This is a genomic window from Aliivibrio fischeri (assembly GCF_009727955.1).
GTDB lineage: Bacteria > Pseudomonadota > Gammaproteobacteria > Enterobacterales > Vibrionaceae > Aliivibrio > Aliivibrio fischeri_A.
This window is the reverse complement of the sequence record NZ_WOBR01000005.1, coordinates 57,672-102,374: the sequence shown is the minus strand read 5'-3', so window position 1 is coordinate 102,374 and position 44,703 is coordinate 57,672. Positions and strand designations below refer to the sequence as shown.

The 44,703-nt window shown below is 39.2% G+C and carries 53 protein-coding genes (1 of these 53 cut by a window edge); 11 read left to right on the top strand and 42 right to left on the bottom strand.

Going from position 1 to position 44,703, the window contains the following annotated elements:
* The first annotated feature begins 219 nt into the window (after positions 1-219).
* Positions 220-408, top strand: a complete 189-nt coding sequence (locus tag GNP81_RS10375; RefSeq protein WP_005419840.1) for a hypothetical protein — start codon at positions 220-222, stop codon at positions 406-408.
* 618 nt (positions 409-1,026) lie between these two features.
* On the opposite strand, the gene GNP81_RS10370 is transcribed toward GNP81_RS10375, so the two are convergent.
* From GNP81_RS10370 to GNP81_RS10305, 14 genes are all read right to left on the bottom strand, one after another.
* Entirely contained in the window at positions 1,027-1,746 is a 720-nt protein-coding gene (locus GNP81_RS10370; RefSeq protein ID WP_155674575.1) for a hypothetical protein, read from the bottom strand.
* Between the two features lie 2 nt (positions 1,747-1,748).
* Positions 1,749-2,732, bottom strand: coding sequence for an ImmA/IrrE family metallo-endopeptidase (locus GNP81_RS10365; protein WP_155674576.1), 984 nt, complete (start codon positions 2,730-2,732; stop codon positions 1,749-1,751).
* A 534-nt stretch (positions 2,733-3,266) separates the two neighbouring features.
* Positions 3,267-5,153: a coiled-coil domain-containing protein gene (locus GNP81_RS10360; protein WP_155674577.1), complete on the bottom strand. Its 1,887-nt coding sequence runs from the start codon at positions 5,151-5,153 to the stop codon at positions 3,267-3,269.
* A gap of 35 nt (positions 5,154-5,188) precedes the next feature.
* Positions 5,189-5,293, bottom strand: coding sequence for a GpE family phage tail protein (locus GNP81_RS10355; protein ID WP_072055484.1), 105 nt, complete (start codon positions 5,291-5,293; stop codon positions 5,189-5,191).
* A 35-nt stretch (positions 5,294-5,328) separates the two neighbouring features.
* Positions 5,329-5,598 carry a phage tail assembly protein gene (locus tag GNP81_RS10350; protein ID WP_063658716.1) on the bottom strand — a complete coding sequence of 90 codons (270 nt, stop codon included), beginning with the start codon at positions 5,596-5,598 and terminating at the stop codon, positions 5,329-5,331.
* Complete coding sequence (gene gpM / locus GNP81_RS10345) at positions 5,591-6,295, bottom strand: phage terminase small subunit (protein WP_155674578.1); 705 nt, start codon at positions 6,293-6,295, stop codon at positions 5,591-5,593. The genes GNP81_RS10350 and gpM overlap by 8 nt, the downstream gene beginning before the upstream one ends.
* A gap of 16 nt (positions 6,296-6,311) precedes the next feature.
* Positions 6,312-6,677, bottom strand: coding sequence for a phage tail tube protein (locus GNP81_RS10340; protein WP_063658719.1), 366 nt, complete (start codon positions 6,675-6,677; stop codon positions 6,312-6,314).
* A 21-nt stretch (positions 6,678-6,698) separates the two neighbouring features.
* Positions 6,699-7,832 carry a phage tail sheath subtilisin-like domain-containing protein gene (locus GNP81_RS10335; RefSeq protein WP_155674579.1) on the bottom strand — a complete coding sequence of 378 codons (1,134 nt, stop codon included), beginning with the start codon at positions 7,830-7,832 and terminating at the stop codon, positions 6,699-6,701.
* Entirely contained in the window at positions 7,829-7,999 is a 171-nt protein-coding gene (locus tag GNP81_RS10330; protein ID WP_063647469.1) for a DUF2635 domain-containing protein, read from the bottom strand. Before GNP81_RS10330 ends, GNP81_RS10335 begins: the two co-directional genes overlap by 4 nt.
* Positions 8,000-8,521, bottom strand: a complete 522-nt coding sequence (locus tag GNP81_RS10325; protein WP_065604850.1) for a phage virion morphogenesis family protein — start codon at positions 8,519-8,521, stop codon at positions 8,000-8,002.
* On the bottom strand, positions 8,512-8,985 hold the full coding sequence (locus GNP81_RS10320; RefSeq protein WP_155674580.1) for a phage tail protein: 474 nt from the start codon (positions 8,983-8,985) through the stop codon (positions 8,512-8,514). The genes GNP81_RS10325 and GNP81_RS10320 overlap by 10 nt, the downstream gene beginning before the upstream one ends.
* Complete coding sequence (locus tag GNP81_RS10315; protein ID WP_155674581.1) at positions 8,985-9,434, bottom strand: head completion/stabilization protein; 450 nt, start codon at positions 9,432-9,434, stop codon at positions 8,985-8,987. The genes GNP81_RS10320 and GNP81_RS10315 overlap by 1 nt, the downstream gene beginning before the upstream one ends.
* Before the next feature lie 102 nt (positions 9,435-9,536).
* Complete coding sequence (locus GNP81_RS10310; RefSeq protein ID WP_155674582.1) at positions 9,537-10,589, bottom strand: phage major capsid protein, P2 family; 1,053 nt, start codon at positions 10,587-10,589, stop codon at positions 9,537-9,539.
* Positions 10,590-10,647: 58 nt separating this feature from the next.
* Positions 10,648-11,466, bottom strand: coding sequence for a GPO family capsid scaffolding protein (locus GNP81_RS10305; protein WP_155674583.1), 819 nt, complete (start codon positions 11,464-11,466; stop codon positions 10,648-10,650).
* A gap of 133 nt (positions 11,467-11,599) precedes the next feature.
* Between GNP81_RS10305 and GNP81_RS10300 the strand changes: the two genes are divergently transcribed.
* Positions 11,600-13,363 carry a terminase large subunit domain-containing protein gene (locus GNP81_RS10300; protein ID WP_155674661.1) on the top strand — a complete coding sequence of 588 codons (1,764 nt, stop codon included), beginning with the start codon at positions 11,600-11,602 and terminating at the stop codon, positions 13,361-13,363.
* 41 nt (positions 13,364-13,404) lie between these two features.
* Positions 13,405-14,346 (top strand): phage portal protein, encoded by a 942-nt coding sequence (locus tag GNP81_RS10295; protein WP_155674663.1) that lies wholly within the window; start codon positions 13,405-13,407, stop codon positions 14,344-14,346.
* Between the two features lie 68 nt (positions 14,347-14,414).
* Here the strand turns inward: GNP81_RS10295 and GNP81_RS10290 are convergent, their stop codons facing one another.
* The 22 genes from GNP81_RS10290 to GNP81_RS19390 all read right to left on the bottom strand — a co-directional run bounded on the left by GNP81_RS10290 (position 14,415) and on the right by GNP81_RS19390 (position 28,707).
* Positions 14,415-14,627: a DUF7683 domain-containing protein gene (locus GNP81_RS10290; protein ID WP_155674584.1), complete on the bottom strand. Its 213-nt coding sequence runs from the start codon at positions 14,625-14,627 to the stop codon at positions 14,415-14,417.
* Entirely contained in the window at positions 14,624-16,558 is a 1,935-nt protein-coding gene (locus GNP81_RS19395; protein WP_236798285.1) for a colicin E3/pyocin S6 family cytotoxin, read from the bottom strand. Before GNP81_RS19395 ends, GNP81_RS10290 begins: the two co-directional genes overlap by 4 nt.
* A 109-nt stretch (positions 16,559-16,667) precedes the next feature.
* Complete coding sequence (locus tag GNP81_RS10280; RefSeq protein ID WP_155664530.1) at positions 16,668-17,012, bottom strand: hypothetical protein; 345 nt, start codon at positions 17,010-17,012, stop codon at positions 16,668-16,670.
* A gap of 3 nt (positions 17,013-17,015) precedes the next feature.
* On the bottom strand, positions 17,016-17,405 hold the full coding sequence (locus GNP81_RS10275; protein WP_155674585.1) for a M15 family metallopeptidase domain-containing protein: 390 nt from the start codon (positions 17,403-17,405) through the stop codon (positions 17,016-17,018).
* Position 17,406: 1 nt separating this feature from the next.
* Entirely contained in the window at positions 17,407-17,640 is a 234-nt protein-coding gene (locus GNP81_RS10270) for a hypothetical protein (protein WP_063655806.1), read from the bottom strand.
* Between the two features lie 130 nt (positions 17,641-17,770).
* Entirely contained in the window at positions 17,771-18,466 is a 696-nt protein-coding gene (locus GNP81_RS10265) for a hypothetical protein (protein ID WP_155674586.1), read from the bottom strand.
* Complete coding sequence (locus tag GNP81_RS10260; RefSeq protein ID WP_155674587.1) at positions 18,466-19,542, bottom strand: phage tail-collar fiber domain-containing protein; 1,077 nt, start codon at positions 19,540-19,542, stop codon at positions 18,466-18,468. The genes GNP81_RS10265 and GNP81_RS10260 overlap by 1 nt, the downstream gene beginning before the upstream one ends.
* On the bottom strand, positions 19,539-20,006 hold the full coding sequence (locus GNP81_RS10255) for a hypothetical protein (RefSeq protein WP_155674588.1): 468 nt from the start codon (positions 20,004-20,006) through the stop codon (positions 19,539-19,541). The genes GNP81_RS10260 and GNP81_RS10255 overlap by 4 nt, the downstream gene beginning before the upstream one ends.
* Complete coding sequence (locus GNP81_RS10250; protein ID WP_155674589.1) at positions 19,988-21,040, bottom strand: baseplate J/gp47 family protein; 1,053 nt, start codon at positions 21,038-21,040, stop codon at positions 19,988-19,990. The genes GNP81_RS10255 and GNP81_RS10250 overlap by 19 nt, the downstream gene beginning before the upstream one ends.
* Positions 21,037-21,423, bottom strand: coding sequence for a phage GP46 family protein (locus GNP81_RS10245; protein WP_155674590.1), 387 nt, complete (start codon positions 21,421-21,423; stop codon positions 21,037-21,039). Before GNP81_RS10245 ends, GNP81_RS10250 begins: the two co-directional genes overlap by 4 nt.
* Positions 21,420-21,617: a hypothetical protein gene (locus GNP81_RS10240; RefSeq protein WP_063655818.1), complete on the bottom strand. Its 198-nt coding sequence runs from the start codon at positions 21,615-21,617 to the stop codon at positions 21,420-21,422. Before GNP81_RS10240 ends, GNP81_RS10245 begins: the two co-directional genes overlap by 4 nt.
* Before the next feature lie 3 nt (positions 21,618-21,620).
* The gene (locus GNP81_RS10235; RefSeq protein WP_155674591.1) at positions 21,621-22,130 is read right to left on the bottom strand and encodes a phage baseplate assembly protein domain-containing protein; all 510 of its coding nucleotides are present in this window, start codon (positions 22,128-22,130) and stop codon (positions 21,621-21,623) included.
* Entirely contained in the window at positions 22,123-23,064 is a 942-nt protein-coding gene (locus tag GNP81_RS10230; RefSeq protein ID WP_155674592.1) for a phage tail protein, read from the bottom strand. The genes GNP81_RS10235 and GNP81_RS10230 overlap by 8 nt, the downstream gene beginning before the upstream one ends.
* The gene (locus tag GNP81_RS10225) at positions 23,061-24,257 is read right to left on the bottom strand and encodes a DNA circularization N-terminal domain-containing protein (protein ID WP_155674593.1); all 1,197 of its coding nucleotides are present in this window, start codon (positions 24,255-24,257) and stop codon (positions 23,061-23,063) included. Before GNP81_RS10225 ends, GNP81_RS10230 begins: the two co-directional genes overlap by 4 nt.
* Positions 24,258-24,516: 259 nt before the next feature.
* Positions 24,517-24,753, bottom strand: coding sequence for an Ogr/Delta-like zinc finger protein (locus GNP81_RS10220; RefSeq protein WP_063648221.1), 237 nt, complete (start codon positions 24,751-24,753; stop codon positions 24,517-24,519).
* 17 nt (positions 24,754-24,770) lie between these two features.
* On the bottom strand, positions 24,771-26,873 hold the full coding sequence (locus GNP81_RS10215) for a rolling circle replication-associated protein (protein WP_155674594.1): 2,103 nt from the start codon (positions 26,871-26,873) through the stop codon (positions 24,771-24,773).
* The gene (locus tag GNP81_RS10210) at positions 26,870-27,067 is read right to left on the bottom strand and encodes a hypothetical protein (RefSeq protein WP_063648219.1); all 198 of its coding nucleotides are present in this window, start codon (positions 27,065-27,067) and stop codon (positions 26,870-26,872) included. Before GNP81_RS10210 ends, GNP81_RS10215 begins: the two co-directional genes overlap by 4 nt.
* Positions 27,064-27,294, bottom strand: coding sequence for a hypothetical protein (locus tag GNP81_RS10205; RefSeq protein WP_155674595.1), 231 nt, complete (start codon positions 27,292-27,294; stop codon positions 27,064-27,066). The genes GNP81_RS10210 and GNP81_RS10205 overlap by 4 nt, the downstream gene beginning before the upstream one ends.
* A complete protein-coding gene (locus tag GNP81_RS19325; protein WP_196587425.1) occupies positions 27,263-27,433 on the bottom strand; it encodes a hypothetical protein in 171 nt (56 codons plus the stop codon). Before GNP81_RS19325 ends, GNP81_RS10205 begins: the two co-directional genes overlap by 32 nt.
* On the bottom strand, positions 27,430-27,720 hold the full coding sequence (locus GNP81_RS10200; RefSeq protein WP_155674596.1) for a hypothetical protein: 291 nt from the start codon (positions 27,718-27,720) through the stop codon (positions 27,430-27,432). The genes GNP81_RS19325 and GNP81_RS10200 overlap by 4 nt, the downstream gene beginning before the upstream one ends.
* 10 nt (positions 27,721-27,730) lie before the next feature.
* Positions 27,731-28,270 (bottom strand): phage regulatory CII family protein, encoded by a 540-nt coding sequence (locus tag GNP81_RS10195; RefSeq protein ID WP_155674597.1) that lies wholly within the window; start codon positions 28,268-28,270, stop codon positions 27,731-27,733.
* A gap of 35 nt (positions 28,271-28,305) precedes the next feature.
* Positions 28,306-28,707: a hypothetical protein gene (locus tag GNP81_RS19390; RefSeq protein WP_235630593.1), complete on the bottom strand. Its 402-nt coding sequence runs from the start codon at positions 28,705-28,707 to the stop codon at positions 28,306-28,308.
* A 298-nt stretch (positions 28,708-29,005) separates the two neighbouring features.
* Here GNP81_RS19390 and GNP81_RS10180 point away from each other — a divergent pair, with 298 nt between their 5' ends.
* Positions 29,006-29,611 (top strand): LexA family transcriptional regulator, encoded by a 606-nt coding sequence (locus GNP81_RS10180; RefSeq protein ID WP_146865649.1) that lies wholly within the window; start codon positions 29,006-29,008, stop codon positions 29,609-29,611.
* 73 nt (positions 29,612-29,684) lie between these two features.
* Positions 29,685-31,550 carry an AAA family ATPase gene (locus GNP81_RS10175; protein ID WP_155674598.1) on the top strand — a complete coding sequence of 622 codons (1,866 nt, stop codon included), beginning with the start codon at positions 29,685-29,687 and terminating at the stop codon, positions 31,548-31,550.
* A 37-nt stretch (positions 31,551-31,587) separates the two neighbouring features.
* On the opposite strand, the gene GNP81_RS10170 is transcribed toward GNP81_RS10175, so the two are convergent.
* On the bottom strand, positions 31,588-32,898 hold the full coding sequence (locus tag GNP81_RS10170) for a DUF6575 domain-containing protein (protein WP_155674599.1): 1,311 nt from the start codon (positions 32,896-32,898) through the stop codon (positions 31,588-31,590).
* Positions 32,898-33,308 (bottom strand): hypothetical protein, encoded by a 411-nt coding sequence (locus tag GNP81_RS10165; protein WP_155674600.1) that lies wholly within the window; start codon positions 33,306-33,308, stop codon positions 32,898-32,900. The genes GNP81_RS10170 and GNP81_RS10165 overlap by 1 nt, the downstream gene beginning before the upstream one ends.
* A gap of 184 nt (positions 33,309-33,492) precedes the next feature.
* Between GNP81_RS10165 and GNP81_RS10160 the strand changes: the two genes are divergently transcribed.
* The 4 genes from GNP81_RS10160 (at position 33,493) to grxB (ending at position 37,013) form a co-directional block, all read left to right on the top strand.
* On the top strand, positions 33,493-34,080 hold the full coding sequence (locus tag GNP81_RS10160) for a hypothetical protein (protein ID WP_155674601.1): 588 nt from the start codon (positions 33,493-33,495) through the stop codon (positions 34,078-34,080).
* 244 nt (positions 34,081-34,324) lie between these two features.
* The gene (locus GNP81_RS10155) at positions 34,325-35,365 is read left to right on the top strand and encodes a phage integrase (RefSeq protein WP_155674602.1); all 1,041 of its coding nucleotides are present in this window, start codon (positions 34,325-34,327) and stop codon (positions 35,363-35,365) included.
* 110 nt (positions 35,366-35,475) lie between these two features.
* Positions 35,476-36,282: an exodeoxyribonuclease III gene (gene xthA, locus GNP81_RS10150; protein ID WP_155674603.1), complete on the top strand. Its 807-nt coding sequence runs from the start codon at positions 35,476-35,478 to the stop codon at positions 36,280-36,282.
* Positions 36,283-36,362: 80 nt separating this feature from the next.
* Complete coding sequence (gene grxB / locus GNP81_RS10145; RefSeq protein ID WP_155674604.1) at positions 36,363-37,013, top strand: glutaredoxin 2; 651 nt, start codon at positions 36,363-36,365, stop codon at positions 37,011-37,013.
* A gap of 330 nt (positions 37,014-37,343) precedes the next feature.
* Here grxB and GNP81_RS10140 read toward each other — a convergent pair whose 3' ends face one another.
* The 4 genes from GNP81_RS10140 to GNP81_RS10125 form a co-directional block, all read right to left on the bottom strand.
* Positions 37,344-38,021, bottom strand: a complete 678-nt coding sequence (locus GNP81_RS10140) for an ABC transporter permease (protein WP_155674605.1) — start codon at positions 38,019-38,021, stop codon at positions 37,344-37,346.
* Between the two features lie 2 nt (positions 38,022-38,023).
* Positions 38,024-38,764, bottom strand: a complete 741-nt coding sequence (locus tag GNP81_RS10135) for an ABC transporter permease (protein ID WP_012533343.1) — start codon at positions 38,762-38,764, stop codon at positions 38,024-38,026.
* Between the two features lie 126 nt (positions 38,765-38,890).
* On the bottom strand, positions 38,891-39,667 hold the full coding sequence (locus GNP81_RS10130; protein WP_017019762.1) for an ABC transporter substrate-binding protein: 777 nt from the start codon (positions 39,665-39,667) through the stop codon (positions 38,891-38,893).
* A 73-nt stretch (positions 39,668-39,740) separates the two neighbouring features.
* Entirely contained in the window at positions 39,741-40,511 is a 771-nt protein-coding gene (locus GNP81_RS10125; RefSeq protein ID WP_155651555.1) for an ABC transporter ATP-binding protein, read from the bottom strand.
* 614 nt (positions 40,512-41,125) lie between these two features.
* On the opposite strand from GNP81_RS10125, the gene GNP81_RS10120 reads away from it, so the two are divergent.
* Complete coding sequence (locus GNP81_RS10120; RefSeq protein ID WP_012533819.1) at positions 41,126-42,634, top strand: DUF3360 family protein; 1,509 nt, start codon at positions 41,126-41,128, stop codon at positions 42,632-42,634.
* Positions 42,635-42,920: 286 nt separating this feature from the next.
* Positions 42,921-44,703 carry the 5' portion of a formate C-acetyltransferase gene (gene pflB / locus GNP81_RS10115; protein WP_005419853.1) on the top strand. It continues 494 nt past the right edge of the window, so only the first 1,783 of its 2,277 coding nucleotides appear in the window; the start codon lies at positions 42,921-42,923; its stop codon lies off the right edge, out of view.

Below are 44,703 nucleotides of genomic sequence, written 5' to 3'. Positions count from 1 at the left end.
CCGTCCCCCTCCACCATTATTTATCTCATAAGAGATCGAAAAGCCAATTCAGAAATGAGTTGGCTTTTTTTGTGCCTGTAATACCTACCTATCAATTATCCTCCGCAATTATCTGAATAACTATTGGTATAAATTTTATCCTTAAATACCCCTTGCCAAAATAACTGTATAAATATACAGTTACTCTGTTTTATTAAATATAGAAATAGAGGCATTACAATGCACATTGCACAAGTTCAAAAGCAGCAAGAACCGTCACAATGGAAAACATGTAGCTTATGTAATAAAGAGGCTTTTTGTCATCCTTCTACTAGCGTCACAATGGCTTGGATAAAAGCAGGTTTAGGTCAACAAAAATGTACGTGGCGCTGTGAGACATGCCAGCCAAGTGCTAGATTATTAAACTAAACTTACATGATTTAATGCCAAATAATGTTAGTATCATGATATTAAAGATCCTCGCTCAACTAGGATTGACTATATTTATAAGGACTTGATAACCCAATGAAAGTAATCTCATTTAATATTAAATAACTATTTAATATATTTACTTTCAAATAGTTACATAGAATACACCATTAAATTGTCACAAGAATGACTACACCTTAAAACCCTTAAGCTTCTTCTACAAAAAAGCCCCTATCACTTAGGGGCTTTATGCAATTCAAGATCTTTTTTACACTCATTTCACCAATTAACCTAATGATGTACTGAACTAAGTCCTTTGTATCACATTCAAAAAATGACTACAAAATGACTCAAAAAAATACCTTTATATTGAATTATATGTTTATATATACAGTAAAGAGAAAAGATAAGTCATTGTAATATAAGAAATCGATTTAAAATCAAAAGGTTAATATTCTAATGAAAGTAATAAGCTTTAATATAATCCATACATAAAAAGCCAATATTTTCAATTGGTTAAAAAGGAAAGTGAATATTATTGTCACAAGAATGACTACACCTTAAACTTCTTACACAAAAAAGCCCCTCTAGTTAGGGGCTTTTTTATAGGTGCTTTTACTATTCGCGTATTACAGTTAACTCACTCAAAATACCCACTCGCTCTTCGGGTATTACCCAAGCAGTCAAAGTCGATAATAATGATAGAGTACCTCGACGCAAAGAAGCTACGTTTAGCTCTAAATTTTCAAAAACTCGCGACTCTTCAGCTAGTTCACGCCCTTGAAAACACATACTTAATGTCGAATCTACTTTTAGACCTGAGTCTAGCGCTGATACGAATTTGTCCTTAACATAATCAAAGCCAAATTCCTTAATTAGGAATATCATGATTTGCTCAAAACACACGAAAGACTCTGTCAATTTTTCAGAGTGCACTGACACATTCTCATCCTGAGCTAAAGCCTTTAAAAAACGTTTATCTCCCGTAAACATGCTCGATTCATCACGTTCAATCATTGTTTGTAAAAGCTGCATTTCTCCGACATCTAAGCCACCATCGGAAACAGCCATCGCTTCAAGCAAGGCACTATCCGTAATTTCACAATCAATTTCCGTTACAGCTGTATCGATAAAGTGCTCGATTCTATTTATAACCTCAGCGGTATGCTTTCTTTCTTGTCTTACTCGCTTACTTGCCTGAACCGGACAAAATTTGAATCGTAGCGTATTTAAAACTTCTAGATCTCCATACCTATCATTAAGCAATGAAGTCGCATTATTTAGCAAATCAAGTTGAGCCAACTTATAGACGATGTCGTTATCAATTAGTAATGTCAAAGTTAGTCCTCAATATTCATTAGGTTGAATAAAAAATCTAACTCATCTTCGTCCACTTCGAATTCATCAATATTTTGTAAAAATAGTTCTTTTAACTCGTCTTGCCATGTTAGCTGCGGGTAGAGCAAATTAAGTGCTTTGTTTGCCACACCCCAATTCTTGGTCGTATGTCCCCAATTCAAGGCAATATGACCAGGGTCAATATTTCGTTCTTCACCCTTTAACTTTGCTGCTTGCGCTAATGCTTCACCTGTTAAACGAGTTCTTGAATGAAACCGAGTTCCTCCGTCTCCAGTTAAGAGAGCTAATGCAAAGCTATTTGCCTCCATTTCTTGTTGGTCAATCTCATCGCTTTCGTTAATCGACTCATCAATAATCGCTTGCCCATTACCTAAGTGGCCAGAAAATATATGCCCCATCTCATGAGCTAGCAAAAACAATAACGCACTTTCGTGCTTATGTTTTTTTGTTATCGCAATGACTGGTCTACCGTTCACGTCTTGGACAACAGCATCCATTTTTTTAGACGTAGGTAGATCCGGCAAAAATAGAACTGGAACACCTTTACTCCAGCAATATTGAGCTAATGAGTATAAATTTACACAAGAATAGCCATTCCCTAGGATTTGTTCTCGAATTACAGACGGGTCCGAAAAGAGCTCATAATCACTAACAGCTATTTTTTCTGCTGTTCTTGATACCGAATGAACTAAACCTGTAGCCGCCAAAAGATCGTTAACAGCTTTATTGCCAGCCTTTCTATAGCAAGCTGAAACATCCTTAAATTTTAATTCTGCATTGGTGTCTAAAACTGATTTGATATCTAAATTAAGCGATTTAGATATTGACAGAATAGCTTGCTGCGTCGCACCGGCTGAAGATGTTAACGAATTATCCCACCAATAAGGAGTTACTTTCGCTAACTTGGTATCCAGTCTTTTAAGACGTGTAATAAAATCTTTCATAGGATTTTGCTTTTTAGTCATAAAAACCTCCTATACATATATAATTTGGAGCGGCTCACAACATAAATGAAAAAAACATTCATCAATGATGATTCCCTCCCACATAACGCCTGCATAACACGTTTACTATCATACAGATCAACCCTAAATTTACCACTTAATACGGAAAATCCAAAGATAACCTAGAATGCCGAATGTAGCAAATCGTGTTGATACATTTGTATGTTCATTTTACAAAGTATTTTTTGCAGTAGATTTCTCATTTGTGTACCAACAGTTGAAGTTAATACTCTTGTATCTGTCTTACTAGAATCTCTATCTACTACCGACTTAATTTAAATCACTCAAATCACAGTATTTGATTACATTCTAATTCTAACTCACTCGCAACTATCTCTCTTATTCCTAATTGAGCTTTTACACATTCGCTCATTAACGTTTATCGTTACTTCATGCAAGTGATTGCCTTAAGGCATCAAGCACATATCTTTGGAGCCTTCGCTTGCGTTCCTCGCCGAGGGGGTTACACTCCTCGGCATTTTCAGCTTTGTTCTTTTAATAACTCATACTCATATTCCCCACATTCAAACTTAAATCCGTGCCCTTCTCGCTCTTTGCTTTATCGATAGTGACTGGCTTATCTGATTTGATAGTAAGTGCCACTTCAGCTTGGCTTTTTAGTGTTTGGTTGGTTAATGGGGTCGATTTTGACATCGGAATAATGTTATTTGAAAAGCCTTGTTTTGGTTGGTTGTGGTATGACGTTGCAATGGTTTGGGTTTGACTTTCTGTGGTTGTGATACCTAGCTTCGTATTCTTATCTTTCATCTTACTCAGTTTGGTGCTGAGTTTATCCACTTCTTTCCCTGCATCTTCTACTGAGGTTTTCCAACCATCAGGAATGAGTGCATCCGGCAGCATGTTTATCATGGATTTAATCCCATCCCATACCCAACCAATGGCTTGATTCACCGCTTTTAATATCACATCAAAACCAATGAACTTATCAATCAAGTAAGTAATGGCGATAGCTGCGGCACCAATCGCCGCCACCATTAGTCCAATAGGGTTGGCCATGATGACAGCATTTAATGCAATCAGTGCCACTTTAAAAATGGCCACCGTCGCAATAATCCCTTTAAAGTGTTGAGAGGTGAACAAAATAATATTGCCTAAGAACTTAAAGCTCTCATAAAGACCATTAACCGTTTTAATGATTTTCTCAATTAAGTCCGTGCGCCATTTGACGTTCTTAAACTTAGTAGAGAACGCCGTAAATGCTTCGGTAATTCTCTGCATCACTGGTGCAAGAGCGGCGAATTTGATAGAACGAATACTCTCTTGCACTTTTTGCAAAGCATCGTTATACGCTTCAGCCTTGGCAGCATCATCAGCTTTCGCTCCACCGCCTAGTGCATTGAGCTCTTTTCGAGCCGCCCCTAGTCCTTCCGTTCCTTCACGAAGCATGATTAACATTTTACGGCCATCTTGACCAAAGGCCGCATCCGCAAACGCCATTTGCTCTTGAGTGGTTTTTAGTTTTGAAAATGACACCAGTAATTTGTCGTATGCATCTTGGGTATCTTCGGCACTTTGCAGCTCTCGATACAACGGGCTTTTCCCATTTTTCAAAAATGAGCCCATTGCACCTCGACCTGTTTCTTGCAGCACACCAAGGCGTTTTGTAAATCGCACCATGGAAGCACTCAAGGTATCAGAGCTCACCCCTGCATGCTCTGCTTGTGATTGCATGGCTTGCAACTCTGAAATCGGTAGATTCAAGGTGTTTGAGGTTTTGGCCAGCTTATCCATTTCAGAGGCGGTGCTGTTTATCTCATTAAATAGTCCGCCCATGCTCAAACCACCAAGTAACGCCGCCCCTTTGCCAACCGCTGCGGTGCGAAGGTTTGGCAACTTGATGGCTTTACTAAGTTTTTGAATAGGTGCCATGGCGGTTTTCAATCGCTTGTATTTTTTACTCACCTCATCCACACGCTTTGCATGACTCATTTGGCTTTTCGATAAACGCTCAAACTCTTTATCCAGTTTATTAACGTTCACCCCTGCTTTTTGCATCTGCTTGCTTGTACTTTTAAGCGTCGCTTCGTATTTATTTTGTTTCGCAGAGAGCGTGGCCACTTTCTCGGTTTGTTTTGCCAACCGATTCGTCAATGCGGCACTTGGCTCTTTTGTGCTCGCCATTTGGGCTTGAAGTTTATTTAATTTCTCAGTGGCTTCTTCACTTTCAAGCGCGTTCTTATCCAACTCTTTTTGAATTTTTTGATAAGAGGCGATCATCGCCATGGCGCTTGAATCGTCTTTTTGTGCCTCTTGAATGCTTTTTATTTTCTTAGCGTAATGATCTGAATCGCTGCTCATCTCTTTTAATGGCTTGGTGGTTTTGTTCACCATGTCCATGACGACTGACAAATTCATTTTCATAAACAATCCCTTTCTTTGGGTATAAAAAAAGAGAGCTAAGGGCTCTCTTTCTCGGTTCGAACTCGCGCCTCTTCTCGAAATAAAAGTAAATCATCAAGACTGAGTTCATCGATTTCACTGGGTTGCCAATGAAACACTATAGCGAGGTCTGCATAATAGGTTTCTACTCGCTCAATTAGTGTTTCGTATCCACGAAAAAAGAGGCAATTTCCGTCATGATGGGCGCAAAGTTTTCACTCTCCATATTCAAGATGTCACGCTCATTGAGTTTAGAAATACGAGGAAGTAACACGGTGGCTGCATCAAAGTGCATTTCACACACTTGAACCAAATTCAGACCACGTAAATCCCCTGCCGTTGGTTTGCGAAGCTCTAACTCTGCCACTTCTTTTCCATCCACCTCCATGGGTATGGCTAATTTCACTTTGAATAGCTGTTTATTCATAACCGAACTCTTCTCTTAATTCTTTCAATTTGGTTTTACGTCCGCCTTTTTTAGGGTCGATTTTCATGACCATTTCAAACAAGACCAACGCCTCTTTGTTATTGCCTGCTTCCAACAATAAATCACCGGCAAGACGAAACATTTTCACCTTCAATGGGGCATTGGTGGCTAATCGTCCTTCAATCAAATCGGTGACAGCATCACGTAAAAACTGAGCATTAAATGATTGTTTGGTTTTATGGGCTTCATGCGAGTATTTAAACACCACATCTAAAAACGCCGTTTGACCATTCGAGTTCCAACTTAACGGCGTGGTGAGTCCTTTAAATATCGCCTGTTTAAATGCATCATGAACCGATAGCAATAAACCGCAATCCACTTGCCATTGATAGAACCACCAAACCACATCCAATCCATCAAGACTTTCGTGCGACTTAAGCAGCTTATTCACCAACGGAGTGTATTTTTTAACAAGCTCTTTTTTATATGGAATTTTCTCTTGTGAGCCAGCTAAGGTTCGTGAGTATTTCAAATCGGTTTTTAAGATGTGTTGCACTTCATCCCATGATTTATGCTCAAGTACATCACGATCACCAGTTGCAACCATCGCAGGAATATTAGGCGCACTCTCTTGTTCAACTTTCATCGCTTGCGCTTTTCTTGCTTTGGCTTGTCGCTTTAATAATAACGTTAACATTCCAACCCCTTTTCACTTATTGTGGGATTAATTCCGTACCCAAAAACAGCACTTCAAGTTGGCCATCTTTGATATTAAGCTCTAACGATTCACTCACCCACGCATCCATCAAGGTGTAGCTTTTTCCACTGTTGGTATTGAGTGTGATGTTTTCGCCTGTAAAGTTTTTGATGTTGGTTTCATCGGTAGTCTTAGCATGCGCAATGGTTGCTTTGATAAAAGGTGCACCTTCGAACTCTTCACTAAATCCAAGAACGCCTGAATCGCCCATGACCGCTTCACGTTTTACGCCCCCAAAGTTAATGGTTGCCCCTTCTTTAGTCGGTAAGCGTCCCAATGAGCCGGCATCTAAAAAACCACGACTGGTTATTGTTGTACTCATAAATGACTCCCAATCATTCTGTTACTTTCTAAATTGAATTTTACCTGCCGTAATGATCAAGCCATTGACGAACTGCGGACTGTCTAGGTAGTTAATGCGTGTTTTGTTATTTTCATCTAACTCAACAATCAAGGTTTTTTTATACCCTTCAAAATCTTGAACTATTCCTTGATACTCCAAGCTTTTATACAAAGTAAGTAATTCCCCTTTGATAATGCTTGGGGTCACAATCGCTTGTCCTGGAGCAAAGCTCGTTCCCTCTTTGGCTAATTTATGACGACCAAATTTACTTTGAATGAGTGAGCGTTGCTTCTCACGAAAATACATGGCGGTAGCCGGTGTCATCACATCCAGATAACTGTCATCCGCCGTCCCTGCTGCATTTTCTGTATAGGCGGTAACTGGTCGCTCAACTTGCACTTCTTTGGTTGAGGTAACGGTGTAGGTTCCCATCCCTTCATGCAGCAATAAATTGCGCTCACTCCAATCAAATTCACTGGTAGCAATGGAATACACCCCATTCATTTTTAGGGTTTGAAGTGGTCGGCATGGATCATTTGCCAATGAAGGTGCGACTTGACCTGCCCATGCTGCCACCGCTTCTGCATCCGATAATGGCTTATTTGATGAATCCGCTAACTCATTAATCGACATAAAACTTATCAATGGACAATTGGACATTGCGCCATAAGTAATAAGCTCGGCGTGCGTGCCTTTTTTTGGAAGATAAGCAATGCCCGGGATCATTTCTAATGCCTTATAGCGTTCATTTAAAAACGTCCCTAAATCACGTACGGTGGTTTCATCATTGAGTGAGCAAAGAATATGATGATATTGCGTATCCCCAAGAGCTGCCAAAGCGCTTGCCGTATCGGCAGCTTCAACACTCACCGCATACACTGGCATGCTTTCATCTTGCTTTCGAAAATACTTCAGCATGCTTGTGATATCCGACTCACCAAACTGCTCACGTGCAGAATCTTCATTCATACACAACACAACCGTATTGGGTGACACCGCCGCACCAGTCACAGCATTACCAATCACAAGCAGTTTTTGCAGCTCTTCTGCACTATTAGCAAGGCTGTTATCAATTTCAATGTACACACCCGGAACGCGAGCATTGTTCGGCACTTCTGAAAAACTGATACTCATGATGTTTGCTCCTTCTTCGGCTCAATAACAATGGCTGAACCCTCTTTAATTCGGCGTAGCCAATAGGTGTTTCGAGGTTTTGTTTCACCAACCGTTTTTAACGGTACTCGGGTTAATGGATCACGTACTAGCAATCCCTTTTTCGGTTTAATTTTGATAGTGCGCATTTAACTCTCCACGCCTGCTGTAAATTGCTCTGCCACCATGGCAAGCAACTCTCGCTCAAGGGCAGGTGTCCAACCAATAAAGGTTCGTTTTGGCATTTGGTAAAACTGTTTAACTTTGGTTCCGCCTTCCCATCGACTGGTTCGAGAGTTGTAATACCCTTTCGCTCTTGTCGTAAATGAAAGCGTTCTCCCCTCATTGTGATCACGTGCCATGTTGCCAACCACACCAGCAAGCCCCACTTCAAACCCCTTATCATTCACTTGGGTTTTCAATGCTCGGCTAAATCCCATCAACATGTTTTTGTTATCTTTAGCTTTATGAGTTTTGCTATCGAGTGTGATTTTTCTTCGGGCTCGTTTTTGATAACTTCGCCCTTCAATGTCTCGTTGCAGCCGTATTTGAGAGCGAAAGTATTGTCGTGAGCGATTGGCTAATCGCCGATTCAAATCAAACTGTTCAGCTTCGCTTAATAGCAAACCATCAATGATGCTCGTAAGCTGCTCGGGACTACTTAACTGCATGATGGAAAGTCATGTTCATGACCACCAATAAACTCTAATGGCGGTAATTCATCTTCACTTAATGTACGAGTGAAGTTACTGACACACTCATATCGCGTTTCATTTTGTAACCAATTACCTTGTGCGTTTTCATTTAGTGAATAGCTTTCTTGAATATCCACTTTAAGTTTGATGTCGCATTTACCGTTATCCAGTAACTCGGCCGCAAAGGATGGCGGTGCCAAGCCTTTTTCTTCTCGTTGGATATCAAAGTTGTTTAACCATGACACCAGATGCATCATCAATATCTGTGGCTCGATATCGACGCCCACCATATTGACGTTCACGGTGTAGGTAATATCAAAGCCATCCACGAGTTGGCCTTGCGTACAAACTAACTCCCCATCCTCTGCCCATACATCAAAACTATGAGCATTAAGCACATGATGAGAAAATAACTCCGTAATACTTTGCAGCGCTTTCATCACACCACCTCAAAGCGATAGGTTTCTTCGCCATTAAGTAATAAATCCATAGCACGGCGATATTGCACTAAACAGTTATCCGCTTTGGCTTGAATGGCGTCTTGTCGCTCTGCCGCTTCTTTGGTGGCGTTCATGCTCAATTGATTTTCAACTAAGAAGTTCGCCGTCATTGCAAACACCGCTTGTTTATACAAGGTGCTTCCCGTATCAGTTTCACCAAAGCGCTCCACTGACAACGCATCCAAGTTATCAAACTCTGCCATGGTATCGAGCAGCTCTCGATGAATAGTGACTCTGGCCACCGTGGCATGATGTAAAATCCCCGCCTCTGTTTCATTACTCAAAAAATGAAACACAAGCTGAAACTCTGAAATTTTAAGCTCGGGGTATTGCTCTGTTGCAGGCAATACCGCGTCATACACTTCATTTTTATTGCCAACAAATTCCATATTTGCCTCTTAGGTGCAGGCTTCACACTGACTAATAACAACATATCAATAGGTTGATAAAGCAGTGATCGCCTGCATGGGTTGGTGTTCAGTTATGCGCGGTTATACCCACGCGCCATCAATCCACAGTTTCACATGGTCAAACTCAAGCGCGGCCGCTTTTGGTAATTGTTCAACCACATAAGCCATGTTCATTGATTCAAAGTTTTCAATTTGATCAAGACGGTCATTCTTCTTCGCCAATGAGCGGCGAATGGAATCTTTTTGAATGTACAAAGATAGGTTTTTAAAGCTAGTAACCAAGATGGCCGTTGGTGGGAACGATGGCGGGCAAAACGCCGCTAAACCGCCATACGTACCAATCACTTGCATGTCTTCAATGTGCGCTTTTTCTGTTGGGGTATTACCATGCGCGGCATAGAACTTGGCTTTATCATAAGAAAGTAAATCAGAGCCAACCAACGCCACTAAATCCGAGGCATTAGCGCACGCATCATGCAATAAACCCTTCACATTCATTACGGCTAGATCAAGGTTAATAAAGTCCCCTTTGCCTGCCGTTTCATCGCCCTCACCCAAACGAATTTCACCCGTTGTTTTACCTTCAACAAGCATGGCATCAGCGTTATTATCACGAATGGCTTGGAACCATCCTTTACACACATCTTCCCCATTTGGGTTTGCCGTAGGATCAGTATCCGCTTCACAAGATGTGCCATAGAAACCGATGGTTACTTTGTTCATATCAATCTGCTCACGAGTTTGAGAATTGATAAGTTTGTTAAAATTCTTCAGATGAGCAAAGGCATCCAATTGATCGTAACGAATGTGTGAATCAAAGTTCACTTGCTCACACAGGTACGGCATCGGCTCCATGTTATAAACAGCTTTGGTTTTACGCTCATTGCCTGTTTTGGTGTTGGTACGGCTGGCAATCATGCCGGTTACCCCAAGTCCAATCGCTTCACCTTTTTGGTTTGCCACAGGCACAATATTAATCTTGCCAAGAAACCAGTTACTCTCACGAATTTGAGCAACAATCTTTTGTGTGGCATTAGGGGTCACACTGAATTTTTCAGTGACATCCTCAACACCATTTTGTTTTGCGGCGGCTTTTTTATAGCCCTCTATCGCCAGTTTTGTTTTTTCTTGCATAATAAAATCCAGTTAAATAAATAGATTAAGAAGAAGGAAAAGCGAGATAAGCCAACGCTTATAAATACATTTCTTCGCTGTCTTCCCCTGCCAATTGTCGAGGGGTTTCATCCGTGATAGAGCTCAGTTTTGTCACCACATCATCAAGTTTGCTTGATAGGGCTTCGACCTGAGTGGCTAACTCGGTTTGCTCTTCTTGCTCGGGCTCAGTCTCTTGAGGAAGGGTTTCTTTAATCGTTGCAGTTAAGCTTGTCACTTGACCTGTTAACGCCGTTATCTGCGCGGTTTGTGCTTGTAATAGCGCTTTTAGTTCTTCATTCATGTAATCGTTCTCTTCTTCTGGTGGATCGGATGGCTCATCATGCGAGCGAAATAATTGAATAAGTCGAGATAACAATTTTTTGTCATCTTGAGTAGTTGGCTCTTCGGCCTCGATGAGCTCTTTTCCTACAGTAGCCCCTGAGCTCAAATAGACCTTGCCCTTGTTTTTCTCTTTCGAGTTGGCTGATAAATGCATTTCAGTGGTGCCAAGCGATGCTGGCTCATCCGTTAATGCCAAGCCGGTTAAATAACTTTTTCCCGTGTTGGCAAAATTAGGCGTAATCTCACAAGAGGTATGCAGAAGTTGACCTTTCTCAACCGTGCTCAATAACAATGAATTGGGTTTTAAAACACCCCACAATTCATCCCCTCTTTTTTCCACCGATAACACCGAGCCAAACTTTTCACCCCACGCCCAATGCTCTTCATTGATGCGTGCGTTATAGCGTTTTGGGTCATACAGCTCGACAATATCGTCAATCACCTTTTGCTCGATAAACCGACCATCGACGGTTTCACCTGCGGTTAAAATACAAATGGGCTCTGATTGAAACATGCTGCTCTCTCCTGTGATTTCTGATTTTAATTTATCGAAATCCTGCCTCTTTTTGTATTCATCCCAATCCTAGAATGTGCATCTAGAACATGGACTTACTGAGGGATTAATTTGGTTATTGCACACTGTAATAATGAAAATGAGTCCGACTGCACCACTTGAAAAACCACTCTATACCCAAGCGCAAACTCATGCGCTTGGGTATTACTTACGCCAGTACAAAACCGCAGAAATTGCCGAGGCACTGGAACTGGCTCCTCGCACTATCCAACAATGGATCTCAAAATTTAAATGGAAGCAAATGCGTGATGACGCTCCTGTTGAATTGATACTCAGACAACGAATTGCGTATTTGATGTGGGTAGACCAAAAACACGAGTCACAGCTCAAAGAGCTTGAAATGCTACTTGAGCAAAAATACAAACGTGACGCAGCTGAACGACGCAGAAACAAAAGTCAAAAATCAGAAAGTGGCTCAGAGAAAAAACGCGGTAGACCAAGCAACAAAAGCAAAAATGATGTTTCAGGCATCACCGCTGAAATGCTTTCTGAGTATTACGAGAAAAAATACTTCCAATATCAAAAAGACATTCATGCTCATAAGTGTGATGACACCATCAACGAACAACGCTTTTATTTAAAATCGCGTCAAATTGGTTTGAGTGATTATTTCTCGTTTGAAGCGTTTGAAGATGCGGTGTTAACCGGTGACAATCAGGTCTTTATTTCCGCCTCGCGTAAACAGGCTGAGATTTTCAAAAACTACATTCGCAAATTTGCGCTTGAGATTGGGGGTATTGAACTCAAAGGCAAAGACAGCATCATTCTCAGCAATGGCGCTGAGTTGCATTTCATGTCCACAAACATTTTCACAAGCCAAGGCTTTAACGGTCATATGTATTATGACGAAGTGTTTTGGATCCCAAGCTTTCAAAAACTCGATGATTACGCAGGCGGCATGTCCATCCAAGCGCAATATCGAACCACGTATTTATCGACCCCATCTACAACCGCACACGAAGCGTATCCAAAATGGTCTGGAGCCAAAGAGCTTAATATCGATATCAGCCATAAAGCATTAAAAAATGGCTCACTTGGTGGCGATGGTATTTTCCGTCAAATAATCACTGTGGATGATGCGATTGAGCGCGGCGCGACGTTCTTCAACATGGATAAATTACATCGTAAATATCCTGATAAATCCGTGTTTGATAATTTGCTTCGTTGTGTGTTCTTAGATGACTCTTCATCGTTCTTTAGCATTAAAGCGCTACTGGCTTGTAAAACGGATACCAGTCAATGGAGTGATGTGAATTTTGAAGCGCTTCACCCTGTTGGTCGTCGAGAGGTATTGGTTGGTTATGATCCAAGAGGTGGCGGTCAAGGTGAAGGCTCGGATGATGCAGGCTTGGTGGTCGCACTCAAACCCATCATTAAAGGCGGTACTTTCCGAGTTATTGAACGCGTTCGCTTAAAAGGCTCAAGCTATGAAGATCAAGCCACCGCCATTGAAGCCATTTGCAAAAAGTACAACGTGGTCTATTTGGCCATTGATGTTGGCGGTGTGGGCTCGGCCGTTGCTGAATTAGTGAGAAAGTTTTATCCAGGACTCACTACCTTAGATTATTCACCAGAAATGAAACGCATGATGGCCTACAAAGCACGTGAAATTATTAATGCTGGCCGTCTTCAATTTGATGATGAATGGGATGACGTCGTGCATTCATTTTTGATGATAAAACAGCACACCACCAAAATGAGCAACCAAATTACCTTTATCTCAGCACGTAATAAAGTCGGCTCTCACGCTGATTTAGCGTGGGCAACCATGCACGTCTTACATTGGGAGCCTATCGATATTTTACGCGATGACTCAACCACCGTTTCGTTCCTATAAGAGAGGATATTTTGATAACTTTTTCTACCCCTGAAAGCGTAATGACGAGCGATATTCTCAGTTATATGGAAGTCGCTTTAATTGATGGTTTGTATGAGCCACCTATCCCTTTAGATACCTTGGCCAAAGCCGCGCGAGCCAATCCAATGCACGGTTCAGCGTTGTACGTAAAAAGAAACATGGCTTCAAGCTCGGTGAAGTTATCCACGCTACTCAGTAAGCGAGATTTTAAACGCTTCTTGGATGACTTCTTAACCTTTGGTAATGGTTATTTACTTGTGATTAAAAACGCCTTTAAAGAAGTGATTAAATTAAAGCACTTACCTGCTTTATACATGCGGGCACAAGAAACCATCGGTCGCTATACCTATAAGCCAAACGCCTATAACGATGATGGCCGCATTGATTATAAAGACGGTCAGGTTTTTCATTTGAGTGAGTACGATATTTGCCAAGAAATCTACGGCATGCCGCAATACATTGGAGCACTGAGTTCTATCTGGCTCAATGAAGATGCAACCTTGTTTCGTCGTAAGTATTACATTAATGGTGCTCATGCAGGCTACTTGCTTTACATGAACGATCCAAACCTTACCGATAAACAAGAAAAGGAAATTGAAGACAAATTAAGAAAACAAGCAGGCCTTGGTGCCTTTAAGAATTTATTCATTAACGGTAAAGGCAAAGATGGTAAACCGCCAGAACTAACCCCGATTGGACAAGTTGAAGCCAAAGATGCGTTTAAAGATATTAAGGGCATGACTACTAATGATGTGTTGGCCAGTCATCGCATTCCATTGGATTTAATGAGTATTGTTCGTGAAGGTTTTAGTTCTAGCAGTGACTTAAACAAAGTCGATCGCATCTTCTACAAAAACGAGTTAGTGCCGTTACTAGAATCGGTGTGTGAATTGAATGATTTTGTGGGACAAGAAGTTGTGAAAATTAAGGAGTATGAGGGATTAGAATTTGTTGCAGCTTAAAAGAAAACCGAGTTCATGACTCGGTTTCTTTGTGAAGTAACAACTAAAGTTTCTCTAGTAAATCATTATTAAAAATAAATGAAATAATCTTCTGACTCTTTAAAATCAGTATCAGGTGATAACTCTAATAATTTAGTAATATGTTCAGCCTGTAATTCGAAACAACCGTAATCTATCTCAACATTCATTATATCTTCTAGTTTGTCTTTTGATATTTCGATTTCAAACTCAGAACTAAATTCTTCATTTTTCTTATCAAAACCTCTTATTAAATATTTCATTTATTTGTTCTCCTTTTAGGGTCAGATTTTTTGGTTTGCTCGCCAGTTTTATGATCAAACTCTCCAAGATGATTTTGTCCTGTTTTATCATATACTTCTACTTTCCCATGTTGGTAATCCCATTCATATATCCTCCCTTTTTTATCTATCCATCTCTCACGAAGCTTTCCTCCTCCTTGAACTTTAGTTTTTGGTTTTGCAGGCTTCGCTGATGGAAATGCAGGTAGAGGGGGGATTCCTCTAGGCGCAGGAATAAACTTTAAATCCGCCGATGGTTTATTAAAGACCAAATATAAAGGCGGTAACCCTGCATCTACAGGAAACGTAACGATATACTCAACTAATTCGTCTTCTGGGTAAAGTATCGTTCCTAACTCTTGCTTATGCTCTTCTATTGGTCTTACCCATACATCATGAACATCTAAGCCATCATATTCAGGTAACTCTGTACTTGGATCTAGCTTATATTCTTCACCATCAGGAACCCACGTTAGCGTAATACCTTCTTCAAGCTCAATAACAAACTTATCACCATGTCGAACAGCAGCTTTTTTATCTACTCGTCCACCATAAGCATAACCATCACCAGAATGTATTCCTACAACTTGTTCAACACCATTTTCATCTTTGTATAAATTAAAACGAACCGTCACATTTGTCGCGTTTGAAGTATCAAATTGCAAACCACCATCAAGTGTTCCATCTCCTAACTGAGAAGGCCATAGTGCTGTAACGATACCTCCACCTAAACGACCTACACCATTCCCAGATAATACCCAATCACCTATTTTTTTACCTACATTACTACTTAACTTAAATAAGCGTGCAGCACCTTTACTTAAATCATCTAATACATCACTGCTTGCCCCTGCCGTAGTCGATGCAAACATAGCTAGAAATGCCATATCACCAAACTCAGTGGCTTTAGTCTTTGGGTCTATCTTACATACGTTTACTATCGGCGTTCGTTGCGGTATTGCATTATCTTTAATTGCAGGGACTACATTATGACGAAGTTTTGGAGTTGATGATGCTGTGCAGGTGTTATCAAAACTTATAGATTGACCAACACTTTTAATCGTTGCAGCAGGAAGCGTCTCATCTTCTTGCTCACGAGTTAATTTGTCTTCATATTTACTTTGAACGATAGCATTAACATCAAGCAAACAAGCATGTGTATCAAGCCAGTTTGAATTAATATCGTTAAAGTACTCAGACGACATCTTTTGTGGAAGATAAAGTAAATGCTGGCGTGCAATCACTACATTATTAATTTTCCACGGCAGTAAAATAAAGGCATAGTCATGACCCGACACTAATTCATCAGTAAGGGTATCTTTCGTTGAGCAAGTAACTTGAAACGCCCATTTTCCTGAACCTTTTAATTTATATTCATTAACTAGCACATCATCAATAAAATGATAAAAATATCCCTCTGTAGGCCATCCAAGACGTTCGCATACTTGAACCGCAGGCTTAATAGGAACAAAAGACTCAGAATAACTTCCAGAACCTTGTTTAACAGGCTTTACATCATCAAATAAAATTGCATTACCACATGAACAGAAAAATTCACGATAAAGTTTTTTAGGTTCATTAACCTTTATACTTGAAGTAAATAGAGTAAAACCTTCGTCGGTTTGCGTTTTATGCCATGACGATATACTTTCTTCTGCTTTGGTTTTGCCTAAAGAAAAATGACCAATTTGATAAGTATTCAATTCATCTTGAGAGCAAGCTATCTCAATTGAATATTCAAAAGCAGCGATTTTGGATTGTGGCTCTTTGACAGGTTCGTAATGAGGAATATCTGGTTTGGATTCTTTTGCCAATTCTTCATTCCATGGGAAATAAGCGTTTATTATTTTTGTTGTTTTCTTTTCAGTATTATCAGAAAAACACCCTAATTCTTCGTTCCAAACCTTTTCCATATCATCTCTATCGTTACTAAAAACTCCCTTGTAATGATAAATGAAAAGTTCAATGCGTTTTTACTGAAATCCTAGTTGAAATAACTAAAATAATAGACTCATTTTGATATCAACTTTTACGCTTTGGAATAGCGCCACCGCCAAGATACAAGGCAACTGCAGCAAGCACTGGATAACCAAACGCTTCATTTATCATGGTACTAATTGCTCCCCAATCCGCACCGAAAATACAACCGATGATCACAATGGTATGTAAGCCGACATAAGGAAGACAAAAGACCATAACAATGAAGCGTTGAATGAGTTTAAAAGGCTCATACGCTTTTAATAATGCGACTTGTTGATGTGCCTTTTCTTCATCCGTAAATACCAACGCATCACCTGTATTAGCAATTAAATCGAGTCCTTTATTAATGGCTGAATCAGTACCAAAGATTTTGCTAAACAATCCCATCAATTACTCCACTAACTCAAAATGCATTAAGTCATCAAAGCCATTATCTTTGAGCTCATTATCTCTATCCCAATCACCGCCCCAACGAATGACGATACCCATTGATGCACCAACACCAATCACGATGCCTGCAAAATAACTAAAACGCTCACGGTCATCTTCATCATAAGGGAATGGTGTCGCATCAACCGCTTTGCTTGGTACTGAGTTATGTTTGCTATTAGGAAAACGAACTTGAGTATTGCTACTTGGAAGTGCATTTTGTTCGACTTCTGTTCGATGGCCACAAAGAATTGAGCAATCGCATATCTCAAGAACCTTAGTAAACACTTTTTGTAATTGTGGATGGCAGCTCGCTAAACGAGAGGCACTTTGTTTGCTAAATTTATTCATCTTACATCACCTTAAAAGCGGCAAAAGCAATCGCGATTACCGAACCAAAAATTAATCTAACTAACCACGTTCTATCCGATTCGAGCTTGTCTATTCGTTTAGAGTTGGCAACTTGAATCGTTTGGGTTTTCGTTAACGTGATTAACACCTTATTGAGTGTTTTGTTTTGCTCACGCATCAAACTTGCAAGGTTGTTCATTGCGGCATCAATACGTGCAATCTCTTTCTCAGACATGCTTTACTCAGATTATGAATTTGACCCAGTGTATCGCGCGCGTAGGTTGGTTAATATTGCAGGCTTTTCTATATGCCAGATGTAGAAAACCCAGTGATAACACTGGGCTTATTTGATGAATTTGAGAGAATTATGGCCATGGATTATCGAGTTGTATTTGCTCTCTTGCTGCCAGAGCTTGCCCTTCTATGTCTATTGCTTCTTGCTCGCATCCCTGCATCCGCTTTACACGAGCTTCAGCAAAAAGAGGATCACAAACTCGGCTGTATAAATCACGCCTTGTTTCATCCACTTGATTAAAATCACCAATATGTTTATTGCTTTGGTTAGTCACCCATTGATCATCAATCCATTCATCAAAAAGGGTTAATGGCTCACTAAGAGTAAAGCCTTCTTTTATCTCGCCAACCTTTTCGACTTCTTCATATTGAGTGCAATCACTACAATCAAAGATCAACTGACCTCGATGATCTTCTATTTGTAGCCATTCATCATCAACCAATTGAACCACAAATCCTTTATTCGCCTCTGGTGGCTCAATTAAAGAATAGCTTTCAGGTAACTCTTGAGGATAAGAGTGAATACAATGTATTTGCGCTTTTTCATCCCAATAAAAGCGACCGATAAACAACGAAGTGACAACCCAAACACCATCAATAAAGTAACAACGCTCAAGCGCTTTATTGTATTTTGGTAAGGCGATTTCTGTACTTTGAGCAGGCAGCCCCATATGAGCCCGTATTGTCATTGAACCATCATGGGTAAACTCACCGCTCTCATCAAAGTGGTATAAATGAGCGACTCTATCTTTGTTTGAAAAATTCATTATGCTGCCCTCGTTATGTACAGCCATCGAATCGAATTAGGGTTAGTTTCATCACCAGTACCAGTAATTATCCCCGTTGGTGTCCCAGCTGATACTGGTGCTGTTTTCTGAGTTTGTGACCACTGCTGTTGATATGACATATAAAAACCACTACTTCCCCCACTAGCAACATTACCCCCTTTAAATGTTGCTGAATGTTGATGAGGATCCATTTCATCTCCAGAAAATCCTAACGGTTGAACCGACTGCCCTTTAATAGATAAAGGCGTTTCTCCTTCCCCTAAACCTCGAATGTAATTTTTTCGCATATCGGGCATTACACCACTTGGAAAACGCTCCGCTAATTTGGTGAATACAGTTTTATCAAAAGACTGGCCGATATAAGCGATAAATTTAGGCGGCGCTTCTGCTGCTGGGTATGGGATAGGACAACCTACCGGATAAATTAACTCGGCTAATGGAAGCCATAAGTTGTCTAAAACAAACTTTTGTATTCCACGCCAGAGTTGCGGTAATTGAATGAATTTAGGCTCATTTGACTCAGTATCAATATCGTCATCTGTTGCGGTTTTCTCTTTCAGCTTTTTAGGGGTGACTATGGTTTCATCATCATCACTGTTCATTTTATCTATTGTCGTGATTTTTGCGATACCGGCTAATTCTTCAGTGGCATAGGGTGCGCCCATTAACTCAACCGTAATATTTTTAATGCTTGAGCCTGCAAGGTTAAGCTCAAACGATTCAGTAATAATGGTATTACTTCGCTTTAAAGACATAATTTCACCATCGCGGCTATCAACCGCAAAGAGAGTTCCGTCTTCTAGAAAATAACCAATTTCTTTACCATCAAAAGAAGTGTTTCCTGCAAACACCGCTTCAAAATGCAACTGACCAAGCGCAGGAATTGAGCCGCGACTCAACGCTTCACGCGCCACTTCATTTTTTAGTTGCGCTTGGCCTGCACTAGGTACATACCCATCAAGACCAATCCCTATATGCGTGATTTTATAATTGACACCAAGTGCTTCGGCTTCAATTGAGGCGGCAATGCCTGCATCCGTAATTAATAAACTCATTGAGTGACCTCATATTGATAAAGGGTTCGAGTGTGTCTTGCATTAGCGACTTGAGTATGAACATTAATGGCGCTGTTATATATCCACTGAATTTCAGTATGAGGAAGACGCACTTTTTCAAATTCAAACCACGCTTTTTCACACCGCTCATTCGAGGCAAGTGACACATAAATCAAATTGGGATTATTTCGTGTATCACTCACCACTCCTTGCCCACCAGAGCTAATAAGTAATGCTTGATAATCGCTAAGCTTCCAACCAAATAAGCTTTCATTGAAATCCGTTAACAGTGCCAATTGGATTTCATCATTGGTCACTTTAAAGTCGGCGGCCATCCCTAAAATAGTGTTAGTGAGCTCGGTATTATCCGCCTCTTGCCAGTAATCCCCTTGAGGCAATAAATTACGGATAGCATCAGCAAAATCGGCTTCACTGTAATCCACAATTAAGTCAGAGGTGTCCATGTCACCTCCCCTAAAACATGAATTTCACTGTCCGTAATAAATTGCTCTTCGGTTGGCTGTTTAACGATGTAATTACTGGTAATAGGGGCAATGGCAAGCACTATTTCAGTAGGGGTAATGGACACTTGTTTTGGTGGATTCACCGATTCATCACGCTGCCCCATTTTGTCTTTAAATAATTCCTGGAGTGCCACAATTACATCCGCTCTCACCTGCTCATCTTGAACATTTTGAATTTCAACATCGACCGCTTTATGCGTTGGGATAGCCACTAAAGGGTGGCACCCTGCCAACCGCTCTTTATCAATAAACGTTTGTACCGTTGTGATGACTTCTAAAGATAACGTGGGATCATTTTCTCTCGCACCAATGTAGACTTGAACCATGCCACGCTCAGGCGTGTTATCTAACGCCCATGCAAAATCCACATCAGCATGAGCTGAGAGTGCCCAACTTTCATAATCGTCTCGTCGTCCAACTTCTTGACCTTTATTGAAAGCCGTGCAGATACGTTGACGCCAATGCTCTAACTCTTCAATGTCAGCGCCGCCACTAAAGCCAAGACAAAGCACATTATCAGGATCCACTCCACTGATACTTTTTGATAATCGAAGCACCGCGCCATTTGGTAAGTTTCCAGATACGCCAGCAATGAGCGCAATCACTTCCACATCTTCATTACTGTACTGAGCTCGAATGGTTTGGTATTCACTGCCTGTAATATCAATAACGATTGAACCTTTAGGAATAGAAACCACACCACCTAATTGTTCAAATTGAATGAAACCTTTAGCGAACGTAGGAAGAAGTCGTTCAACATCATGACGCTCAGCGTGTAAATACAACCAAGGTTCAGATGCGGTTTCAGGATGCAACTCTCGAAAGAGCTGATCTTGATAGCCATATTGGCCATAACTAACCCCGGCAATGGCGCACGCAATAGCATCAATCGCTGGGTTATGTTGACCTGTTTTCGCAATTAATGTGGCGGTTGCTCTATCAATTAACGCGTTTAGACTACGTTGTGTGCTCATGGTGTCACCTTTAATTTTGCCCCATCATTAAGCGTTAATATGACGTTTCTCGATAACTTACTTGAACCAATTTTCTTGACCTCAACCGTTACCGATTGCACATGCTTTTCATCAGCTAACCAAGCCAACGCCTCTTCATAAAAACGCTTTACTCGGCCAATGGTTTGCTCTGTCATTTTCTCGCGCTTAAGCGTCCAATCACGAGAGCCGATACTTCGAATAAACTCATCATTCCAACAACCGCCACGTTCCCTATTCTCCATACGGGCGCGATCATTTTTGGTCGCTTCAGCATGATTCAACACACTTTGAAGCACTGCATGAGTGAGCCCTTCTTTGGTATTTATCGGGGCTGTGATGGCATTCAAATTAAAATACGTCATGACACTTTGTAAGTCCCTGCTGAGCTGCCTTTATCAATGATCACTTCTGCATTTTGCGTTCTTTCTTTTACCACGGCTTTTGCAACCGCTTTGGCAAACTTACCAGCCATTGCAAATTCACTATCAAGAACAAAACCTTCAGCTTTAAGCTCTTCTTCTAGAAATGCTTGTAAATCTTTATCATTTGAAGCCATCTTTTATCCCGCCTTTACTTTTTTTGATGCCACAGCATGCGGCGCACCTGAAAAAGCACAACCATCACAATCCCTAACAACACCACCTTCAGCCCCATTGAGCTCAATTAGTTGAGCCGTCACAATGGCTTTACCATCGGCCTTTAGCGTGACATCTTTGTTTGCATTGACCTCAACCGCACCAAGCGATGTAATGGAAATGCCATTTTTCGTAAAATGAACCACATTGCCTTTATCATCCATCATGGCCACTTCACCTTCTTCCAATTCCATTTCATAGCGTTCATCTTCGACGCAAAATGAAAAACCTCGGCTCATCACGCCACCAAGAAAAAGAAGGTATGCACGAGAGCCCACTTTAGGGCGACTGACAAAACCATAGTTATGTAACCGTTTAATGCGATCATTGGTTTTGCCCGTAGATGTTTTTATCTGCAACACTTTGGTATTGGCTCCCGTCACGCTACCAATCGCCACCATATTTTTGATGCGACTCATCAACCGGTTAAACATGCGTTTTCTCCTTAAATGGTCTAAAGAACTCCACTTTAGTTTCAGCACTGGTTTCGGTTACGGATAAATCCAACGTTTTGACCAACAGCATTTCACTGAAATCTTGTGTTTTATCGGTGACTCGGATAGTTCGGTTTATGGCTTGTCCAGTTAACTCAACAAACACATCACCAATGGATGTGGATGCACTCAATCCTTTTGCAATCGCTAAATCTCGCTCATATTCCGCACGTGATTGGCAAGCTTCTGCGGTTTGAAGTTGGTCTGAAATAAAAACCGTTCGTCGCTGAGTATTAGCCGGTGCATAAGTCACGACCGCGTTGGCATCGTCCCACTGACCTTGAACTTCAATATGGTAAAATTGTTCAGTGAAATTTTTATCAATCACAAGCTCTTCAATATTTTTACCAACCTCAAGCGCAACCCCATCGAGTGTGGCTTGTGCAGGGTTTTCAATCGTAAGAATGCCATCACGCTCAACAAGAATAAAACCTTGCTCTTTTATGAGCTGAGCAAAATTATCAACCGGCGATTCGCCATTGATTTGAAATTCCGAAATAGGCACTAATGCACTCTTATCAATAGAGCAGTGAACCCCGAGTCCAAATTCTTTTGCGATGGCATGTAATAAGCGGTCAATGGTTTGGCCGTATTGCGCATCCATCGTAATGCGTGAATCAATCATGTTGGCACTTTTAGATCGCCCACTTATCGCCATAGAATGCTCACGACTTGTGGTCGAGTTCGTCGCTCTATCGATCATCCCAGTAAAAATACGTTGGCCATCCAACTTAAATTCAATCGGCAATGGACGCTCTATCACCATAACGGGAATGCGACAGTTAAACTCATGCGCTAGCTGCTCGATGGAATAGCGAAGGTTCGCGCTAAAAAATACGGTTGGCTTATTATCAATCAATAAGGTTAACTTCATTTCATTGCCCTCATGGATAACGTGCCATTCATAAACAATGGATGTTTCAGCGGATTGAGTGCTGATATTAATGCGGTATCGGTATATGTTTGGTGAGCTAAAAATAACGCAGGAATATACCGTCCACGTTCAATAAAACGTTGTGTTTCACTGCCCGTTTTTACTTTGTTGTATTGCGTTTCTATTCCTTCCTTTAAGCCTGTCAGCGCATAAAACAATTCTAGACTTTCCAGTGTTGAGTTCATCGTTACTTCATTAATTCGTTGTGAAATAGCAACGGTGAGCTGTTTCAAATCACTCATCATGATGCTTGGTTGCCCTTTCGCATTCACGGTATCAAACTCATTTTCCTGCTCTAGCGTTGCAACGGTTTTACTCATTTTCACTGCGGCGGTAACCATCTGAACATTGTAGTGAGCACTTGGGGCATTAGGATCAATTGCTGCCAACATATTGCTTTGTGCTGCTCTTGAATTATCTACCGCTTCATTTTCAGAATCAGGTTCAGAGCGTACTGCATCAGCAACACTATCAACGGTTTTACTCAACTGCTCAGCAAACTGCTCAGGAGCATTGGCAATACTTGAAATCGCAACCAAAGCACTATTGAGCTCTTGGTTTAAAGCCGAGAGGGTTTGGCTTGGCACGTTCAACTTGGTGGATATACCAACCAACTGATTAATGGCGTAAGTAAAGTGCTCTTGTAAGCTACTCACTTGAGCGGCATCCATCTCTTCAACATCTTGAACAAAGGTTTTTGTTGAACTCGCTTCAACCTCTGAAGCTTGCTCTTTTGAGCTCACGGTGATGGACGTCGACGAACTTAACTGTGGGACTTTCCCATCACGTAAGAACTTAAGAGATAACTCAACCACACCACGCTTGGTACTGATTTTTTGAGAAAACGTTTCAAAGACAAGCGGCAACTCACCAAGCCATGGATGCTCCAACTCTCCTTTAGGCGATGTGTTAAGACTCGCCAACAAGTTATTGGCTTCAACCAAAGAGGCTTTACCAACAAGCAAGACTTCTAAATCAATGCTGTTTGCAGCACTTCCCATCACTTTAATGCTAGGTAAATCCGCATAAGGAATTTCACTCACATGAAGACGTTGGCCACCATCGATGGACGTCGTTAAGATGTTCAATTCAAGGCCATTCCAACGCCCTTTCTCGTACTCTCTTTCCCACATGAGGTGACACTCTCTCAAGTTAAATAAAAACCAATCGTGTTATGCAAAAATCCTGAATATTTCATCGCAGGGGTCAGCGATTTAGGCTCGCTCGGACTCACCCTCCCCTCCGCACCAAAATTCAACACAACAATAAAACGAAAAATAAACGCAAATTATTTATGCAACTCTATTAAACCCAACTCTTTGTTTGATTTAAACTAATTGCATTTCTAGCTGATCGTTTTAGAGATCCTTTCAGATCGTTTTCTTGCGTTTTTTATAATTCGTCGAATATATCCATCTGGCTTGCATCTTTACACAATTCAGGTTGCAACTCGGCATCCGGTTTTTGGCCTGTTGACTCAATAAAATGCGAAAATAATGTGTGTGCAACGAACACTTTTCCGCAATTTAAGTTCAAGCATTGGCAGTACAATTCACGTGTTTCTGGTGAAATAGCACGTGATGTAGCAATACGTGTTTTGGTTAAGCATTTTGGGCATGTAATTAACATTCTCAGCTCTCCATTTTCTAACGCAACATTGGGGTTAATCGCCCCTCTAAATAATCTGCAGTAAAACTCTTCCAATAACTCAATTCATTTTCGTCATGCGTTTCAATGGGGATGGGATCATTCAGTACCGCTTGCCAATACGCTTGTTTATCTTTGAATTGAATAAAGCGATCATGATAAAAACCATCGGCTTCGTTTTTTAACTCAGATAAGTCCATATCACGACAATCCATTCCCCAACCGCGCGCACCAGCTGCCCACATCAAAAAATCATCCAATTTATCTTTGGCTTCTTTGCCATCAAACGAGATTGAAAAATTATTAGCCGTGGAGACATGCACTTGTCGTGACTTCATTTCTTTTTTCACATTGAGTGCCTGTTTCTCCAATCGAATAATGCGACTTTGCATTTTCTTCAATTTGTCTTCAGGCTCTCCCTTTTTGATTGCCACCGCTTTGGCTTTAATGGTTTGGCTTTTCTGATAGGACAATCGATTTAATGTGCGCTCCAATGGTTTTTTCCATCGTTCTAATCGGTAACCCAATTCTTTAATAATTGCGGTAATGTTATCGGCTTCAAAAGAGGCGATGCATTCCCAAGCCGGTGCGCGCGAGCACTTCGCAATGTTATAGCGATTACCTCGAATTAATCCTTGTTCGGCATTGTCACCTTTGGCCGCATAACCCACTGCTTTAATGATGTAACTGCCTGCGGCTTTTGGCTCTCGAATCCGCTCTAATTTCGCAAAGCCATGCCCCCAAATTTTTTCAAATCGTTTTGCCCACGCACTGAACAAATGCGGTTCCACAGTCCATTTCAATAAAACGTGAACGTGTGGATTTGGTTCCCCATCTTCATTGGCTGGGCACTCGGCTACCCAAATATAATGAAAATCGTCTTTCATGAACGATGGTCCAAAGTCTGTAGGTATTGATTTGAAATGAGGTGGTACTTGTTCGTGAGTCAAATCGCTGTATTTAGCATGCGAGTGTTTATCCGTTTGCACGGTATGATCTGCAAGCCAACCGCGTTGATACATTTTCTTTAAACCATCAAGCAAGCGTGACACTTCTTTGCCAATCGTCGTTTCAATTGTTTTATCAATGGTAAATTCAGCTTTAGGCTTTTGAGATAACAAGCAGTAATCCCCTGCAATCTCACCACTCGCATTCATTAATTTTGGCATCTGGCCATCAATGGCAATCGAAGTATAAGCACCTCCGATATTACAAACGGGTGACTCGGCTCGCTTTACAAACTCCGATGATTTATACGTCACCATATTGCGGCGAAAACGAACGGGGTGATGAGCACCAATTGAGTTCACATCACTTGGGTCAGCTAAACCACCAAAAATCCGTAAACGCTGCTCTTTGTTAAACGTCAACGTTAAGAACGTAGTAAAACCACCATGGCAAGTTGAAATATAAGCCGCACTTTCAAATATTTTAGATACCGACCTGGAGGTGAGTTTTTCAGAAAAACGCTCTCCAGTATTTGCATCTGGTGCATTACTTACTGGTGTTTGCGTTACCACTTGGCCACGATATTGACCACTCCACTCTCGATGCTGAACTTGAAAAGAAACAGGCGCTAATTTTGACTCATCATTATTTCGTTTCCCCTTTTCATGCAAAATGGCAGCAGTACTTTGGCTTGTAGAGCCATATAACACGTCTTGGCTGAAATGCGACTCAGTGGATGCCAACTCAATTGGGTACGGAGTACCACGCCCTAGAACTCGCAGAGTGTTGCGAATATCCCACTTTCTTGAGTCCATTTTTTGTGTCGGACTTTTGCGCCCATTGACAAGCCTATAGTCTTCGGCGATTCTCGCCGCCGCTTCGCGGACGTGTTTAGGTGGTCGATTTAACTTTTCAAAATGCTCTGTGGCAATTTCAACTTCAGTGACATGTTTAGATTTTCGATTTAAGACTCGATCATAAACAGGCAGTTTTTTGAACAATCCTGCTTCTAAAAGCTGCATTTCTTGCTGAGAATAAGGCTGAACCTGAATTTTTGAACCTAAAAAACCCGCTCGAAAGCAGGCATCATTTTTCTTAATTTCATCTTGGGGTCGTATTGACCCCACGACATAGAGTAAATCTTTCTCTTTCATCGGTGCATCAATGCTCTTTTTGATTGAATTTGAAAGGTTCTGGAATAACGAAAGTCTGAACAATAAGTTTTCAATCCATCCACTTTTGGTTTTACGATGGATTTGTTTTTATTGATTTCTTTCTTTAAGCGTTGGATCCAGTGAAGACCTAAACTTTTTGTTTCTTCAGATAAGTACACTCGTTCATCATTCATAACTCAGCAAACTCCTGCGTATCACAAACCATAAAACCACCAGTATGATCACCACGAACAATCACACCTTTAGTAATATGTTCACAATTCAACTGGCCACATGCGTTATCAATAGCGAGCTCTTTTGATTCAAATTCACCGAGCTCTTCTATTCGTATTTCATCCGTCTTTGCATCACGAACAACCCCACCGCCACTATTTAAAACCACAGCAAGAAAATGCAACATAATCACCCCTCCAGATCACCATAGCACTGAGTTCAACATACAAATCAGCCCATCCTTCAAGGTGCTGCTCTGTTGGGGCTTGCCCATGACTTTGCATGTAAGCAATGACCATTTTTGCTAAAAACTTATCCTTGGTCATGCTGCCACCTCTGCGTTATCTCTTGCTTCAATGATTAATTCAGCTAATTTACTTTCTAACTCAACAGCATCTTCAAGCGAATTTTTCCAATTGAGATAAACCGTTTTATGAAGTAATGTTTTTCCCCCTACCGTATCTTCCCAAACAACCACACTAATTCCTGAAGTGTTAGAATAAATATTAAACGTAATTATTAATGATGGTGGTGCGTCCAACGTCATCCCAGCTATAGAACTGATAATCAATTGAATATCACGTGTCGATTCATTTAAGTTTGTTTGACTCATAATTAAATCCTTATGCAAATCCCGGCAATGGTGCACCAGAAGTAATAAAATCCACGCCCATAGAAAGATAAGAAACCGCATTGGGTGTGCGTCCTTCAATATCGTTAATTAGTAAGACTAAGTTTCCTATTGAGGCTTGGGCTTTTTTGATAATGGTTTGTTTGCTTTGGTGAGTAATTCGAGTTTGACCTGCATGATCTAGCGCTTCTTTTGCCAAGTCCCCTGCATACATAGAGTTCTCTAATGCTCGTTTAGCAAAAGTCTCTTCACTTGCATCAATAGGAACATTCGCAGTAACAACACCAAGTCCACGTAATAAACAATTTACGATAGTGTAATCACCTGAAACTTTGGCAACCATGACCATTTCTACACAAGTAAGAACGTGCGGTTGTTCAGGATTAAGTTTATTTCGAAGCATTGTTGGTGACATTTTTAATGACTCAGCAATTGCCGTCATGTTTTCGTTACCACGGAAGGCATAACATGCTTCTTCAAATGCCTTTTGTTTGGATTCGCGAAAATCGCACATTGTTGTTTTATCGGACATATCAGATACTCAACAGGTAGCAAATGAAACGTAAACTAAAACTTGGCTTCTAAAGCATGTTTAGTTAACAAAGCAAGGTTAATAAGATTAAGTTCACGTGAGCCCTCTTTAGGCAATACTGGAAACTTTTTCGCACTAATCTTTCTTTCAATAGTACCGGGCTTAATACCTGATATTTCTGCATATCGCTCTGTCGTAACGTACGGTGCAGCAATAGCGATAATGATTGTTGACTGATCCATGTTTATTGCCTCATTTTTAGTTAATAGAGCTAAGTTAATAAGGGTCATTTCCTTATTGCCACTTTTAGGCATCACCGGAATTTTGCCTTCACGGATATGCTTTAAGACCGTGTTTTTGTTCTTTTTTGTTATTTCAACGTAACGTTCAACAGTGACGTAAGGCGCTGAAATTTCAAGAACATAAGGTTCTTTCATCTATCACCTCTTAGCTTCATTTTGTTCACGGGCAATCACAACTGGCTGGAACCTTAGTTGATTGCCCACTCCTTTCTCCCGCACTTGCTCACAAATGCATTCAAAAGTTATCTATATGTTTGTTTTGAAGTTAAACGTGTGCGATTCTTACGTATATAACCAAATAAACGCATATAACAACGAATAGAGTTTACATTTGACTTCAAAATCATCCTTTCGAGCTAATCTTTGATCGCTTTTGATTTTCAGTCAACAGTTATTTACTCCTATTGTTAATAATTCAACAGGATTAGTCTAAATGTCAGAGATCGATCAACAATTGGAAGAGCTTAAAATGCTCACAAATACATCGACGAATACGGAATTAGCAACTTGTTTAGGTGTGGCAAGAAATACTGTTCAAACATGGCGTATACGTGGAAAAATTCCTGAAAGAATTTTTATCAAAGCCAAACAAATTGCCGATGGTTCAATAAACTCAACATCAAAATATATTGAATTAGATTTTTATGATGTAGAAGTGAGTGCAGGATCTGGCGCATTAGTTGTTCAAGAAAATCAACCTGAAGGCATCGCTTTTAGTCGTAATTTCATCACTAATGAAATTGGTGTGCGACCAAACAATATATTCTTGATGCCCGTTCGTGGCGATAGCATGACTCCAACACTACAGAATCAAGCTGTAATAATGGTAAACCGCATTGAAGAATTCACAGGTGATGGAATTTATGTTTTCCGTTTCGATGGTCAATTGATGGTCAAACGCCTTCAATTCACCAAAGCAGGTTTAAGTATTGTGAGTGACAATGAAACTTACGAGAAATGGGAATTAACAAGAAAAGAAATGACTACCTTTGATTTTGAAATCATCGGTGAAGTTGTGTGGGCTGGGCAGAAGGTATAAGAAAGTGATAATTAAATATACTGTAAATACTACTTCTGGGTGCATTCCGGCGGATGTTACTGGGGAATTACCAATGTTAGCCGTAATCACTGGCAAAAACGGAAGTGGTAAATCTCACCTATTCCAATCTATAGCCAATGGCTCAACAAGTATTACCATACATGACCGACCGATCACAAAAGAGCAGATAAAATATATCGGCTTTGGTCAATTAATACCAAAACTCAGTGCGGCCTTTGATCCTCAAACCTTAAATCAAGTCGCTAATGAACTCTGGGGATACGTTGTTCAAGCTAATCAAACATTAACGAAGAGTATAGCATTTAATAATTCATCTCATAGCCAACGATCAAACCAATTATTTAACGCTATAAAACAAAATCCAAAAATAACCAAAATTATACAACAATATCAACAAAACGCTCGACGAGTGGGTCGTTCTAAAAGGCCTCTGCACAAAGTTGAGTTACTTGAAGCTTTCTTTAAAATTGAAAACTTAGAGCTTAGTAAGCTTTCACAAAGTGAATTTTTAAGTATTGTAAAAAAGAGTAACCTTCCTTTAAATACAGAAAATGAGGATCTGTTTACAGCGGCACTTTCAGAAATATTTATGCGATATCAAATGTTGTGGATCGAAAATCTGAATAACAGATTATACCGCGATGCAGGACAACACAATTTAGTGACATCTACACCATTAACTGAACAAGAATTTATAGACAAATACTCTGAGCCACCTTGGGTTTCTTTAGATAATGCTCTTAATAAACTAGAGCTACCATACACAGTTACTACACCTAAAGACTTACAAGCACATGCTATATTCAATTGTGAATTTATTCATCGCACTCAAAACGGGGTAAAAGTAGATAGCTCTCATCTATCTACTGGTGAAAAAGTACTTCTTTCGCTTATACTGGCAATTTATGTAAACGATAGTATTGATACATTTAAACTATTGATTCTTGATGAACCAGATGCACCACTTCACCCTTCAATGTCTAAAATCATGCTTGAGTTAATTGAAGAAGAAATTGTCCAAAAGCGTGGCATTAGTGTAATTATGTCTACGCATAGCCCAGCAAGTATTGCATGTACTCCTGCTAGATATCTGTTCAAAATGAACGCTACAAATCGAGTGACGGAAAAATGTACACTAGAGGATGCGACAGCCTTACTGACTGAAGGATTTCCTAGTTTTTCAATCTCAGTAGACAATCGCAGACAGGTTTTTGTTGAAAGTTTTAATGATGTTACTAATCATGAATTACTGTTCTCTATTTTATTTAGAGATCGTTCACATCCAATTCAATTGCAGTTTATTGCTCCAAACAATCACAAAAATAATGATACCCCTAATAAGCACCATACAAACTGTGATGATGTTAAATATTTAGTCGAAACACTAAGAGCTAGAGGCGGTAGCACATATGGCCTAATAGATAGAGATACAGATAACCAAGCAAAAAATGGTATTGTGATTCTAGGGTTAGGTAATCGTTACACAATAGAGAATTATATTTTAGAACCTCACTTTATTGGCTTAGCCTTATTAGATAACAGGCTCATTACTCCTGCCGAACTAGGGTTTCCTCAATATCACAATGCTTTAGATATCAAAAATGCTATGCATAGCACTGTAAACTTACAAACTCTTATTGACCATGTTGAAAAACAATTATGGGGCGAAACTCTTGACCAAGTAGAGTGTGAATTAGTTAATGGAAAAGTTGTAAAAATTCACAGACAACAACTGGAAATGCAAGGCCATCCCTTAGAAGAGAAATATAAATCAGTTTGGGGGGATAAATTAATGAAAATAGGCAACCATCGCGATAAAAAAGAAAGATTAAAGCGTTGTTTAATAAACACAGTAATTAATGAGTTACCGGGACTTTTATCAAAAGATATTTTAGATACATATTTAGAATTTAAATAACCAATAAAAAAGCCTCCAAAATGGAGGCTTTTTTATATTAATTGTCGATTTCTACTACATCATCGTAAGCTCTTCGATATTGTTTTAAAAGAGTTAACCAAGTTCGTAAAGAATTCGCTCGTCTTTTAACTGTTTGTCCTTGTAACCCTTTAACACATTCAGCAATAAACTGTTCTGAAGTGGAAGGGTCTAAACCGCCGATATCAGTAACTCCACTCCATTTCATCCAAGCACAACCAAAATCACTAGATTCAACTCTATCAGCTAAAAATTGGTATTGTGCAATACGACTACTCTTATGACAAAGAGCTCTACCCGCTGATGCTATTGTTAAATTATTATTTAATAATCCTAAGCAACGTGCTGCATGAGTATAATATTCGACTTGACGTTCAGAATTAACCCCATCAATAATTTCATGGTGTAATTCATCACCTTCACATCTAATTTTTACAATATCAATAACTCTATCTAAATCATTTGCTTGTGGAACTTTATTTGAATCAATAAAAGTGACCGTGCTACTTTCAAGCTTCTTAATTATTGGTAATAATGCGCTTGAAGTTATTACCACAGGCTCTTTTAATAGCTCTGAAGTTTTAGGCTTCAACGTTAGTTCCAATTTATGCAAATTTACTATATCAAGCAGGTCTTTTAACCTATATGGGTCTAACTCTAAATTCTTTAAATTTTCTTCAAGTAAGTTTGGGGCACTTAATAAAGCTCCCAGTTGTTCAATTGCAATAGTAGCTCTTGCATGATCACTAGTGCCTAATTTCATATCAAAAGAACCATAAACAGCACTTAAGGGATGAACACTTGGTCGTTTTTTAGAATTATTATCTTTCATTAATAACTCTATTATCTCATTAAACGCATCAATTACTTTAGTTACTACATTACTATTAGGGGTTTCGCCTTTACTTTTCTTTGCTATACGAAGATTAAAATCCCATTTTGATTCAGGTGCAATTGACTGTAATTCACCAATATCAATAGAGAATTTTTCTGGTGGCAAATTTACTTCAGCATGAATATTAAAAGGTTCGATAACATTAGCTTTAGAGTTTGCCTCTGAATATACAGACATAACCATCAATCTTTTCGATTCTGCAAAAGCTTGATGAAAAGTGGATTCTTCACGAAGTAATTCATCCAATTTTTTTTGCGATATTGGCATGTAAATCCACTTTGTGCATTCACCACCGTCATAATCACCGCTCCAATATACTAAATAAAGCGAATCTAGCTCATCCTTCACAGAAAAACATTTTGGTCCTAAAAAATCATCATAAATTTCAAAAAACCTTAACTTACCTAAAACCGTATTGTTCGGTAATACGTCCATTATAATGTGACCCCATTTTTAATGTAATTATGGGGTTCTGCACCATCTTGAACCCAAAGAGTTATATGTCCATTAATCGATAATTCTTCTGGTACTACACCTAAATCAGGCGTTAAATTACCAGTTGCAACTTTCCAAGTATCATACTGTTCTGGACAAGGATAATTAACTTTAACTCTCTTAATCTTATCTAATTTTGACCAAAATGAAACCCCATATGAAAGAGGGATCTGTTCTCTTGTATAAGGATAATTAGGTTTTTCATCTCTATGTCTTTGAAAGTCAATCTCTTTAGGTGGAATAGTTCGTACTAATCGGTAGACCACACCTTGTGCAGGAACTACTTTATCCTTACATGGGACATCTTCAGGGAAATCTATTGGCCAACAATATTCGATGTTAATAGTCATAATAATATAGACATTTCTTATATTTTATATACTTGATTTCATTAAAAATAAATCAAAGTATTAATTGTGATTATTTATTTTTTCACACTATACCATGTCATATAAAGAGTTATAATAACCAATAGTTAGTTATAACAAGATATATCACACTTTAGAGCTATTTTATCAAAAATTGGAGACTCACTTGGATAATAACATCGAGACAATTAAAAAAAGTAAATGCTGTTTCGTAACCTTCTTAGTACCGACTTACATTGTTATTTACACATTATTTTCAATTTGGTTACTTATCGATGGGTGGATTAACGGATTTTCATCTATATTTTGGCTTTGGTCTATTACTCCAGAAACATCCACGTTACCACCGCCAGTCTACAACCTATTATTTACAATGCTTGGAGCTTTACTCGGCTGTGCCGTTCTAGGTATTACATCTTTTCACCGCTACAAAGCTATTGATAAGGCTTTCGATATTGACCATCTTTCGGGCTTCATTTTAGCACCAATACTTGCTCTTATAATTGGTTTACTTATATTTGCAATGTTGCAAAGTGGTTTGGTTGTTTTAACTAACCAATCAGTTTCAACAGGAAATACTAATCCAGAAACAACCGCCACTCTAGGTTACTTAGCTATCGGGGGTATAAGCGGGTACAATTGGGATGTATTTGTTAAAAAACTACAAGAACTTTCTGCAAATGTAATGAATACTACACCTCAAGAAAAAAACGCTAACGTAGAAAGTATCAATACTAAAGAAGATGAAAAATAATCCCCTCGCAAGAATCACATCTTTTCTATTTCGTTTTGAATAAAAAAAGGAGCTAATAAGCTCCTTTTTTATTAAATACCAGAACTCACAAAACTTCGCTCATTACCGCAGCACTAAAATATTAAGCTCAACCAATTATAGTGAAAAGAAGATATATTGACCTGTTCGATAATCGCAACTTAAAACATTGAACCTTTACTCACAATTTTGTACTGTTTATATATACAGTTATTTGGTGCTATATATGACAGTTCGTAAATTAGATGACGGAAAAAAGAACCCTTGGCTTTGTGATGTTTACCCTCAAGGACGTAAAGGTAAACGAATTCGAAAACGCTTCGCTACTAAGGGCGAAGCGCTTGCTTATGAAAAATTTATTTTAATTGAATCAAACGATAAACCTTGGCTTGCAGAAAAGTCAGATAATCGACGTCTATCTGCTCTTATTGATATATGGTTTCAATTACATGGTAAGCAACTTAAATCTGGTGCTCATGTTAAACGTCGGTTGGAAATAATTAGTGAACAAATGCTAAACCCCCTAGCAAGAACATTAACCCCTGCTGATTTTGTTCAATATCGCGCAGCTCGAAAAACAATATCAAAGCATAATGGCCGTCATGGTGAAGAACTTTCTTCTAGCTCTCATAATTTCGATCTACTAATACTACAAAGCATGTTTAATTTTTTAATCGAGATTAAAGAATGGCTGCAACCTAACCCTATTCATGGCATTAAGAAAATTAAAAAAAATGAGCATGAATTAGCGTTCTTAACTCACGAGCAAATTGATGAGTTATTTAAAATTATAAATAAAAGCCCTATTGCAGATCAGTTGGCTGCCATTTTCAAAATTTGTTTATCTACAGGTGCTCGCATAATGGAAGCTGTTAATTTGCAAGGTTCTCAAATCTCACCATACAAAATAACTTTTACTCAAACGAAAGGTAAAAAAAATCGAACAGTTCCTATTTCAGAAGAACTATATAGTGAAATTTATAAACCAACATCTGGCCGAATATTTACATGCTGCTATGGCGTAACCCACAAATGGCTTACCACAGCTCTTCCTGATTTACCCAAAGGACAAGCAACACATGTACTAAGACACACTTTTGCTTCTCATTTTATGATGAATGGTGGCAATATCATTGTATTACAGAAAATCCTTGGGCATGTGGATATTAAGCAAACAATGGTTTACGCTCACTTTTCACCAGATCATCTAAATGATGCCATTGAGCTCAACCCTTTGTATCACAGTCAAAAAATGACTACAAAATGACTCAAAAAAATACCTTTATATTGAATTATATGTTTATATATACAGTAACAAGAAAATATAAGTCATTGTAAAATAAGAAATCAATTCAAAATCAAAAGGTTAAAATTCTAATGAAAGTAATCTCATTTAATATAAATGGCCTTCGTGCTCGCCTTCACCAATTACAAGCTATCATTGATAAGCACAACCCTGATGTTATTGGTCTTCAAGAGATCAAAGTTCATAATGAAATGTTCCCAGTCGAAGCAGTAGAAGCGATGGGCTATAAAGTGTACTTCCATGGCCAAAAAGCACATTACGGTGTGGCTATGCTATGTAAACAAGAACCAATTTCTGTGCAATATGGTTTTGATACGGATACAGAAGAACATCAAAAGCGCATGATCATGACTACTCATCAGCGTGAAGACGGCTCAAAAGTAACGATAATGAATGGTTACTTTCCACAAGGTGACAATGTTAAGCACGAAACTAAATTCCCTTATAAACGTCAATTCTACAAAGATTTGATGACTCACTTGCATACACACCATACTAATGATGAAGAGATCATCGTCATGGGCGATATTAATATCAGCCCTATCGATGCAGATATCGGTATCGGTGAACCAAACGCAAAACGTTGGTTAAAAACAGGCAAATGCTCATTCCAACCAGAAGAGCGTGAATGGTTACAAACGTTAAAAGATTGGGGGTTTGAAGACACGTTCCGTAATCTTCACCCTGAAGTAACCGATCAATTCTCGTGGTTTGATTATCGTTCAAAAGGGTTTGTAGATAACCGTGGTTTACGTATCGACGTAATTATGGCGTCACCAACATTAGCAGCAAAATGTACAGAATCTGGCATTGATTACGAATTACGTGGTATTGAAAAGCCATCTGATCACGCACCAATTTGGTCAACATTCAAATAATATGTTTAGCCCTCACCCATTTGTGAGGGCTTTTTTATCCCAATCAATTACTTACTGCGATTGGTATTTAAGGAAATACAATGAAATTATTCATCTTTGATCACTGCCCATTTTGTATGAAAGCAAAAATGGTTGCAGGTATAAAAAAGCTACCCGTTGAATTTGTTTATCTTCAAAATGATGATGTGAATGCTCGTATTGAAAAAGTGGGTGCTAATATGGTGCCTATTTTAGAGAAAAATGATGGTAGCTATATGGCAGAAAGTCTTGATATTGCAAAATATCTGGATGAGCATGATCACCATCCAATCATAGAAAAATCAACACACGAAGAAGAGATCTCTGAGTGGCTAAACGCAGCAAGGCCACTGTTTGCTAAACTTACTTTCTCTCGTTGGACTCAACTTGATTTACCTGAATTCGCTCGACCTGAAGCTATTACTTGGTTTACAGAGAAAAAAGAAGAATTCATTGAGATGAGCTTTGAACAAGCATTAGCAAACAGTAATGAATATATCAATGCATTAAATCCACTATTAGTTAATGCGAGCTTCATTACTCTTCCTTCTGAGAAAGGAAATCAAATCACATGGGATGATATTAACTTTTTCCCATTTATCCGTAATTTAACGGTTGTTAAAGGATTAGATTTTCCACCACACTTAAAAAACTATCTAGAAGAGATCAGTGAATTAACGGGTGTTCACCTGTTCTTTGATGTCGCAGTGTAATAACAATCTATTTATAACAATAAAAAAAGAGCACATTAATGTGCTCTTTTTCTTATCAAAATCATGAAAACCAACGTTGATACCAAAGTATTTCACCATGTTCAATAAAATCAAACACACTCAAAAACAATGCACAAATAAAGACTAACTTTACGACTCTTATCAATATCAACGATAATCCCATTACTACTTCCTCTAACAAATATTCCATTCATATATACACGATATCTACTTAAATGAATATTAATACCAATCGTCGTAAATAACTGGTCATCCTAGTTTATTTAAGTACTCGAAACTGCGTTGGATTTTTGATTATGAATAATCTAATTAGCTTAATGGCCTCATAAACCTGAGCATTCGAGTTTCCAATTGCTTAAATATAAAAATAATAATAAACGTTAAGCACATATAAAACATGCCGGCTGCAATATAGGATTCAAATGGAGCGTAATATCTTGAATTGACTAAGCGTGCAGCACCAGTTAAATCCAGTAAAGTAACAATCCCTGCAATAGCTGAACCATGAAGCATGAAAATCACTTCATTACTATAAGCTGGTAGTGCTCTACGTAATGCACTAGGTAAAATAATTCGTTTATACGTTTGGAATTGATTCATACCATACGCTTTGGCTGCTTCAACTTCTCCTTGTGGCAAACCATTAATAGAACCACGTACAATTTCAGCAGTATAAGCTCCTGTATTTAAAGCAAAAGCAACAAGAGCACAAAATGAAGCATGTTCCCATAATGTATCTTTAACAGGGAAAAATTGATCCATTCCATAATAAATAAGATATAGCTGAATCAATAAAGGAGTGCCACGAAAAAAGTAAATGTATGCCCAAGCTGGTAGCCATAAAACTGGATTATTACTGTTCCTTGCTATCGCTGTTGGTACAGCAATGCACAAACCAATAACCAAAGATACTGAAACTAACCACACCGTTGTCCATAAACCTTCAAGATAAACAGGAAGGCTCTCAATGATAATTGAAAAATCCATATCTACCTCATGTGAATACTAAATTTACGTTCAATAAGCTTTAACGCACCAGTTGAAACTGCTGTGAAAAGTAAGAAAATACAAGCTACAGTCATATAAAAAGTAAATGGCATCTTAGTCGTCCCTGCAGCCATTGAGCTAACACGAACCATATCCTCTAAACCGATAATCGAAACTAAAGCGGTGGTTTTAAGTAGCACTAACCAATTGTTACCAAAACCAGGCAACGCATGACGGATCATTTGCGGAAACAAAATACGACGAAATGCCATCATACCACTCATACCATAGGCTTTTGCTGCTTCCATTTCACCACGGTCTACCGCCATGATTGCACCACGAAAAGTCTCAGCCATATACGCGCCAAAAATAAAACCAATGGTTAGGACACCTGCGATAAAAGGACTAATTTCTATATAATCAGGAAGATAAGAAACCCATTCATGATCTGGGTTTGAGTTTGTCATCCACTCATTTATCCATTCATTACTCGCATACAACCCATTGTTTAATAGCATTTGTCCGCCAAAAAACAGTAGCATCATTAATACTAAATCAGGGATCCCTCGAACAATAGTGGTATAAAGTGTGGCAATGGATCGAGCCCAACGATATGGAGCCATTTTCGCCAAAGCACCAAGTAAGCCAAGAAATACGGCTAAAAGAAGAGATAGGAGCGCAACCTGCAGCGTAACCAATGCTCCATCTAAAATGGAGGATTCATATCCTTGTAAATCTAACATACTACTTCCAAGCTTTCGCTTTAATAACAACGCCAAGACATATCAAAAATGGTTCATTGGCGTTGCTATAACTATTAGAATGAAAGAGGTATATTTCACCCTCTTTCCTTAAGGCTGACTCAACAATTACTCGCCATACACATCATAGTTAAAGTATTTTGCAGCAATTTCTTGATAAATGCCTTTTTCACGTAAAGAATCAATTGCAGCATTTAATTGCTCAGTTAAATCCTTATCTTGTTTACGTGTTGCGATACCAAAACCTTCACCAAACCATTTAGGATCAGTTAGTGATGGCCCAACAAATTCATATTCTTTACCGCCTGGTTTATTAAGAAGACCTTCTTCTAGTGCTGAAGCATCGCCTAAAACCGTATCAATACGACCCGCTTTTAGATCTAAATAGGCTTCGTCAAATGAACCGTAGCGCTTAAGATCAACACCTTTACCAAAGTTATCAGTTAGGTATTTATCATGCGTTGTTGCACGTTGAACTCCTACGGTTACTCCTTTTAAGCCTTCTTTAGTCATGACTAAATCAGTGCCTTTTTTAGCGACAAATTTATTTGGAATTAACGCATATTTTTCTGTGAAATCTATTTTCTTTTTACGCTCTTCTGTAATAGACATTGCGGCAATAATTGCATCATATTTACGAGCAAGCAGTGAAGGAATAATACCATCCCAATCTTGTGCTACAATTTTACAACGAGCCTCCATTTCTTTACATAAAGCATTGGCGATATCAACATCAAAACCTTTAAGTTCACCTGAAGGTTCTGTCCAACTAAATGGAGGATAAGCACCTTCAATACCAAAACGGATTTGTTTCCATTCCTTTGCTTGAGCTGCGCCTGTTAGTGCTGTTGATGCAACAACTGCTGCTAATAACCACTTTTTCATTTCCTTACTCCTGTAACTTTTATTCCGTTTAATTAATTTAATTTTTATCGGTAGTGTTTGCTTTACAATATGTTTAATAAATAGATGAAATAAATTGCTGTAAACGTTCTGATTCTGGATTAGTAAACAGCTTCGCTGGATCTCCCTGCTCTTCAACTAATCCTTGATGTAGAAACATTACATGGTTTGAAACATCGCGAGCAAAGGCCATCTCGTGAGTAACGACCAACATCGTTCGTCCTTCTTCAGCGAGATCTCGCATTACTCCTAAAACCTCGCCAACTAACTCGGGATCTAGAGCTGAGGTAGGCTCATCAAACAACATCACTTCAGGATCAACCGCCAATGCTCGTGCTATTGCAGCTCGCTGTTGCTGACCACCTGATAAATGTCCAGGGTAATAATCTCTGCGCTCATATAACCCAACTTGTTTCAATAGTTGTTCTGCTTTTTCAATTGCTTGTGTTTTTGGCATACCTAATACATGTACTGGAGCTTCAATTACATTTTGCAATACAGTCATGTGAGACCAAAGATTAAACCCTTGAAAAACCATAGCCAAACGTGAGCGAATTCGTTGAACTTGTTTTTCATCAACAGGAACGGATTCACCTAAACGATTATTTTTCATTTCTATCAGTTCACCATTTACCCATATCTCACCTTTACTTGGCGTTTCAAGTAAATTAATACAACGTAGAAAAGTACTCTTACCTGAGCCAGATGAACCAATAATAGAAATCACATCACCTTTATTTGCCTCTAGTGAAATACCTTTTAGTACTTCATTTTGGCCAAAATGTTTGTGTAAATCTTTTATTTCTAGCGCGACTGCATCCTTCATGCGCCATATACTCCTAATTCAGCTACACATTAATCGTTTGCTTTTCACTTTATTCTTAGAATTTAACACTCAAAATTATCACAAGCAACAATTTATTAACCAAAGCGTATTGTAGGAACATAAATTAAACGACGAATGAATTCTTATTCAAATTAGATGGCATCATTCAATATCTTATTCTTTATTTAAGTATTGATATTCACCTTAAAATTAACATTATATATACAAGTAAGTTTAATTTATTATTGTTTTAAAATACAGCCTATAGCACAAATAATACGTTCTACATGTAAACGAATTACTGCTATTATTTATGCTTTATTAAGAATTGTTAACAAATTCAATATTGTTGATACCATTGAAAAAATGCATCAAAAACACTGTAGTGGATTGATATTAAAGATATTTATGACTGATATTTTTATCATTAACATAATAACACCAAAGTGTTAACGGTCTCATTTTGTAGTTTTCTTTCATATACAATTATATAGTGATCGAGATCAATCATTGGCTTAATTTTCGTGTGCTACACTCGGCGAAAATAAAAAGAACAAGCTTCAATACCTACTGTATTGATTCATTATTTACTTTAAATTCCATATGAGGATTCTATGTCTACAGACAAAGAACTGAACGAAAAAAGCTATAGCGAGTTACACCGCCCAGCTTCTGAGTTCAATAGCCGTTCAGATTACTTAGATCATGAACTTCAAATCATGAAACCACGCCGTTTTGGTTTAAACCTACCAGGCCGTGATTTCCGTTTTGAACTAGAAGATCTTGTTCCTGCTCTAGCGGGTACGATTGGTATCATTGCAATGTACTCTGCTGTAATGATGTCTTGGGCTGACGGTCTAACACAAGCATGGCCTCACATTACTTTAGGCAAAGATTTTGCTATCGAAGTTGCTCGTGTTGAAATGCTTATCCCTGCTTTCTTATTCTGTATCTTAGCTTCTGGTTTCTTTAACCCTCGCGCTAACCTTGCAGGTAACCATGGCCCTATGATCCCACTTATCGGTGCGATCGCGTTAGCTGGTGCACACCCTCTTGCTCTTGCCATTTTATTAGGTGTATTCGGCTTACTACTAAGTTACTTTAAAGGTGGTTCAAAACTGGTTAACCTAACTTCTGAAGGGGTTGCCGGTGGTCTACTTGTTTTCTTAGGTTTCAGCGGTGCAATGGGCCAAATTAGCAAAATCCAATCTTGGTCAACAGGCTTAGAAGGCAACTTTGGCTATGTTGGTTTGATTGTATTAGCTGTGAACATTGTTCTGTACGCTTACCTTGCTCGTATCAACAAACGTTGGTTAGCAATCCCTGCTTGTGCATTTGCTGGTCTAGCAGTCGCGCTTGCTCTAGGTGCTGGTTTTGACCTGAAGTTTGAAACTGAAATGGGTCTTCCTAATCTAAACCCAGTTTACTGGTGGGGCTCAACAGAAGAAGGTTGGATGCTTGGTTTACCAAACCTACAACATTTCTTAGCATCTTTACCATTTGCTATCCTAGCGGTTGCAATGTGGTCACCTGATTTCCTTGGCCACCGTATCTTCCAAGAACTTAACTATCCTCGTCGCACTGAAAAAGTACTAATGGATGTTGATGACACAATGACTATGTGTTCAATCCGTCAAATGGTAGGTACAGCGGTTGGTGGTGGTAACATCACGTCTTCTTGGGGTACATACATGATCCCAGCTGCAATTGCTAAACGTCCTATCCCTGGTGGTGCTATCCTTCTAGGTACGATTGTTATGGTTATCGCTATCCTTGGTTTCCCAATGGATGTAGCAGTATGGCCACCAGTTATGTGTATGGCTCTTTTAGTGGGTGTATTCCTACCAATGCTTGAAGCTGGTGTTCAAATGGTTAAAGAGAACAAAGACGCACAATCTGCAGGTATTTGTATCTTTGCTGCTGCTGTTGCAAACCCTGTTTTAGCATGGGCAATGACTATGCTTCTTGATAACAATGGTTTAATCGGTGATAAAGAGCGTCCTAAGAATCTTTCTTTTGTTGACCGTATCGTTATTCCTGGTGGCGTATTAGTAATTTGTTTAATTGCTATGCTTGCTGTTGGTATGCTTGAAGGTCAATATGGTATCAAGGCACTACTATAGTCGCCTCACCTAACGTATAATACTTATGGGGTAACCAAAAATGTTACCCCTTTTTATTAAAAAAATTGAAAATTTATTGATTTAGTTTAAGGTTTGCAAAAAAAGTTTAAGGTAATCTTGAAAAATAGAGTGGTTAGTCGCAATATATATGCTTATAAGCTAGATTTTGTAATCATTTATATTGTTATTAAATTGAGTGTACTATTTTTCCTTCTAACGAAGGTTATGGGTAACTCAAACCCATTTTAATAGTACGTATTTTTTCTACTAAAAAGGTAGGTATATCATGGCAGAGCAATTTGCTAAAGCTTGGACAGGTTTTGCAGACGGTGAGTGGCAAAACGAAGTTAACGTTCGCGATTTCATCCAAAAGAACTATGCACCATATGAAGGTGATGAAGCATTCCTAGTTTCTGAAGGTACTGAAGCAACTAACAAGCTTTGGGCTAAAGTAATGGAAGGCATCAAACAGGAAAACGCAACTCACGCACCTGTTGATTTTGATACTGACGTTATCTCTACCATCACTGCTCACGATGCTGGTTACATCGAAAAAGACCTTGAAACTATCGTAGGTCTACAAACTGATGCTCCTCTAAAACGTGCTATCATCCCTAACGGTGGTGTACGTATGGTTGAAGGTTCTTGTAAAGCATACGATCGTCAACTTGATCCTATGATTTCAAAAATCTACTCTGAATACCGTAAAACACACAATGCTGGTGTTTTCGATATCTACACTCCAGACATCCTAAAATGTCGTAAATCAGGCGTTCTAACTGGTCTTCCAGATGCTTACGGTCGTGGCCGTATCATTGGTGATTACCGTCGCGTAGCACTTTACGGTATTGATTTCCTAATGAAAGACAAGCTTGCTCAATTCACGTCTCTACAAGAGCGTTTTGAGAAAGGCGAAGACCTAACAGCAACTATGCAACTTCGTGAAGAAATTGCTGAGCAACACCGTGCTCTAGGTCAAATCAAAGAAATGGCTGCGAAATACGGTTTCGATATTTCTAATCCTGCAACTACAGCTCAAGAAGCGGTTCAATGGACTTACTTCGGTTACCTAGCTGCTGTTAAATCACAAAATGGTGCTGCAATGTCTCTAGGTCGTACTTCGACTTTCCTAGACATCTACATCCAACGTGATATCGATGCTGGTCTTCTAACTGAAGAACAAGCTCAAGAAATGATCGACCACTTCGTAATGAAGCTACGTATGGTTCGTTTCCTACGTACTCCTGAATACGATGAGCTATTCTCTGGTGACCCAATCTGGGCTACAGAATCTATGGGTGGTATGGGTCTTGACGGTCGTACACTAGTTACACGTACTAACTTCCGTTTCCTAAACAGCCTATACACAATGGGTCCTTCTCCAGAGCCAAACATCACTGTTCTTTGGTCTGAGCAACTACCTGACGGCTTCAAACGTTTCTGTGCGAAAGTATCTATCGATACTTCTTCTATCCAGTACGAAAATGATGACCTAATGCGTCCTGACCTACAATCTGATGACTACGCAATCGCTTGTTGTGTATCTCCAATGGTTGTTGGTAAGCAAATGCAATTCTTTGGTGCTCGTGCTAACCTTGCTAAAACTATGCTTTACGCAATCAACGGCGGTGTTGATGAGAAGCTGAAAATGCAAGTTGGTCCTAAAGAAGCGCCAATGACAGACGAAGTTCTTGATTACGCTAAAGTAATGGATCGTCTAGATCACTTCATGGATTGGTTAGCAACTCAATACGTTACAGCATTGAACTCTATCCACTACATGCACGACAAATACAGCTACGAAGCGTCTCTAATGGCTCTTCATGATCGTGACGTGCGTCGTACAATGGCTTGTGGTATCGCTGGTCTTTCTGTTGCAGCTGACTCACTATCTGCAATCAAGTTCGCTACAGTTAAACCTGTACGTGACGAAGACGGCATCGCTATCGATTTCGAAATCGAAGGTGATTACCCTAAATTTGGTAACAACGACCCACGCGTTGATGATATCGCATGTGAACTAGTTTCTACGTTTATGGGCAAAATCCGTAAACTGAAAATGTACCGTA

Coding starts and splice junctions, on each gene's coding strand:
- GNP81_RS10375 (WP_005419840.1), top strand. CDS start 220: ATGCACATTGCACAAGTTCAAAAGCAGCAAGAACCGTCACAATGGAAA.
- GNP81_RS10365 (WP_155674576.1), bottom strand. CDS start 2,732: ATGACTAAAAAGCAAAATCCTATGAAAGATTTTATTACACGTCTTAAA.
- GNP81_RS10360 (WP_155674577.1), bottom strand. CDS start 5,153: ATGAAAATGAATTTGTCAGTCGTCATGGACATGGTGAACAAAACCACC.
- GNP81_RS10350 (WP_063658716.1), bottom strand. CDS start 5,598: ATGAATAAACAGCTATTCAAAGTGAAATTAGCCATACCCATGGAGGTG.
- gpM (WP_155674578.1), bottom strand. CDS start 6,295: ATGTTAACGTTATTATTAAAGCGACAAGCCAAAGCAAGAAAAGCGCAA.
- GNP81_RS10340 (WP_063658719.1), bottom strand. CDS start 6,677: ATGAGTACAACAATAACCAGTCGTGGTTTTTTAGATGCCGGCTCATTG.
- GNP81_RS10335 (WP_155674579.1), bottom strand. CDS start 7,832: ATGAGTATCAGTTTTTCAGAAGTGCCGAACAATGCTCGCGTTCCGGGT.
- GNP81_RS10330 (WP_063647469.1), bottom strand. CDS start 7,999: ATGCGCACTATCAAAATTAAACCGAAAAAGGGATTGCTAGTACGTGAT.
- GNP81_RS10325 (WP_065604850.1), bottom strand. CDS start 8,521: ATGCAGTTAAGTAGTCCCGAGCAGCTTACGAGCATCATTGATGGTTTG.
- GNP81_RS10320 (WP_155674580.1), bottom strand. CDS start 8,985: ATGAAAGCGCTGCAAAGTATTACGGAGTTATTTTCTCATCATGTGCTT.
- GNP81_RS10315 (WP_155674581.1), bottom strand. CDS start 9,434: ATGGAATTTGTTGGCAATAAAAATGAAGTGTATGACGCGGTATTGCCT.
- GNP81_RS10310 (WP_155674582.1), bottom strand. CDS start 10,589: ATGCAAGAAAAAACAAAACTGGCGATAGAGGGCTATAAAAAAGCCGCC.
- GNP81_RS10305 (WP_155674583.1), bottom strand. CDS start 11,466: ATGTTTCAATCAGAGCCCATTTGTATTTTAACCGCAGGTGAAACCGTC.
- GNP81_RS10300 (WP_155674661.1), top strand. CDS start 11,600: ATGAAAATGAGTCCGACTGCACCACTTGAAAAACCACTCTATACCCAA.
- GNP81_RS10295 (WP_155674663.1), top strand. CDS start 13,405: ATGACGAGCGATATTCTCAGTTATATGGAAGTCGCTTTAATTGATGGT.
- GNP81_RS10290 (WP_155674584.1), bottom strand. CDS start 14,627: ATGAAATATTTAATAAGAGGTTTTGATAAGAAAAATGAAGAATTTAGT.
- GNP81_RS19395 (WP_236798285.1), bottom strand. CDS start 16,558: ATGGAAAAGGTTTGGAACGAAGAATTAGGGTGTTTTTCTGATAATACT.
- GNP81_RS10280 (WP_155664530.1), bottom strand. CDS start 17,012: ATGGGATTGTTTAGCAAAATCTTTGGTACTGATTCAGCCATTAATAAA.
- GNP81_RS10275 (WP_155674585.1), bottom strand. CDS start 17,405: ATGAATAAATTTAGCAAACAAAGTGCCTCTCGTTTAGCGAGCTGCCAT.
- GNP81_RS10270 (WP_063655806.1), bottom strand. CDS start 17,640: ATGTCTGAGAAAGAGATTGCACGTATTGATGCCGCAATGAACAACCTT.
- GNP81_RS10265 (WP_155674586.1), bottom strand. CDS start 18,466: ATGAATTTTTCAAACAAAGATAGAGTCGCTCATTTATACCACTTTGAT.
- GNP81_RS10260 (WP_155674587.1), bottom strand. CDS start 19,542: ATGAGTTTATTAATTACGGATGCAGGCATTGCCGCCTCAATTGAAGCC.
- GNP81_RS10255 (WP_155674588.1), bottom strand. CDS start 20,006: ATGGACACCTCTGACTTAATTGTGGATTACAGTGAAGCCGATTTTGCT.
- GNP81_RS10250 (WP_155674589.1), bottom strand. CDS start 21,040: ATGAGCACACAACGTAGTCTAAACGCGTTAATTGATAGAGCAACCGCC.
- GNP81_RS10245 (WP_155674590.1), bottom strand. CDS start 21,423: ATGACGTATTTTAATTTGAATGCCATCACAGCCCCGATAAATACCAAA.
- GNP81_RS10240 (WP_063655818.1), bottom strand. CDS start 21,617: ATGGCTTCAAATGATAAAGATTTACAAGCATTTCTAGAAGAAGAGCTT.
- GNP81_RS10235 (WP_155674591.1), bottom strand. CDS start 22,130: ATGTTTAACCGGTTGATGAGTCGCATCAAAAATATGGTGGCGATTGGT.
- GNP81_RS10230 (WP_155674592.1), bottom strand. CDS start 23,064: ATGAAGTTAACCTTATTGATTGATAATAAGCCAACCGTATTTTTTAGC.
- GNP81_RS10225 (WP_155674593.1), bottom strand. CDS start 24,257: ATGTGGGAAAGAGAGTACGAGAAAGGGCGTTGGAATGGCCTTGAATTG.
- GNP81_RS10220 (WP_063648221.1), bottom strand. CDS start 24,753: ATGTTAATTACATGCCCAAAATGCTTAACCAAAACACGTATTGCTACA.
- GNP81_RS10215 (WP_155674594.1), bottom strand. CDS start 26,873: ATGAAAGAGAAAGATTTACTCTATGTCGTGGGGTCAATACGACCCCAA.
- GNP81_RS10210 (WP_063648219.1), bottom strand. CDS start 27,067: ATGAATGATGAACGAGTGTACTTATCTGAAGAAACAAAAAGTTTAGGT.
- GNP81_RS10205 (WP_155674595.1), bottom strand. CDS start 27,294: ATGTTGCATTTTCTTGCTGTGGTTTTAAATAGTGGCGGTGGGGTTGTT.
- GNP81_RS19325 (WP_196587425.1), bottom strand. CDS start 27,433: ATGACCAAGGATAAGTTTTTAGCAAAAATGGTCATTGCTTACATGCAA.
- GNP81_RS10200 (WP_155674596.1), bottom strand. CDS start 27,720: ATGAGTCAAACAAACTTAAATGAATCGACACGTGATATTCAATTGATT.
- GNP81_RS10195 (WP_155674597.1), bottom strand. CDS start 28,270: ATGTCCGATAAAACAACAATGTGCGATTTTCGCGAATCCAAACAAAAG.
- GNP81_RS19390 (WP_235630593.1), bottom strand. CDS start 28,707: ATGAAAGAACCTTATGTTCTTGAAATTTCAGCGCCTTACGTCACTGTT.
- GNP81_RS10180 (WP_146865649.1), top strand. CDS start 29,006: ATGTCAGAGATCGATCAACAATTGGAAGAGCTTAAAATGCTCACAAAT.
- GNP81_RS10175 (WP_155674598.1), top strand. CDS start 29,685: ATGTTAGCCGTAATCACTGGCAAAAACGGAAGTGGTAAATCTCACCTA.
- GNP81_RS10170 (WP_155674599.1), bottom strand. CDS start 32,898: ATGGACGTATTACCGAACAATACGGTTTTAGGTAAGTTAAGGTTTTTT.
- GNP81_RS10165 (WP_155674600.1), bottom strand. CDS start 33,308: ATGACTATTAACATCGAATATTGTTGGCCAATAGATTTCCCTGAAGAT.
- GNP81_RS10155 (WP_155674602.1), top strand. CDS start 34,325: ATGACAGTTCGTAAATTAGATGACGGAAAAAAGAACCCTTGGCTTTGT.
- xthA (WP_155674603.1), top strand. CDS start 35,476: ATGAAAGTAATCTCATTTAATATAAATGGCCTTCGTGCTCGCCTTCAC.
- grxB (WP_155674604.1), top strand. CDS start 36,363: ATGAAATTATTCATCTTTGATCACTGCCCATTTTGTATGAAAGCAAAA.
- GNP81_RS10140 (WP_155674605.1), bottom strand. CDS start 38,021: ATGGATTTTTCAATTATCATTGAGAGCCTTCCTGTTTATCTTGAAGGT.
- GNP81_RS10135 (WP_012533343.1), bottom strand. CDS start 38,764: ATGTTAGATTTACAAGGATATGAATCCTCCATTTTAGATGGAGCATTG.
- GNP81_RS10130 (WP_017019762.1), bottom strand. CDS start 39,667: ATGAAAAAGTGGTTATTAGCAGCAGTTGTTGCATCAACAGCACTAACA.
- GNP81_RS10125 (WP_155651555.1), bottom strand. CDS start 40,511: ATGAAGGATGCAGTCGCGCTAGAAATAAAAGATTTACACAAACATTTT.
- GNP81_RS10120 (WP_012533819.1), top strand. CDS start 41,126: ATGTCTACAGACAAAGAACTGAACGAAAAAAGCTATAGCGAGTTACAC.